This is a genomic window from Nereida sp. MMG025 (assembly GCF_021654165.1).
Taxonomy (GTDB): Bacteria; Pseudomonadota; Alphaproteobacteria; order Rhodobacterales; family Rhodobacteraceae; genus Nereida.
The window spans coordinates 1-55,459 of the sequence record NZ_JAKFZN010000009.1 but is presented as its reverse complement, the minus strand read 5'-3'; the positions used below and the strand labels follow the sequence as shown (position 1 = coordinate 55,459).

58 protein-coding genes and 1 tRNA gene (1 of these 59 cut by a window edge) are annotated in these 55,459 nt (G+C 55.6%); 44 read left to right on the top strand and 15 right to left on the bottom strand.

The genetic code is table 11. The features are described from left to right. Together L1065_RS14490 and recO are read left to right on the top strand one after the other, a co-directional pair. Nucleotides 1-111, top strand: the final stretch of a protein-coding gene (locus L1065_RS14490; RefSeq protein ID WP_237096224.1) for a DUF1491 family protein. It extends 222 nt beyond the left edge of the window; only the last 111 of its 333 coding nucleotides appear in the window; its start codon lies off the left edge, out of view; it ends in the stop codon at nucleotides 109-111. Beyond that, nucleotides 111-842: a DNA repair protein RecO gene (gene recO / locus L1065_RS14485; RefSeq protein WP_237096242.1), complete on the top strand. Its 732-nt coding sequence runs from the start codon at nucleotides 111-113 to the stop codon at nucleotides 840-842. The genes L1065_RS14490 and recO overlap by 1 nt, the downstream gene beginning before the upstream one ends. Here the strand turns inward: recO and L1065_RS14480 are convergent. Beyond that, nucleotides 829-1,179 carry an META domain-containing protein gene (locus L1065_RS14480; protein ID WP_237096223.1) on the bottom strand — a complete coding sequence of 117 codons (351 nt, stop codon included), beginning with the start codon at nucleotides 1,177-1,179 and terminating at the stop codon, nucleotides 829-831. The genes recO and L1065_RS14480 overlap by 14 nt on opposite strands. 131 nt (nucleotides 1,180-1,310) lie before the next feature. Here L1065_RS14480 and L1065_RS14475 point away from each other — a divergent pair, with 131 nt between their 5' ends. Then, nucleotides 1,311-1,868, top strand: a complete 558-nt coding sequence (locus L1065_RS14475; RefSeq protein WP_237096222.1) for a DUF4189 domain-containing protein — start codon at nucleotides 1,311-1,313, stop codon at nucleotides 1,866-1,868. A 63-nt stretch (nucleotides 1,869-1,931) separates the two neighbouring features. Here L1065_RS14475 and L1065_RS14470 read toward each other — a convergent pair whose 3' ends face one another. Beyond that, on the bottom strand, nucleotides 1,932-3,620 hold the full coding sequence (locus L1065_RS14470) for an acyl-CoA dehydrogenase family protein (protein ID WP_237096221.1): 1,689 nt from the start codon (nucleotides 3,618-3,620) through the stop codon (nucleotides 1,932-1,934). 148 nt (nucleotides 3,621-3,768) lie between these two features. On the opposite strand from L1065_RS14470, the gene L1065_RS14465 reads away from it, so the two are divergent. Beyond that, the gene (locus L1065_RS14465) at nucleotides 3,769-4,536 is read left to right on the top strand and encodes a sulfite exporter TauE/SafE family protein (RefSeq protein WP_255766525.1); all 768 of its coding nucleotides are present in this window, start codon (nucleotides 3,769-3,771) and stop codon (nucleotides 4,534-4,536) included. 240 nt (nucleotides 4,537-4,776) lie between these two features. On the opposite strand, the gene L1065_RS14460 is transcribed toward L1065_RS14465, so the two are convergent. Together L1065_RS14460 and L1065_RS14455 are read right to left on the bottom strand one after the other, a co-directional pair. Next, on the bottom strand, nucleotides 4,777-5,313 hold the full coding sequence (locus tag L1065_RS14460; protein WP_237096219.1) for a peroxiredoxin-like family protein: 537 nt from the start codon (nucleotides 5,311-5,313) through the stop codon (nucleotides 4,777-4,779). A 92-nt stretch (nucleotides 5,314-5,405) separates the two neighbouring features. Continuing rightward, entirely contained in the window at nucleotides 5,406-7,004 is a 1,599-nt protein-coding gene (locus L1065_RS14455) for a phosphoenolpyruvate carboxykinase (RefSeq protein WP_237096218.1), read from the bottom strand. A gap of 307 nt (nucleotides 7,005-7,311) precedes the next feature. On the opposite strand from L1065_RS14455, the gene L1065_RS14450 reads away from it, so the two are divergent. From L1065_RS14450 to L1065_RS14420, 7 genes are read left to right on the top strand one after another with little or no spacing between them, the layout of a single operon-like run. After that, entirely contained in the window at nucleotides 7,312-8,013 is a 702-nt protein-coding gene (locus tag L1065_RS14450; RefSeq protein WP_237096217.1) for a response regulator transcription factor, read from the top strand. Nucleotides 8,014-8,022: 9 nt separating this feature from the next. Further along, nucleotides 8,023-9,747, top strand: a complete 1,725-nt coding sequence (locus tag L1065_RS14445) for a sensor histidine kinase (RefSeq protein WP_237096216.1) — start codon at nucleotides 8,023-8,025, stop codon at nucleotides 9,745-9,747. A 41-nt stretch (nucleotides 9,748-9,788) separates the two neighbouring features. Beyond that, nucleotides 9,789-10,262, top strand: a complete 474-nt coding sequence (locus tag L1065_RS14440; RefSeq protein ID WP_237096215.1) for an HPr kinase/phosphorylase — start codon at nucleotides 9,789-9,791, stop codon at nucleotides 10,260-10,262. After that, nucleotides 10,259-11,155 carry an RNase adapter RapZ gene (gene rapZ, locus L1065_RS14435; protein ID WP_237096214.1) on the top strand — a complete coding sequence of 299 codons (897 nt, stop codon included), beginning with the start codon at nucleotides 10,259-10,261 and terminating at the stop codon, nucleotides 11,153-11,155. Before L1065_RS14440 ends, rapZ begins: the two co-directional genes overlap by 4 nt. Before the next feature lie 12 nt (nucleotides 11,156-11,167). Beyond that, nucleotides 11,168-11,572, top strand: coding sequence for a PTS sugar transporter subunit IIA (locus L1065_RS14430; protein ID WP_237096213.1), 405 nt, complete (start codon nucleotides 11,168-11,170; stop codon nucleotides 11,570-11,572). Next, nucleotides 11,569-11,847 carry an HPr family phosphocarrier protein gene (locus tag L1065_RS14425; RefSeq protein ID WP_237096212.1) on the top strand — a complete coding sequence of 93 codons (279 nt, stop codon included), beginning with the start codon at nucleotides 11,569-11,571 and terminating at the stop codon, nucleotides 11,845-11,847. The genes L1065_RS14430 and L1065_RS14425 overlap by 4 nt, the downstream gene beginning before the upstream one ends. A 60-nt stretch (nucleotides 11,848-11,907) precedes the next feature. Continuing rightward, the gene (locus L1065_RS14420; RefSeq protein WP_237096211.1) at nucleotides 11,908-12,759 is read left to right on the top strand and encodes a lysophospholipid acyltransferase family protein; all 852 of its coding nucleotides are present in this window, start codon (nucleotides 11,908-11,910) and stop codon (nucleotides 12,757-12,759) included. On the opposite strand, the gene L1065_RS14415 is transcribed toward L1065_RS14420, so the two are convergent. Continuing rightward, complete coding sequence (locus L1065_RS14415) at nucleotides 12,756-13,631, bottom strand: 3-hydroxybutyryl-CoA dehydrogenase (RefSeq protein WP_237096210.1); 876 nt, start codon at nucleotides 13,629-13,631, stop codon at nucleotides 12,756-12,758. The genes L1065_RS14420 and L1065_RS14415 overlap by 4 nt on opposite strands. A 161-nt stretch (nucleotides 13,632-13,792) precedes the next feature. Between L1065_RS14415 and L1065_RS14410 the strand changes: the two genes are divergently transcribed. Then, nucleotides 13,793-14,620 (top strand): DUF6473 family protein, encoded by an 828-nt coding sequence (locus tag L1065_RS14410; protein ID WP_237096209.1) that lies wholly within the window; start codon nucleotides 13,793-13,795, stop codon nucleotides 14,618-14,620. Nucleotides 14,621-14,679: 59 nt separating this feature from the next. On the opposite strand, the gene L1065_RS14405 is transcribed toward L1065_RS14410, so the two are convergent. From L1065_RS14405 to L1065_RS14380, 6 genes are all read right to left on the bottom strand, one after another. Continuing rightward, nucleotides 14,680-15,609, bottom strand: a complete 930-nt coding sequence (locus L1065_RS14405; RefSeq protein WP_237096208.1) for an electron transfer flavoprotein subunit alpha/FixB family protein — start codon at nucleotides 15,607-15,609, stop codon at nucleotides 14,680-14,682. Next, complete coding sequence (locus L1065_RS14400) at nucleotides 15,609-16,367, bottom strand: electron transfer flavoprotein subunit beta/FixA family protein (RefSeq protein ID WP_237096207.1); 759 nt, start codon at nucleotides 16,365-16,367, stop codon at nucleotides 15,609-15,611. Before L1065_RS14400 ends, L1065_RS14405 begins: the two co-directional genes overlap by 1 nt. A gap of 143 nt (nucleotides 16,368-16,510) precedes the next feature. Beyond that, nucleotides 16,511-17,083 (bottom strand): cob(I)yrinic acid a,c-diamide adenosyltransferase, encoded by a 573-nt coding sequence (locus tag L1065_RS14395; RefSeq protein WP_237096206.1) that lies wholly within the window; start codon nucleotides 17,081-17,083, stop codon nucleotides 16,511-16,513. 3 nt (nucleotides 17,084-17,086) lie between these two features. After that, on the bottom strand, nucleotides 17,087-17,296 hold the full coding sequence (locus tag L1065_RS14390; RefSeq protein WP_237096205.1) for a twin transmembrane helix small protein: 210 nt from the start codon (nucleotides 17,294-17,296) through the stop codon (nucleotides 17,087-17,089). A 63-nt stretch (nucleotides 17,297-17,359) separates the two neighbouring features. After that, nucleotides 17,360-18,184: an SDR family NAD(P)-dependent oxidoreductase gene (locus L1065_RS14385; protein WP_237096204.1), complete on the bottom strand. Its 825-nt coding sequence runs from the start codon at nucleotides 18,182-18,184 to the stop codon at nucleotides 17,360-17,362. A gap of 40 nt (nucleotides 18,185-18,224) precedes the next feature. Further along, nucleotides 18,225-18,686 (bottom strand): SH3 domain-containing protein, encoded by a 462-nt coding sequence (locus L1065_RS14380; protein ID WP_237096203.1) that lies wholly within the window; start codon nucleotides 18,684-18,686, stop codon nucleotides 18,225-18,227. 161 nt (nucleotides 18,687-18,847) lie between these two features. Here L1065_RS14380 and parC point away from each other — a divergent pair, with 161 nt between their 5' ends. From parC to L1065_RS14365, 3 genes are all read left to right on the top strand, one after another. Continuing rightward, nucleotides 18,848-21,157, top strand: a complete 2,310-nt coding sequence (parC, locus tag L1065_RS14375) for a DNA topoisomerase IV subunit A (protein ID WP_237096202.1) — start codon at nucleotides 18,848-18,850, stop codon at nucleotides 21,155-21,157. A gap of 97 nt (nucleotides 21,158-21,254) precedes the next feature. Further along, entirely contained in the window at nucleotides 21,255-22,481 is a 1,227-nt protein-coding gene (locus tag L1065_RS14370; protein WP_237096201.1) for a YjgN family protein, read from the top strand. Next, nucleotides 22,482-23,606, top strand: a complete 1,125-nt coding sequence (locus L1065_RS14365; RefSeq protein WP_237096200.1) for a M48 family metallopeptidase — start codon at nucleotides 22,482-22,484, stop codon at nucleotides 23,604-23,606. On the opposite strand, the gene L1065_RS14360 is transcribed toward L1065_RS14365, so the two are convergent. Further along, the gene (locus L1065_RS14360) at nucleotides 23,603-24,976 is read right to left on the bottom strand and encodes a cytochrome P450 (RefSeq protein ID WP_237096199.1); all 1,374 of its coding nucleotides are present in this window, start codon (nucleotides 24,974-24,976) and stop codon (nucleotides 23,603-23,605) included. The two genes, L1065_RS14365 and L1065_RS14360, sit on opposite strands and share 4 nt — an antisense overlap. Nucleotides 24,977-25,066: 90 nt before the next feature. Between L1065_RS14360 and L1065_RS14355 the strand changes: the two genes are divergently transcribed. The 7 genes from L1065_RS14355 (at nucleotide 25,067) to nusG (ending at nucleotide 29,961) form a co-directional block, all read left to right on the top strand. Next, complete coding sequence (locus tag L1065_RS14355; RefSeq protein ID WP_237096198.1) at nucleotides 25,067-25,597, top strand: hypothetical protein; 531 nt, start codon at nucleotides 25,067-25,069, stop codon at nucleotides 25,595-25,597. A 116-nt stretch (nucleotides 25,598-25,713) separates the two neighbouring features. After that, nucleotides 25,714-26,889 carry an elongation factor Tu gene (gene tuf, locus L1065_RS14350; protein WP_237096183.1) on the top strand — a complete coding sequence of 392 codons (1,176 nt, stop codon included), beginning with the start codon at nucleotides 25,714-25,716 and terminating at the stop codon, nucleotides 26,887-26,889. Between the two features lie 124 nt (nucleotides 26,890-27,013). Beyond that, a complete protein-coding gene (locus L1065_RS14345; protein ID WP_237096197.1) occupies nucleotides 27,014-27,961 on the top strand; it encodes a hypothetical protein in 948 nt (315 codons plus the stop codon). A gap of 64 nt (nucleotides 27,962-28,025) precedes the next feature. Next, nucleotides 28,026-28,100: transfer RNA gene (locus L1065_RS14340), tRNA-Trp, on the top strand. Between the two features lie 13 nt (nucleotides 28,101-28,113). Then, the gene (locus L1065_RS14335; RefSeq protein WP_237096196.1) at nucleotides 28,114-28,995 is read left to right on the top strand and encodes a hypothetical protein; all 882 of its coding nucleotides are present in this window, start codon (nucleotides 28,114-28,116) and stop codon (nucleotides 28,993-28,995) included. 55 nt (nucleotides 28,996-29,050) lie between these two features. Next, a complete protein-coding gene (secE, locus tag L1065_RS14330; RefSeq protein ID WP_237096195.1) occupies nucleotides 29,051-29,236 on the top strand; it encodes a preprotein translocase subunit SecE in 186 nt (61 codons plus the stop codon). Nucleotides 29,237-29,427: 191 nt separating this feature from the next. Next, entirely contained in the window at nucleotides 29,428-29,961 is a 534-nt protein-coding gene (gene nusG / locus L1065_RS14325; protein WP_237096194.1) for a transcription termination/antitermination protein NusG, read from the top strand. A 70-nt stretch (nucleotides 29,962-30,031) separates the two neighbouring features. On the opposite strand, the gene L1065_RS14320 is transcribed toward nusG, so the two are convergent. Beyond that, nucleotides 30,032-30,928 carry a hypothetical protein gene (locus tag L1065_RS14320; RefSeq protein WP_237096193.1) on the bottom strand — a complete coding sequence of 299 codons (897 nt, stop codon included), beginning with the start codon at nucleotides 30,926-30,928 and terminating at the stop codon, nucleotides 30,032-30,034. A gap of 250 nt (nucleotides 30,929-31,178) precedes the next feature. On the opposite strand from L1065_RS14320, the gene rplK reads away from it, so the two are divergent. The 22 genes from rplK to L1065_RS14210 all read left to right on the top strand — a co-directional run bounded on the left by rplK (nucleotide 31,179) and on the right by L1065_RS14210 (nucleotide 53,840). Beyond that, a complete protein-coding gene (rplK, locus tag L1065_RS14315) occupies nucleotides 31,179-31,604 on the top strand; it encodes a 50S ribosomal protein L11 (RefSeq protein WP_237096192.1) in 426 nt (141 codons plus the stop codon). A gap of 1 nt (nucleotide 31,605) precedes the next feature. Continuing rightward, the gene (gene rplA / locus L1065_RS14310) at nucleotides 31,606-32,304 is read left to right on the top strand and encodes a 50S ribosomal protein L1 (protein ID WP_237096191.1); all 699 of its coding nucleotides are present in this window, start codon (nucleotides 31,606-31,608) and stop codon (nucleotides 32,302-32,304) included. A gap of 316 nt (nucleotides 32,305-32,620) precedes the next feature. Next, nucleotides 32,621-33,133: a 50S ribosomal protein L10 gene (gene rplJ / locus L1065_RS14305; RefSeq protein ID WP_237096190.1), complete on the top strand. Its 513-nt coding sequence runs from the start codon at nucleotides 32,621-32,623 to the stop codon at nucleotides 33,131-33,133. A gap of 73 nt (nucleotides 33,134-33,206) precedes the next feature. After that, nucleotides 33,207-33,581: a 50S ribosomal protein L7/L12 gene (gene rplL, locus L1065_RS14300; protein ID WP_237096189.1), complete on the top strand. Its 375-nt coding sequence runs from the start codon at nucleotides 33,207-33,209 to the stop codon at nucleotides 33,579-33,581. A 243-nt stretch (nucleotides 33,582-33,824) separates the two neighbouring features. Next, nucleotides 33,825-37,964 carry a DNA-directed RNA polymerase subunit beta gene (gene rpoB / locus L1065_RS14295; RefSeq protein ID WP_237096188.1) on the top strand — a complete coding sequence of 1,380 codons (4,140 nt, stop codon included), beginning with the start codon at nucleotides 33,825-33,827 and terminating at the stop codon, nucleotides 37,962-37,964. 48 nt (nucleotides 37,965-38,012) lie between these two features. Next, nucleotides 38,013-42,275, top strand: a complete 4,263-nt coding sequence (gene rpoC / locus L1065_RS14290; RefSeq protein ID WP_237096187.1) for a DNA-directed RNA polymerase subunit beta' — start codon at nucleotides 38,013-38,015, stop codon at nucleotides 42,273-42,275. Nucleotides 42,276-42,441: 166 nt separating this feature from the next. Beyond that, on the top strand, nucleotides 42,442-43,317 hold the full coding sequence (locus tag L1065_RS14285) for a DMT family transporter (protein ID WP_237096186.1): 876 nt from the start codon (nucleotides 42,442-42,444) through the stop codon (nucleotides 43,315-43,317). Between the two features lie 271 nt (nucleotides 43,318-43,588). Beyond that, a complete protein-coding gene (gene rpsL, locus L1065_RS14280; protein ID WP_008204009.1) occupies nucleotides 43,589-43,960 on the top strand; it encodes a 30S ribosomal protein S12 in 372 nt (123 codons plus the stop codon). A 12-nt stretch (nucleotides 43,961-43,972) separates the two neighbouring features. Then, nucleotides 43,973-44,443, top strand: a complete 471-nt coding sequence (rpsG, locus tag L1065_RS14275; protein WP_237096185.1) for a 30S ribosomal protein S7 — start codon at nucleotides 43,973-43,975, stop codon at nucleotides 44,441-44,443. Nucleotides 44,444-44,473: 30 nt separating this feature from the next. Further along, the gene (gene fusA / locus L1065_RS14270) at nucleotides 44,474-46,591 is read left to right on the top strand and encodes an elongation factor G (RefSeq protein ID WP_237096184.1); all 2,118 of its coding nucleotides are present in this window, start codon (nucleotides 44,474-44,476) and stop codon (nucleotides 46,589-46,591) included. Nucleotides 46,592-46,651: 60 nt separating this feature from the next. Then, the gene (gene tuf / locus L1065_RS14265; RefSeq protein ID WP_237096183.1) at nucleotides 46,652-47,827 is read left to right on the top strand and encodes an elongation factor Tu; all 1,176 of its coding nucleotides are present in this window, start codon (nucleotides 46,652-46,654) and stop codon (nucleotides 47,825-47,827) included. Between the two features lie 250 nt (nucleotides 47,828-48,077). After that, a complete protein-coding gene (rpsJ, locus tag L1065_RS14260; protein WP_237096182.1) occupies nucleotides 48,078-48,398 on the top strand; it encodes a 30S ribosomal protein S10 in 321 nt (106 codons plus the stop codon). Between the two features lie 12 nt (nucleotides 48,399-48,410). Then, nucleotides 48,411-49,142, top strand: coding sequence for a 50S ribosomal protein L3 (gene rplC / locus L1065_RS14255; protein WP_237096181.1), 732 nt, complete (start codon nucleotides 48,411-48,413; stop codon nucleotides 49,140-49,142). Then, nucleotides 49,139-49,756, top strand: a complete 618-nt coding sequence (gene rplD, locus L1065_RS14250; RefSeq protein ID WP_237096180.1) for a 50S ribosomal protein L4 — start codon at nucleotides 49,139-49,141, stop codon at nucleotides 49,754-49,756. Before rplC ends, rplD begins: the two co-directional genes overlap by 4 nt. Then, nucleotides 49,753-50,049, top strand: a complete 297-nt coding sequence (locus tag L1065_RS14245) for a 50S ribosomal protein L23 (protein WP_048599686.1) — start codon at nucleotides 49,753-49,755, stop codon at nucleotides 50,047-50,049. The genes rplD and L1065_RS14245 overlap by 4 nt, the downstream gene beginning before the upstream one ends. Nucleotides 50,050-50,216: 167 nt before the next feature. Next, a complete protein-coding gene (locus tag L1065_RS14240; protein ID WP_237096179.1) occupies nucleotides 50,217-50,393 on the top strand; it encodes a hypothetical protein in 177 nt (58 codons plus the stop codon). A 372-nt stretch (nucleotides 50,394-50,765) separates the two neighbouring features. Beyond that, nucleotides 50,766-51,608, top strand: a complete 843-nt coding sequence (rplB, locus tag L1065_RS14235; protein ID WP_237096178.1) for a 50S ribosomal protein L2 — start codon at nucleotides 50,766-50,768, stop codon at nucleotides 51,606-51,608. Nucleotides 51,609-51,611: 3 nt separating this feature from the next. Further along, on the top strand, nucleotides 51,612-51,890 hold the full coding sequence (gene rpsS, locus L1065_RS14230) for a 30S ribosomal protein S19 (protein WP_237096177.1): 279 nt from the start codon (nucleotides 51,612-51,614) through the stop codon (nucleotides 51,888-51,890). A gap of 3 nt (nucleotides 51,891-51,893) precedes the next feature. Further along, nucleotides 51,894-52,274 (top strand): 50S ribosomal protein L22, encoded by a 381-nt coding sequence (gene rplV, locus L1065_RS14225; RefSeq protein ID WP_237096176.1) that lies wholly within the window; start codon nucleotides 51,894-51,896, stop codon nucleotides 52,272-52,274. Next, the gene (rpsC, locus tag L1065_RS14220) at nucleotides 52,274-52,981 is read left to right on the top strand and encodes a 30S ribosomal protein S3 (RefSeq protein WP_237096175.1); all 708 of its coding nucleotides are present in this window, start codon (nucleotides 52,274-52,276) and stop codon (nucleotides 52,979-52,981) included. The genes rplV and rpsC overlap by 1 nt, the downstream gene beginning before the upstream one ends. 12 nt (nucleotides 52,982-52,993) lie before the next feature. Continuing rightward, nucleotides 52,994-53,407: a 50S ribosomal protein L16 gene (gene rplP / locus L1065_RS14215; RefSeq protein ID WP_237096174.1), complete on the top strand. Its 414-nt coding sequence runs from the start codon at nucleotides 52,994-52,996 to the stop codon at nucleotides 53,405-53,407. Nucleotides 53,408-53,612: 205 nt separating this feature from the next. Then, nucleotides 53,613-53,840, top strand: coding sequence for a DUF6552 family protein (locus L1065_RS14210; RefSeq protein WP_237096173.1), 228 nt, complete (start codon nucleotides 53,613-53,615; stop codon nucleotides 53,838-53,840). 366 nt (nucleotides 53,841-54,206) lie between these two features. On the opposite strand, the gene L1065_RS14205 is transcribed toward L1065_RS14210, so the two are convergent. Together L1065_RS14205 and L1065_RS14200 are read right to left on the bottom strand one after the other, a co-directional pair. Next, nucleotides 54,207-54,803, bottom strand: coding sequence for a thermonuclease family protein (locus L1065_RS14205; protein WP_237096172.1), 597 nt, complete (start codon nucleotides 54,801-54,803; stop codon nucleotides 54,207-54,209). Nucleotides 54,804-54,841: 38 nt separating this feature from the next. Continuing rightward, nucleotides 54,842-55,447 (bottom strand): 2OG-Fe(II) oxygenase family protein, encoded by a 606-nt coding sequence (locus tag L1065_RS14200; RefSeq protein ID WP_237096171.1) that lies wholly within the window; start codon nucleotides 55,445-55,447, stop codon nucleotides 54,842-54,844. Nucleotides 55,448-55,459 lie beyond the last annotated feature (12 nt).

Here is a 55,459-nt window from a genome sequence, read left to right as displayed (position 1 = left end):
GTCGACGACAGTATTGCCAAGCAACGCAGCTTTGATCCTGACCTTTGGGTTATCGAGGTCGAGGACCGCGCGGGGCGGCATTTGCTGGACCAAGAAGGCCTTTCGGAATGATCGAGTGGCGCGACGAAGGAGCCCTGATCGCTGTGCGCCGCCACGGGGAAAACAGCGCCATTATCGAAGTGTTCACCGCAGAGCATGGCCGCGCGTCTGGCGTGGTGCGCGGCGCCACCAGCCGCAAGATTGCGCCGATCCTGCAACCGGGTGCGCAGTTGGATGTCACGTGGAAGGCGCGTCTGGAAGAGCATCTTGGCGCTTTCACGGTTGAGCCACAACGCAGCCGTGCCGCCCAAGTGATGAGCGACCGTCTGGCGCTGGCGGGATTGAATGCGGTGACGGGCCTGCTGTCTTTTTGCCTGCCCGAAGGCGAGGTGCATGGCGGGTTTTACAATCGGTCCATCCAACTGTTGGACCTGCTTGGCCAGAACGACGTGTGGCCGCTGGCCTATCTGCAATGGGAAGTCGCCTTGTTGGAAGAAACAGGGTTTCGGCTGGATCTCTCCGAATGCGCGGTGACGGGGGCCACGGACGGCTTGGCCTTTGTCAGCCCCAAAACGGGGCGTGCGGTTACAGCCAAAGGCGCGGGCGAGTATGCGGACCGTTTGTTGAAACTGCCGCTTGTTTTGCTTGGGCAAGGCGATGCAGATCACGCAGATATCTTGCAGGGCCTTCGGGTGACAGGGCATTTTTTGAACACACAGCTTGTGGCGCAACTGGGCAGTCGCCCGATCCCCCAAGCACGCGCGCGGCTGATCGAAACCCTGAGCCGCGCTAGCGGGCTTTGAACACCATTTCGCGGCCTGCGTCGTTGGACAGGATCATCGTGTCGCCAAGCACCTCTGACAGGGTCATTTCGGAAAGGGCGGTCAGGAACTGTCCTTCGGCGGGTAGATCGGGGCAGGCCATTTTGGTGGCCGCGATGTTTTCTGCCTTGAACCACGGGTAGGGCACGGTTTGTGCACCAAAGAAACGGTTGCAGGGGGCCTGGCCTGCCAGTTCGCCTGCTTGCGGAAATTCCAAGGTGGCGCGCGCGGGAAACGCCGCGCCGTCCAATTCGGTCAACACCCATGTTTTGCCTGCTGCGCCGTAGGCGCTCAGTGTTTCGTCATTTTGGCAGGCCATAAGCAAAACCATGCTGAGGATAAGGCAAATTCGCATGACATCAGCCTAGCGTGCTTGCGGCAAGAGTTGAAGCGCGGTCCGCGTTGGCTAAGATAGTGTTTGGATAAATCTGGTCATGGGAAGGAGCGAAGATGGGACGTTTTCTAATAGGTCTGGTGGTCTCGGGCGGGCTTGTGGCGGGGTGCAGCAGCCTTCCGCAGGCCTCTGTCAATTTGGTGGGGGATGCGCCATTGCCCGCGGATGTGCAGGCCGAACTCACGAAGATGCAGCGCGACGGATTTTTTGGCGCGATGGCCGTGGACCCTCAAGGCGCATGGGGGTGGACGACGGGCTATAACTCGCTTGAGGCCGCACGCAAGGACGCTTTGGATTTGTGCAACACGGGCGTTTTGTCGGGACAGGATTGCGAGATTGTCGCCGAGTTGATCCCGCAAAACGGCCAGGTGATGGAAGGCGGCAAAACCCTTAGCGCGGAAGCCGCGGCTGAATTGGTTAAGCATCAGGAAAAACGCGGTGCGTCTGCCTTTGCGATCACCGCAGATGGCACATACGGGCACGGATGGGGCTATGACACCATCGCGGATGCCGAGGCGCGGGCGATGCGCGAATGCAGCACGCGCAACACCGACAGGGGCGATCTGACGACGTACCCGTGCGAGGTGATCTGGACAAAGCCTGTCGGCGAGTAACCAAAAGAAAAGGCCCCCGCAGAGCATGCGAGGGCCTTTTTTGGAGTGACTGTAAAAGGTGGCTTAGTCCAGAAGGCGGCGTGCAATCACCTGCGCCTGGATTTCGGCGGCCCCTTCAAAGATGTTCAGAATACGGGCGTCGCATAGGATGCGGCTGATCTTGTATTCCAGCGCAAAGCCGTTGCCACCGTGGATTTGCAGCGCGTTATCGGCTGCCGCCCACGCGACGCGGGCGCCAAGAAGTTTCGCCATACCAGCTTCCAGATCGCAGCGGCGGTCTTCGTCTTTTTCGTTGGCCGAGAAATATGTCAGCTGACGGGCCACCATGATCTCGACGGCCATCATTGCCAGCTTGCCCGACACGCGCGGGAAGTTGATGAGCGATTTGCCGAATTGTTTGCGGTCGATCGCGTATTGCATGCCGACGTCCAGCGCCGAACAGGCGACGCCCACGGCGCGGGCCGCTGTCTGGATGCGGGCGCTTTCAAAGGTTTCCATCAGGTGTTTGAAGCCCATGCCTTCGGTGCCGCCCAACAGGTTTTCGCCTTTGACGTGGAAGTTATCGAACGCCAGTTCGTATTCTTTCATGCCGCGGTAGCCCAGAACTTCGATTTCGCCGCCGGTCATGCCTTCGGTCGGGAAGGGGTTTTCATCTGTTCCCGGGGTCTTTTCGGCGATGAACATCGACAGGCCTTTGTAATTGGTCGTGTCGGGATCGGTGCGGGCCAGCAGGGTCATGATCTGCGTGCGCGTGGCGTGGGTGATCCATGTTTTGTTGCCGGTGATTTTGTAGTCACCGTTGTCGTCTTTGACCGCGCGGGTGCGCAGGCTGCCAAGGTCGGAACCTGTGTTCGGCTCTGTAAACACGGCTGTTGGCAGTGTTTCGGCGGAGGCCAGTTGTGGCAACCACTTTTGTTTTTGTTCCTCTGTGCCGCCGCAGATGATCAGCTCTGCCGCGATTTCGGAGCGCGTGCCAAGGCTGCCCACGCCGATATAGCCGCGCGACAGTTCTTCTGAGACCACACACATCGATGCTTTGGACAGGCCAAAACCGCCGTATTCTTCGGGGATTGTGAGGCCAAAGACACCCATTTCGGCCAGTTCTTCGATAACCTCCATCGGGATCAGATCATCGTTCAGATGCCATTCGTGGGCGTAGGGTTCGACCTTTTCGATGGCGTAGCGGCGGAATTGCTCGCGGATCATTTCCAGTTCTTCGTCCAGACCCGACGCGCCAACGGTGATATTGGCCGATTGCTCTTGCATCAGTTCGACAAGACGGGTGCGTGCGGCTTGGGTGTTGGCGGTTTGCGTCAGGGTCATGACCGCGGGGGTCATCAGGATGCCCATCTGTTCCTGGGTCAGGCCGATGTCTTGCAGGCGCAGGATTTCGCCCTGATTCATCGGGATGCCGCCGTACATCTGCCACAGGTATTCGCCAAACGCGATCTGGTGCAGCAGTTGTTCGGTTTCGCCGAATTTGCCTTCGGCTTGCATGCGTTCGGCCCAGTTTTGCATCTGGCGAAGCGATTCGACGTAGGTGGCCAGCCATGCAAGCCCGTGGGCGGCGGTTTGGTTGGCTTCGATCAACGCGCCGGACACACGGCCATTTTCGGTAACTTGGGCGCGCAGCGCCTCTTTGGCCAGATCCAGCACCTTTTCACAGGGCGCAATCGCCTCTGCGGTCAGTGCCAGAAGGTCGGCAAGAATCGGGGAAGGTGCGAGCGTCAGGTCTTGTCCATCATGGGCCATCAAAAAACATCCTTTTCAAACTGGCTTTCTGCATACGCACTTCGCAAGCGCAGCGCAACAATATTTCGCCAGTAAATCGCTTATTGCAGTATTCTGTCGCACACAATTCACACGTGCAACTCGTGCGCGCTCCCGTTAGGACGAGAGGATGGAGCTGTTCTTAGCACAAACAACCCCCTTTTGGCTACTTTTCGTCCTGATCGGCCTTTTGGGAGGATTCGTAAAAGGCGCGGTGGGATTCGCGATGCCGATGATCGTCATTTCGGGCCTGAGCAGTTTTGCAGCGCCCGAGCTGGCCTTGGCCACATTGATCATTCCCGCCGCGATCATGAACGGGGTGCAAGCGTTGCAAAGCGGGATCGGCGCGGCGATCGGCTCTGCGCGCAACCACTGGCGGTTTATTGCGATTGGTCTGGTCGGTATTTTGATCAGCGCCCAACTGGTGCGCGTTCTTCCGCAATGGGCGCTGTTTCTGGCGATCGGCGTGCCCGTGACTTTCTTTGCAACCCTGCAGCTGTTGGGATGGGCGTTGCGTTTTACACCGTCGCAACGCCGTGTTGCGGAGCTTGGGCTTGGCGGGGTTGCGGGTATGATGGGCGGGCTTTCGGGTATTTGGGGGCCGCCGACGGTTTTGTATTTAACCGCGTTGAATATCGCCAAGCAAGAAAGCCTGCGCATTCAGGGCGTGGTCTATGGCGCGGGGGCTGTGACGCTGATGGGGGCGCATGTGCAATCTGGCGTTTTGAACCTGCAGACCCTGCCGTTTTCACTGGCGATGATTGTGCCAACTGGCATTGGGCTTGCGATTGGCATGTTATATGGCACGCGCCTTGATCAGCAAAAATTCCGCCGCATGACGCTGCTGGTTCTGGTGCTTGTGGGTTTGAACCTGATCCGTCGCGGGATCATGGGGTAGCGCATCCCGACGGCGAGGCAGCGGGGCGGTTCATCTCGGTAATGTCTGTGTAAAGAGCATCGGGAAAAATGGCGGCGCCGCCAGAACGGTCATTGCCAACGCCGCCCTTTTTCAAGGGGCGACGATCCGGTGGATTAGGGCGAACCTTGGGTGCAGGGGTGCCACGCCCTGCGGTGAAACGTTTCGCACATGAAAATACGCACGGTGGGTTAAGGGCGTGTTAACCCACCGTGCGTTGCGTCAGACCGCGCCTGTGTATTCGCCGCGCGCGGGGTAGTTTTTGGCAATCGCAAAATCCAAGGCCCCTACAAGTTCCGAAAAATGTGGCCGCACGAATGGCATCGTCTGGGTAGAGCCGTAGTAAAGCGTTTGTTCGGGCGTCACCATGAAAAGGCCCGGTTCGGAAAAGAGCGCGGGTTCTTCGATGTTGATCGACGTCAGGCCGCGCCCTGTCGAGATATAGAGCCCCCATGCGCGGGCGACGGTCAGGGGCAGATCATAGGCAAATTTCAAAGTGGTTGCGCCGATTTTGTCCGCCATTTGTTGTGCGCGCTCTTGCCCGTCTGCTGACACGGCGATTGTATCGACCCCGCGTTCGGCAAAGGCCGCGACCTGTTTTTGCATCTCGGTCAGATAGGTGGCGCATATCGGACAGTGCAAACCGCGGTAAAAGCAGATGACGGTTCCGCGTTCGGCTGTTTGTGCAGACAGTTCGAATGTGCTGCCATCGAGTGTGGGCAGTGACAGGTCGGGTGTTTTTTGGCGGGGCATAAGCATGGGGTTTGGTCCTTGAATGTGTTCGCCGCACAAGAAAGCCCCTCGCGCGCGGGCGCAAGGGGCTGAAACATGAATCGTAAAACCGTGAGCGGCTAGCCGATGGCCGCGGCTTTCACATCTTCGTCGATATAGGGAACATATTGCTCGAAATTGTCGGCGAACATTTCAACCAGCTTTTGGGCCTGGCTGTCATAGGCCGATTTATCGCCCCATGTGCTGCGCGGATCCAGAAGGCCCGCGTCCACACCACCCACGGTGACAGGCACTTCAAAACCAAAGTTGGGGTCTTTGCGGAAGGTCGCCTCATTGAGCGATCCATCAAGGGCGGCGGTGAGCAGGGCGCGGGTGGCTTTGATGGGCATCCGCGATCCTGTGCCATATGCGCCGCCCGTCCAGCCAGTGTTCACCAGCCAGCATGTGGCACCATGCTTGGCGATCTTTTCGCGCAGCAGGTTGCCATAGGCTTCGGGGCGGCGGGGCATGAAGGGCGCGCCGAAACAGGTGGAAAACGTCGGCTCAGGCTCGGTCACGCCGCGTTCTGTGCCTGCGACCTTCGAGGTGAAGCCCGACAGGAAGTGATACATCGCCTGCGCCGGTGTCAGCCGTGCGATAGGGGGCAGAACACCGAATGCATCACAGGTCAGCATGATGATGTTCTTGGGGTGGCCGCCAAGGGCTGTGTCGGATGCGTTGCTGATATAGTTGAGCGGGTAGGCGCAGCGCATATTGGCGGTCAGGCTGTCGTCTTCGAAGTCCAGTTCCTTGGTTTCTTCGTCGAACACCATGTTTTCGATCACCGTGCCGAATTTGGAGGTGGTCGCGTAAATCTCTGGCTCTGCTTCGGCGCTCAGGTTGATCGTTTTGGCGTAGCAGCCGCCCTCAAAGTTGAAGGTGCCACGATCTGACCAGCCATGTTCATCATCGCCAATCAGCACGCGGTTTGGATCGGCCGAAAGGGTTGTTTTGCCCGTGCCGGACAGTCCGAAGAACACAGCCGTGTCGACGGGGTTGCCCTCGGCATGGTTGGCCGAACAGTGCATCGGCATGATGCCTTTTTCGGGCAGCATATAGTTGAGCAGCGTAAAGACGGATTTCTTGTTCTCGCCTGCGTATTCGGTGCCGCCGATCAGGATCAGCTTGCGGTCGAAGTTCATCGCGATGACGGTCTCAGAGCGGCAGTCGTGTTTGGCAGGATCGGCCTTGAATGTCGGGCAGTTGATCACTGTGAAGTCAGGCACAAAGCTGTCCAGCTCTGCGCGTTCGGGACGGCGCAGCATGTGGCGGATGAAAAGACCGTGCCAGGCCAGTTCTGTCACCATGCGCACATCAAGGCGGTGGGCGGGATCAGCGCCGCCAAACAGGTCTTGCACGTGGTAATCACGGCCCTTCATATGGGCCAGCATATCGGTGTAGAGCGCGTCAAAACCCGCCTCTGACATTTCTGCGTTGTTTTCCCACCAGATCGTATCTGCAACAGACGCCGTGCGCACCACGTGTTTGTCTTTGGGGGACCGACCTGTAAACTTCCCTGTACTGACCAGAAACGCGCCGCCATTGCCAAGCGTGCCTTCGCCATTTTTGAGCGCCGTTTCGATCAATGCGGGTTCCATCAAGTTGTAATAGACCTGCCCCAACCCTTCGATACCTTGATCTTCCAAGCGGTGGGATGGGTTGACGCGTCCGTGGGTCATCTTGTGGTCTCCGTTAATCAGCGCGGTTTTTCGCGCGGGATGAACCCGCTTAACATGACGTTTCCAGACTTGAACAGGACGCATCCGCGCAGTTAGCGCAACCATTTTGGGTTTAGCGCAATCACGCCGCCTGCAGATTCCACGATAGGCGAAATCCCTGTGTCATTTATGCAGAATTAACACATTTTGGGTTTTATTCGCAGGGCCACTATGGGGGCCCGGGTCGATTTATGTTGATTCGCGGCCGAAAAAAGATGAGATTGCCTAAAAAAAGCAGGCAATAAAAACAAAATTGAGGAACGAGCAAATGTCCAAGATTGCTTTGGTTGATGACGACCGCAATATTCTGACGTCTGTGTCCATGACCCTTGAGGCGGAGGGTTTCGACGTAGAAACATACAACGATGGGCAATCTGCCCTCGATGCATTCAACAAACACATGCCCGATATCGCAGTGCTGGATATCAAGATGCCCCGCATGGATGGTATGGACCTGCTTCAGCGTCTGCGCCAGAAAACCACAATGCCCGTGATTTTCCTGACATCGAAAGATGACGAGATTGACGAGGTTCTGGGCCTGCGCATGGGTGCTGATGACTATGTGAAGAAACCCTTTAGCCAACGTCTGTTGGTTGAGCGGATCCGCGCATTGCTGCGTCGTCAGGATGCCATCGAAGGCGTGCAGGTTGCTGAATCCGACGACAACAAGATCATGGTGCGCGGCGAGCTGAGCATGGACCCGCTGCGTCATGCTGTGACGTGGAAGGGCAAAGATGTCTCGCTGACGGTAACGGAATTTCTGTTGCTTCAGGCCCTGGCCCAACGCCCTGGTTTCGTCAAAAGCCGCGATCAGCTGATGGACGTGGCTTATGACGATCAGGTCTATGTCGATGACCGCACCATCGACAGCCACATCAAGCGTTTGCGCAAAAAGATGCGCACAGCCGATGATGATTTTTCGGCAATCGAGACGCTTTATGGTATTGGCTACCGCTACAACGAAGAATAGCGACCGATCATGAGCGACATCGACATCCACTCCCTTCGGTCCGTAAGAGAGGCCGATATCGTTTTGGGCGACGACTTTGTCACGCCCAAAACCTCGGTGGATGCCGAGTTGCGCGAACAACGCAAGCGGCGCGGGCTTGTCTCGCTCAAGCAATCGCCGCTGGCCCGCAAGATCATCACCTTCAATCTTCTGGCGCTTCTTATTCTTGTGGGGGGCGTTCTTTATCTGAATGCGTCCCGTGACAGTCTGGCGTTTCAACGCGCCAGTGGTTTGCTGTCAGAGGTGGAACTGATCGCCGATGTGTTTGAGGCGCAGATGCCTGCAGGTGCGCCGGTCAGCCTTGCCACTGGCGATGGTATTGACCCCCAGGGCACTTTGTCCGGTCTTGATCTGCGCAACCCATCCGACATCTTTGTCTTTGATCCCACGAAAACGCTCGTTGCGTCGTCAAAAGGCGCAGACCGCCCAAACCTTGGTGCCGCGCTTGATAGTGGCGCGGGAACGGTGGGCAAAACCTATCTTATCGATGGGCTCAGCCGTGGTTGGGCCTGGGTTGCGGGCATTTTTGGCAGCGATACAGACGATATCACTGCAACCGACAGCGAAGGAATGGTGCGCCAGTTGCTGGATGCAACATTGGCGGGCGAAACCAAGGTTGTGACGGGGCCTGACCAAAACGGCGATACCGTGTTTTCCGTAGCGACCCCCATTTTGCAAGGCGATCAGGTGGTTGGCGTTATTGCGATGGCCAGCGCATCTGGCGAGATTGATCTGCTGGTGCGATCAGAACGTGAAAACCTGTTGCAGATGTTTGTGATTGCGATTCTTGTCTCGGTCGGCCTGAGCCTTGTTCTGGCCTCTACCATCGCGAACCCCTTGTCCGATCTGGCGGCAGCGGCCGAAATCGGGCGCGAAAAGAACTCTAACAAAGTCACAGCCGGTCGCGTGCGTATCCCCGATCTGAGTGGTCGCCCTGACGAGATCGGCCGCCTGTCCGGTGCGCTGCGCGGCATGGTCAGCGCCCTTTACGAACGCATTGAATCAAACGAACAATTCGCAGCCGATGTTGCGCATGAAATCAAAAATCCGCTTGCCTCGCTTCGGTCCGCCGTTGGCACGATGCGCGTGGCCAAGCGCGATGATCAGCGTGAAAAACTGCTGGATGTGATTGACCATGATGTGCGTCGTCTGGACCGTTTGGTCAGCGATATCTCCAATGCATCGCGCCTAGACAGTGAACTGGTCAAAGAAACCGAAGAGCAGTTTGATCTGCTCCACATGCTTGGCAACATTACGGAATATCTGACCAAAGAAGCCGCCGATAAAGGCGTGGAATTTGTTACCGATCTGCCAAATGCCCCGATACAGATTTACGGTCTGGAGGGACGACTGGCACAGGTGTTTGTCAATCTGATTACCAACGCGATTTCGTTTTGCGAGGATGGCGATGCGATACGTGTTTGGGCGCGTATGCGTGACAATCGCATTTTGGTGGTGGTCGAAGACACAGGGCCTGGTATCCCCGACAATGCTTTGCACAAAGTGTTCAAACGGTTTTATTCCGAACGCCCCGAACAGCAATTTGGCAACAATTCGGGTCTTGGGTTGGCGATTTCGAAACAGATTGTCGAAGCCCATGGTGGCGTGATCTGGGCTGAAAACATTCGCCCCACAGATGCAGATCCGGTGTCAGAGCCTTTGGGCGCGCGCTTTGTTGTGGGCCTGCCCGTTTAAGGCGACTTACGCGGACCCGCAGGCTATGCTAGCCTTTTGCCATGTCAGTTCCCGCCAACGACCCCCCCGTTACACTTCACGCAACAACGCTTGCCGTTGGTGCGCGCGGGCTTTTGATCCAGGGGAAAAGCGGGAGCGGTAAAAGCGCGCTTGCCCTGCAAATGATTGCGCTGGGTGCGTCGCTGGTCAGTGATGATCAGACCGTGATTGCCCCGCACGCAGGCCAGTTGATCGCGTCACCGCCAGCGGCCATTGCAGGCGGGATCGAGGCGCGCGGTATCGGGTTGATCGCCGCCCCCTATCTTCCGCACACAATCATCGTTGCGGCAATGAACATGGACAAGATGGAGCATGACCGCCTGCCGCCCCCCCGCGAAACGACCATTGCGGGCGTGTCGCTACCGCTGTTTTACAAATGTGACGGCCCCCATGCCGCGGCTGCGCTTTTATTGTTTCTCCGGCATGGGATGTTCCAACGGCCTTATTTTGAGGGAAAGGGAGCCAGCGTCAAATGACAGACGCCGACGCTTTCCCACAATCGCCGCGCCCCAAACTGGTGTTGGTCACGGGTCCATCGGGTGCCGGACGCTCAACCGCGATTAATGCGCTGGAGGATGCAGGGTCGGAAGCGATTGATAACATGCCGCTGTCTCTTGTGCCGCGCTTGCTGGACGGTCCGCCGTTGGATCGCCCTTTGGCGCTGAGCATGGATGTGCGCAACCGCGATTTTTCGGTGGAAATGGCGCTTGGTGTTCTGGATGATTTACGGCGCGAGGGGGCAGATGTGTCCTTGCTTTATCTGGATGCAACCCCTGAGGTCCTGTTGCAGCGCTTTTCCGAGACGCGGCGCAGGCATCCGATGGCGCCGTTTGAAACACCGCTGATCGGCATCACCCGAGAGTTGGATTTGCTGCGCCCGCTGCGCGAACAGGCCGACTATCTGATTGATACCACGACGATGACCCCACATGATCTGAAGGCCGATTTGCGCATGTGGTTCGGGCAGGCGGACACGGGTAAGATGGCTGTGATGCTGCACAGTTTTTCATACAAACGCGGTGTTCCGCGTGGCCTTGATTCCATGTTTGATTGCCGCTTTCTGGCCAACCCCTATTGGGACGAAACGCTGCGGGATATGACGGGACAAAGCCCCAAGGTGCAGGCCTATGTCCAGACGGATCCGACATTTGGTTCCTTCTTTGACACCTTGCTGAAAATGACTGTTTCGCTTCTGCCTGCTTATGCCGAAGAGGGCAAAACGCATTTTTCGCTCGGGTTTGGATGCACAGGCGGGCAACACCGTTCGGTCACAGTTACGGAATTGCTTGCCAAGGCACTTGCGCAAGCGGGGTGGCAAGTGTCAATTAGGCATCGTGAATTGGAACGCCGCAGGGATGCGCCCCTTTGAAAGGACGCCCGCTTGATCGGGATTGTGATTGTCGCCCATGGAGCTCTCGCGCAGGAATACCTGCGCGCGGTTGAACATGTGGTGGGCAAACAAGATGCGGTGCGCACGATCCAAATCGGCTATGATCACGACCGCCAAGCCAAGGAACGCGAAATTTGCGAGGCCGCTGACGCTGTTGACCGCGGCGACGGTGTTGTCGTCGTAGTTGATATGTTCGGCGGTTCGCCTTCCAACCTGAGTCTCGCCGCCTGTAACCCTGCAAACCGTATGATTCTATACGGGGCCAATCTGCCGTTATTGGTGAAGCTGGCCAAATCCCGCACAAAGCCACTTAAGGCGGCTGTTCTTTTTGCCCGCGATGCGGGACGCAAATATATTGATGCCCGCGCCGTTGGCGCAAATGAGAGTTTATTATGACTGATACCCTTGTCCGCAATCTGGAAATCGTGAACCAAAAGGGGCTGCACGCGCGCGCCTCGGCCAAATTTGTTGAGGTGGTCGAAGAGCACAAAGCACGCGTTGAGGTGTCCAAGGATGGGCTAAGCGCCGCAGGCGATAGTATCATGGGGCTTTTGATGTTGGCAGCATCAAAAGGAAGTTTTATTAAAGTCGAAATCTCGGGCGATGATGCCGAACCTTTGGCGGATGCATTGGCAGAACTGGTTGCCGATAAATTCGGTGAAGGATTTTGAAACAGTAGCCGAAAGCGCGGTGTAAGGGACAACGTGGTCGATAACCTTCAAGAAAGACCGATGGCAAGATTGCCCGATCCCGATGTTGTGCCATACGACAAGCGGCGCTTGTCCTATGCCAACACGTTTACCAACCCGTTCAAAGCCAACCTGATCCGCGCGATGGAATGGGCCACCGGCAAGCTGACATTGCTGCGCCTGATCCGCCGTTTCGAGCGTGAAGGCGCGCCGCATGGACAAGCCTTTTGGCGTCAGGCCCTACGCCACATGGGAATTGAACTGCAAACGCCAGCCGACCAGATCGCCAATATCCCCGCAAAGGGCCCCGTGATCGTTGTGGCCAACCATCCGCATGGTCTGGTCGACGGGATGATCCTTGCCGAATTGATCGGGCGTGTGCGCACGGATTACAAAATTCTGACCCGTTCGTTGCTGACAGGCGTTGATGAAATTGCGGATTTTATGATCCCTGTGCCGTTTCCCCACGAAGAGGATGCACTGAAAAAGAACCTTGATATGCGTAAAGAGGCGATGGAACATTTGTCGGACGGTGGTGTCATCGTGCTCTTTCCATCGGGCGTCGTGTCGTGTTCCGAGACGTTTTTCGGCCCCGCGATCGAGGCGGAATGGAACCCCTTTACCGCCAAGATGATCCAGCGGTCCAAGGCGACGGTTGTGCCGATATTTTTCCCCGGTCAGAACTCGCGCGCCTATCAGATCGCCAACAAACTGTCGCCCACGTTGCGCCAGGGTTTGCTGATCCATGAAGTTGTGCATGCGTTGAACAAGCCACAAAAACCCGTCGTCGGAGAGCCGTTTGAGGCCGCTACAATCAAAGACTGGTCGGCCAACCCCCGCGGATTTGTCAGTTGGTTGCGCGAACAAACCTTGGGCCTGAAGTCGCGCGTCTAGCGGGTGGGAACGGGCGTTTCGCCGCGGTAGTCATAAAATCCACGCTGCGTTTTACGTCCGAGCCAGCCAGCTTCCACATATTTGGTCAGCAACGGGCAGGGGCGATATTTCGTATCTGCCAGCCCATCGTGGAGCACATTCATGATGGCAAGGCAGGTGTCCAAGCCAATGAAATCGGCCAGTTCAAGCGGGCCCATCGGGTGGTTGGCCCCCAATTTCAGCGATGTGTCGATGGATTGCACCGATCCCACACCTTCATAAAGCGTGTAAATTGCCTCGTTGATCATGGGCATCAGGATGCGATTGACGATGAAGGCGGGGAAATCCTCGGAGGTGGCAGCGGTTTTGTTGAGCTTTTCAACCACGCCGTAGAGCGCCTTGAACGTCGCCTCGTCGGTTGCAATCCCGCGGATCAACTCGACCAACTGCATGATCGGCACGGGGTTCATGAAGTGGAAACCCATGAATTTTTCGGGCCGGTCGGTGCGGCTGGCCAATCGTGTGATCGAGATGGAAGAGGTGTTCGAGGTCAGGATTGTGTCGGGTGACAGATGCGGCAGCAGGTCCTCAAAAATCGCTTGTTTGACTGTTTCGCGTTCCGTTGCGGCCTCAATAATCAGGTCGGAAGGGCCAAGATCGGTCAGGGTCAGAGTTGTTTTGATGCGGGCCAAGGCTGCGTCTTTGTCGGCCTGTGTGATTTTTTCGCGGCTGACCTGTCGTGTGAGGTTTTTGTCAATCAGGGCCACGGCGGCATCAAGACTGTCCTGGCTGATATCGTTGAGCAAAACATCATAGCCCGCCACGGCAAAAACATGGGCAATCCCGTTGCCCATTTGTCCTGCACCTACAATTCCGACGGATTGAATGGCCATGTTCTGCTCCAGTTTTGGTTCAGCGGTAACCTACGCCCCCGTGGGCGGGGCCTGCAAGGTGCGATTACTGCGACAGTTTTAGACAAGTTTGCAGTTTAGCGTTTTCGCAAGGTTTCTGTGCGAATCCTGTCCATGGGTGAAATTGAAAAAGGGGGGGTATTATGACCTTCGAAAACATGGGCCGGGGGGCCCTGACGTATTTGCCATGCCGCTACGGTCGCTCGAAATTGGTGTTCCGCGGGCCATCGAAAAACCTGAACAAGCCATATGTGGCATTTCTGGGCGGCACAGAAACCTATGGGAAGTTTCTGAAACGGCCATTTGCCGATTTGGTCGAGCAAGAGATCGGCCTGACATGCGTGAACCTTGGCTGTGTCAATGCAGGGCCGGACGCTTTTTTGAATGATCCGTTTGTAACCCCTGCATGTAGCAAGGCGCGCGCGACTGTCATTGAAGTGATGGGGGCGAACAACCTGACCAACCGCTTTTATTCGGTGCATCCGCGCCGTAACGACCGCTTTCTGAAAGCGTCCGGCTTGATGCAGACGGTGTTTCGTGACGTTGACTTTACAGAGTTCGCCTTTACGCGTCATTTGCTATCGCGCCTCAAAGAGCTTTCACCAGACCGTTACGAGATTCTTGAAGCGGAATTAAAAGAAGCGTGGATCGCCCGGATGAAAGCGCTGGTCTCCAAGATCGAAGGTAAAACAGTGTTGCTCTGGGCGTCCGAGCATGAGCAGAAGGATCAAAATGATTTGGTTGGCTTGGGTCCAGATCCGCTTTTTGTGACGCGTTCGATGATAGACGCAGTGCGCCCTTACGTGACAGAGGTGATTGAGTATCAACCGTCTGCGCAGGCGCGTGCGAGCAAATTGGACGGCATGTTCTTGACTGAGATGGAGCAACCCGCCGCCGAAGATTTGATGGGCCAAGCCGCCCATGAGGAGATTGCTGGCGAGGTGGCAGAGGTGTTGTCACGTTTGCTTTAGCCAAAAAAAGGCCCGCTGATCTGTATCAACGGGCCTTTTTACGAAATACGTTGTCTGCCTTAGCCGAGCTTTTCTGTCAGTTCGGGCACAGCATCAAAGAGGTCGGCTACCAGTCCGTAGTCGGCCACTTGGAAAATCGGCGCTTCTTCGTCTTTGTTGATCGCAACGATGACCTTGCTGTCTTTCATACCTGCAAGGTGTTGGATCGCGCCTGAAATACCAACGGCCACGTAGAGATCAGGAGCGACAACCTTGCCTGTCTGACCAACTTGCCAGTCGTTTGGTGCGTAGCCACTGTCCACGGCGGCACGGGATGCGCCCACAGCGGCGCCAAGCGTATCGGCAAGCGCTTCGATGATTTTGAAGTCGTCTTCCGATCCGACACCGCGCCCGCCAGACACAACAACGCCAGCCGAGGTGAGTTCGGGGCGGTCGCTTTCTGCGACCTTATCTTCGACCCATTCCGACAGGCCCGGGTTTGCAGCAGCTCCGATGCTTTCAACCGAGGCTGAACCGCCATCACCCGCCGCATCGAATGTCGATGTGCGGATCGTGGCGACTTTTTTGGCGTCACCCGATTTGACGGTCTGGATCGCGTTGCCTGCGTAAATCGGGCGCTCGAACGTGTTGGCATCAACCACGGCGGTCACTTCGGAAATCACCATCACATCAAGCAGCGCCGCAACGCGGGGCAGAATGTTTTTGGAGGCCGCAGTAGACGGCGCAACGATGTGTTCATAATCGCCAGCCAGCGATACGATCAGGTCCGCAACAGGTTCGGCCAGATCGTGGCCATATGCGGCATCATCGGCGCACAGCACTTTGCTTACGCCGTCCAGCTTGGCGGCGGCCTCTGCTGCGCCGCTACACCCTGCAGATGCGCAAAGGATCGTCACATCGCCCAGTTGTTTTGCGGCTGTCAGCGCCTTGGACGTCGCATCGACGTTCAGTTCACCACCAGCAACTTCAGCAATCAGAAGAACAGCCATTATACAGCCCCCGCTTCTTTGAGTTTCGAGACAAGCTCATCGACCGAGCCAACTTTGATGCCTGCCGCGCGTTCTGCGGGCTCGGCTGTGCCAACGATTTCAAGGCGCGGGCTGACGTCGACGCCGTAGTCGGCGGCGGTTTTCTCATCCAGCGGCTTTTTCTTGGCCTTCATGATGTTTGGAAGCGACGCATAGCGCGGCTCGTTCAGGCGCAAATCAACTGTGACGATGGCAGGCATCTTCACTTTGATGGTTTGCAGACCACCATCCACCTCGCGGGTGACGGTGGCGTGATCGCCGTCAACGTCAACCTCAGAAGCAAAGGTCGCTTGCGACCAGCCCAGAAGGGCCGACAGCATCTGGCCTGTTGCGTTCATGTCGTTGTCAATCGCTTGCTTGCCAGCCAGAACCAGCCCGGGCTGTTCTTCGTCGATCACGCCCTTAAGGATCTTTGCCACGGCAAGGGGTTCGATATCGGTGTGAACGTCATCAGCGGCAATCACCAGAATGGCGCGGTCTGCGCCCATGGCCAATGCGTTGCGCAGCGTTTCCTGACTTTGCTTGACGCCAATGGAAACGGCGACGACCTCATCGGCCTTGCCAGCTTCTTTCAGGCGGATAGCTTCTTCGACTGCGATTTCGTCGAAAGGGTTCATCGACATTTTGACATTTGCCAGATCGACACCGCTGCCATCCGCTTTCACACGAACTTTCACGTTGTAGTCAATCACGCGTTTGACGGGCACAAGGACCTTCATGGGCGTATTTCTCCTGTTGAAACTCTGGCGCGAGACTCACCGCGCAATAATCTTCCATTGCGTTCTAGCAACGGGACACAAAGGAAAACAGAGCAAAATCGACACAAATCGGCTTAGCGACGCCGCGTTTCGCTTCGCATGCCTTAGCGGTTGGCCCCTGGCACCCAAAGAACATCATCTTTGCCGCCATTATTTGCAATGCGGCCGGCCACGAAGAACCAATCCGACAGCCGATTGAGGTATTTTACCGCGGCAGGGTTGATCGCTTCCATCGTTGCCAGCTCAACCGACAAGCGCTCGGCGCGGCGCGAAACCGTGCGGCATTGGTGCATATAGGCTGCCAGCGGGGTGCCGCCGGGCAGAATAAAGCTGCGCAAGGGTTCAAGTGCATCATTCATTCCGTCGATTTCGGATTCGAGCCGTTCGACCTGCGCCATCGTTACCCGCAGGGGCTGGTATTCTGCATCGGCATCTTTTTCCATATCGGGCCGGCACAGGTCTGCACCCAGATCAAACAAATCGTTCTGGATCATCGCAAGCTGTGCGTCGATCTCGCCGTCCGCATGCAAGCGGGCCAGACCGACGATCGAGTTGACTTCATCAACGGTGCCATAGGCTGTCACGCGCATGGAGTGTTTGGCAACGCGTGCGCCGTTGCCCAGGGCGGTTTCGCCCGCATCACCTGTTTTTGTGTAAATCTTGTTCAAAACAACCATTGCTCATTCCCCTCCGAGCGAACGTAAAAAGACCCAACCGACAATCAATGCCACCGCCACAAATTGCGCATAGATGCGGTAACGCATGACCTTGTTGGCATGTTTTTTGTTGAATTCGCCACCTTTTGCAAATCCACCAATGCCAAACAAAAGGATGCCGAGCACGATCAGGCACGCAACAGCCGCGACAAGGAAAAGAGGGTCGGAAGACATGGGATATCCTTTGGTATTCTTGTTGCTAGATCAGATAAGGCAGTGCGCCCAAAAGGCGACCCCTCAGGCCTTGGAAATCACCCAATCCAAAGCGCGTGTCGGCAAAATGCGCCGCAATGCACCCATGATATATGTTGGGGTGGTCACATAATACCGCGGACGGGGGCGTTTGCTTTCCAGCGCATGGCGTAGCTTTTTGGTGACGGCACTTGCCGGCAACTCAAACCGATCTGGACCCGTGTCTTCATAAAGCCGTGTGCGCAGCTGTGTGGTGTATTGTTCGGACCGGGCACTGTTTTCCCAATCAATCCAGCGTTCAAAATGCGGGATCGAGTTTTCGCGGATCTTGCTGGTGACGGGGCCAGGTTCGATCGTGATGATCTTGATATCCGTATCACGCATCTCGACGCGCAAAGTGTCCGTCAGACCTTCCATCGCAAATTTGGTGCTGTTGTACGCCCCGCGCCAACGTAACGGGACCAGCCCCAGAACGGATGAATTGTTAATGATACGCCCATGCCCTTGCTGTCGCATGACGCGGATGGCGTGGGTCGTCAGTTCATGCACACCGAAAAAGTTTGTCTCGAAGATCGAGCGCAGGGCGTCGCGGGGCAGATCCTCGACCGCGCCAGGGATGGCGAAGGCCCCGTTGTTGAACACCGCATCAACTGTGCCGCCTGTGGCTTCCAGAACTTCGGCCAAGCCCGTGACGATGGTGTTAGAGTCCGCATAATCGATGCGTGGGCTTTCAAACCCTTCCATCAGCATGCGTGCGCAATCGTCAGCCTGCCTGCAGCTTGCAAACACGCGCCATCCTGCTGCGCGCAGCCCATGCGCTGCGTCATATCCAATGCCGCTGGAGCAGCCAGTGATCAAAATTGATTTCATATCTGTGCTGATGCCAAGCAATCAGCCGCTATGCAATGGGTTAGCCTGCGGTCAGCAAGAAGTCGGCGATCCAGCCGATCTTACCGTCCTGCGTCCGGATTTTCACCCAACCGTTGCCCGGTTCTTGCAAAACCAATGTCTCGGTGCCGCCTGTCAGTTTGCCAACAACCCCGTAGGTCGTGCCAGGCCCATTGCGGAAATTCACGCGGTTGCCTGTGACTTTGCGAATGTCTTGTTCCACTACGGGTTCAGGAGTCGCGACCACCTCTTCAACTTTTTCAGGTTCGGCGAGGGGTGTCAGGCTTAATGTTTCTTCGTTCGTGTTTTTTGTAGAAACGGATGCCAGTGTAATGGGGGTTGGTTCAGGCTCAGGCTGCGTTTGCGTAACCTGAACTGTCTTTGCGGGTTCTGGCCAGGCTTGGGCTTCGAATTCATCACCACCGCTCAGTTCATAGAACGAAAACCCAAGAAACCCGAAGGTCACAACAATTAAACGCCACATCGGCACAGCCCCCCAAGGCACGTGTCAGTAAAATTTTCGCAGCAAACCCGCGTCACATTTCTGTCAATAACATAAAAACACGATTCTGTGAGGGGAAGTTCCCGAATTTTTTGTCCTCAATGGTGCTTTACCCTTTTGGGGGTCGGGGATACACATCATCTATGGCCAATGACGTGACCGATCCCAACATGGATGATGAATTGAACATCTCCGAACCTTTGCGCACTGCGCTTGGGGATCGTTACCTGACCTATGCGCTGTCCACCATTATGCACCGTGCGCTGCCCGATGCGCGTGATGGCCTGAAACCCGTTCACCGCCGCATTCTTTACGCCATGCGCGAATTGCGTTTGGCCAGCAACGGCGGCTTTCGTAAATCTGCGAAAATCAGTGGCGACGTGATGGGCAATTATCACCCGCATGGCGATGCGGCGATCTATGATGCGATGGCCCGTTTGGCGCAGGATTTTGCGGTGCGCTATCCACTTGTGGACGGGCAGGGCAATTTCGGAAATATCGATGGCGATAATCCGGCGGCCAGCCGCTACACCGAAGCACGGATGACCGCGGCCGCCGAGGCTTTGCTAGAAGGTCTGTCTGAAAACGCCGTTGATTTTCGGGAAAACTATGACGGCACACTGACGGAACCCGTGGTTCTGCCAGCTGCGTTTCCGAACCTTTTGGCAAATGGCTCCAGCGGGATTGCGGTTGGCATGGCCACCAATATTCCGCCCCATAACATCGAAGAGCTGATTGGCGCGTGCCTTCATCTGATCAAGGCCCCCAATGCACGTGACGAGACCCTGCTGGAACATGTGCCCGGCCCTGATTTTCCCACGGGCGGCATTATCGTTGAGCCGCGTGAGACTATTTTGGAGGCATACCGCACAGGCAAAGGCGGGTTCCGTCTGCGTTGCAGATATGAGGTCGAGCCACTGGATCGTGGGATGTGGCAGATTGTTGTCACCGAAATTCCCTATCAGGTGCAAAAATCCAAGCTGATCGAAAAGCTGGCGGAATTGATCCAGCTGAAGAAAATTCCGATTTTGGCAGACGTGCGCGACGAAAGCGCCGACGACGTGCGCATCGTGCTAGAGCCGAAGTCAAAGAATGTGGATGCGGATGTTCTGATGGGCATGCTCTATCGCAATTCCGATCTGGAAGTGCGTTTTTCGCTGAACATGAACGTGCTGATCGATGGTTTGACGCCCAAGGTCTGTAGCCTCAAGGAAGTCTTGCGCGCGTTTTTGGACCATCGCCGCGATGTGCTTCAACGCCGCTCACAACACCGCATGGACAAAATCGACCACCGTCTTGAGGTGTTGGAAGGCTTCATAATTGCCTTTCTCAACCTTGATCGGGTGATCGATATTATCCGCTATGATGACGATCCCAAGGGTGCCCTGATGCACGAAGACTGGGGTCAGGATTTTGTGCGCGCCACGGACGAGAGCGACTACCGCAGCCCATCGCGTGACAATGGCACCGAGCTGTCAGAGGTGCAGGCTGAAGCCATTTTGAACATGCGGTTGCGGTCGCTTCGTAAACTGGAAGAGATCGAATTGATCCGCGAGCGTGATGCCTTGATGGAAGAACGCGCAGGCCTTGAGGATTTGCTGGAAAACGAAGATGTCCAGTGGTCGGCCATTGCGGACCAGTTGCGCGAGACGCGCAAGACGTTCGGTGCCAAGTCGGAATTTGGTGCACGCCGCACAACATTTGCCGAGGCTGGCGAAGTTGAAGATGTGCCGCTTGAGGCGATGATCGAACGTGAGCCGATTACTGTTGTCTGCTCAAAAATGGGATGGATCAGGGCCATGTCGGGCCATATCGATCTGACCCGCGAGCTGAAGTTCAAAGATGGGGATGAAGGCCGTTTTATCTTCCATGCAGAGACAACGGACAAAGTGTTGGTGCTTGGCACAAACGGACGCTTCTACACCCTGCAAGCCAGTGCGCTCCCGGGGGGCAGAGGGATGGGAGAACCTGTCCGTCTGATGGTTGATTTGCCCCAAGATGTGGAAATCCTGTCTTTGTTCACCCATGCGCCCGACCGCAAGCTGTTGGTCGCCTCTACCGCGGGGGACGGGTTTGTGGTTGCCGAAAAAGATGTGGTCGCCCAGACCCGCAGTGGCAAGCAGGTGCTCAACGTCAAAGACCCTGTGAAAGCCGCGATCTGCAAACCCGTGACGGGCACGCATGTCGCGGTTGTTGGTGAAAACCGCAAGGTTCTGGTGTTTCCAATCGACGAATTGCCAGAGATGGGCCGCGGCAAAGGTGTGCGTTTGCAAAAATACAAAGATGGCGGGCTATCCGATGCAACCACCTTCGATATTGCCGAAGGTCTGAGTTGGCTGGATCCTGCCGGGCGCACGCGCACCGAAACGCAGCTTGCCGAATGGTCAGGCAAGCGCGCAAGTGCAGGACGCATGGCGCCACGCGGCTTCCCGCGGGACAATAAATTCACGTAAATTCCCCTAGTGGCCACATTTCGGGCCAAAATAAGGGTTATCAGCCGAGTTGATGGTCACTAGACTGCTTTCAAACAAGGAATTTGGAAAAATCACGATGCTTCCCAATCGCACTTTGCATGGCCGCTACACGGGCCAAACCAGTTCAATTTTCATGCTCGCTTTGACGACAGGGTTTTTGACAATCCTGACACTTGGCATCTATCGCTTTTGGGCCAAGTCACGCATCCGCCGCTATATCTGGAACGCCACGCAACCGGGCGGCGACCCGATGGAATACACAGGAACGGGCGTTGAAAAGTTCATCGGATTTTTGATCGCGATTGTGATTTTGGCAGTCTATCTGGGGATCGTGCAGCTGGCGCTGGCCTTTGCGGGGTTCAATATGCTTGATCTTTTTGCCACCGATACGCCGACAGAAGCACAGATTATCGCGCAGATTGCGGTGACTTATATCGTTCTATTGGCGTTGCTTCCGTTGATCTACATCGCCCAGTATCGCGCCCGTCGTTATATGTTGTCGCGCACGCGCTGGCGGGGTCTGCGTTTCGGGGCCGAGCAGGCAAGCGTTGGTTACATGCTGCGCGCGGTCGGATACCTGATTGTCACCATTCTTTCGCTTGGTCTGTTGGCGCCGTTGGGCACCTTCAAGCTGGAGAAATATAAAACAGACCGCAGCTGGTATGGCGATGCCAAATTCCAGCAGGGCGGCCGTTGGACCATGCTTTACAAACCCTTTGTCCATATTCTGATCCCATTTGCCCTGATTGCCGGGGCAGGTGTGATTGCTGCGGTTTCGGGGATGTCGCCTGAACAAAATGCTGGCGTATTCATCGTGATCGGGATTGTAGCCTATATCTGGTTCCTCGTGGGGATCGTTCATTATCGTTTGCAAAGCTTTGCGATTATGGCGCGCCACAAGACTTTGGATAATGAAGCCCTTCGTTTCCATGCCGAGCCGATGACAGGTTTTGTGATTGGCAAATATATCGTTGGTGCCCTTCTGGCCTCGCTGATTACAGGTGCGGCCTTCATCCCCGCAGGAGTTGTGGTTTTCCTTGCCACGATGATCGCGGAAAGCGGTGGATCGATGATTGCCATTGGGTTCAGTGGTGTCATCGCCGTTTTGGGGTATCTGCTGGCGCTTGCAGTCGGGGCAGCGGCAACGATGGCCTTCATCACACAGCCGATCTATGGGCATATCGTGGAAAACACATCTGTTCTGAACGCAGAAAACCTTGCTGCCATTCAACAGCGAAGCAAAGACGATATGCCGGATGCAGAAGGCTTTGCCGATGCATTGGATGTTGGTGGTGCGTTCTAGATGATGGCAGAGGTCACCCAAGCGCGGGCATCGTTTTTTGATGGAAAAACGGCTGGCAAACAGGCGGTTTTGATCACAAGCAGCCGCGCTTTGGGTGCCTTGCGCATTGAAACAGTTGAGGGGCATTTGATTGCCGAGTGGCCCTTGTCTGATCTGCGCCAACATCAAGATGGCGCGCATATGGTGCTTTTCATGCAAGGGGATCCAGACGAAGCCCGGCTGACCCCCGATCGCCTTGATGACGCAAAGACCATCGCGTTGATCGCGCAAGACTTGCACCAACGTGCGCCTCTTGGACCTGCTGTGAAAAAGATGGCGGTTTGGGGGGCAGGGGCAGTTGCCGCGCTTGTTTTGATGATATTTGTCATCATTCCCTCACTGGCCAACCAGCTTGCGGTGCTTATCCCGCCAGAGCGGGAACAACGGATCGGCCAGACCGTTTTGGCCCAGATCGAAGGCGCGCTGACTTTTGGGCAAGACGGCGAAGAAGACACGTCGTGGGTTTGCGAAAATCCGCAAGGGACAGCCGCACTTGATGTCATGGCGCAAACACTGATCAGGGATATGGAATTCCCGTATGATCTGTCGATCAATGTGGTTGATCATGAAATGATCAACGCATTCGCCGTCCCGGGTGGCCAGGTCATCCTTATGCGGGGCTTGTTGGAAGAGGCGGAAACACCCGAAGAAGTGGCTGGTGTGTTGGCCCATGAGTTAGGCCATGTTGCCAACCGTGATCCCATGCGCCTTGCCCTGCGCGCAGCGGGATCGGCGGGGATATTGTCGCTTGTGCTTGGGGATGCCACAGGCGGTCTTGTGATTGCGGGTGCAGCCGAGCAGGTTTTGAACGCAAGCCACACCCGCGCCGCCGAAGCGGATGCCGATGTGTTTGCGCTTGATATGATGGAAAGTGCGAACCTGCCGCCAGAAGCCTTTGCGACTTTTTTTGACCGTTTGATCGAAGAACACGGCGATGTGCATGGCGCATTGGAACTTGTCAGCTCGCACCCTGCAAGTGCGCGTCGCGCCGAGCGCGCGCGTGACCGTGTTGATCAGGATGCGACCTATGCACGTGTTCTGACCGATGATCAGTGGCAGGATTTGCGGGCCATTTGTGCAGACTAGGCCGCTTTTTGCGCGCCCAGAAGATCCTCGATTTCAAGCCAGACACCGCCGCTTGGGCGTAGTGTCAAAATCAGCTCGGGCGTTGGGTTGCGGCCCTTTACACTGCTGAACCGAAAGCGTGCCAGCAAGGTTGCCAGAATGATCACCGCTTCTTGCAATGCAAAGCTGGCCCCGATGCAAATGCGTGGGCCATCTCCAAACGGCAGATAGGCAAAGCGGTTAATCGCCTTGGGATCGGCAAAGCGATCGGGGTTGAATGCATCGGGATCGTCCCACAGCAATGCGTTGCGGTGAAGCGCATAGATGGGCATCGTGACCGTATCGCCTGCACGGATTTCGCGGTCCACCAGCCTGTCATCTTTTTGTGCGGTGCGGCTCAGGAAAGCCGCAGGCGGATAGAGCCGCAGGGCCTCATCCACAATCTGGCGGATATATTTGAGATTAGGAACGTCCTCGGCCGTTGCTGTGCGCCCATCCAGAACCGATTGCGCCTCGGCGCGGGCTTTGTCTTGCACTTCGGGGTCGAAGGCACACAGATAGAGTGCCCACGCCAAAGTCAGCGCCGTTGTTTCATGACCCGCCACGATGAAGGTGAGAAGGTTATCACGAAGCTCGGCCGTATTCATCTGGCGTTTGGTCTTTGGGTCCTCGCCTTCAAGCAGCAAATCGAGCAGATCAGGCACATCGCTTGGCCCTGTTTCGCGCCGTCGTTCAATCGCACCATCCGCGACTTGGCGCATTTCCTTCATCGGGCCACTGGACCCGATACGGTTCAGGCGCGGCACCCATGTTGGCACGCCCACAATATCAAACAAAGAGACCTTGGCTGTCTGGGCAATGTAGCCGTCGATGGCGCGGTGCACCGCGTCGCTGTCAAAATCGTTGTCGCCCGAAAAGGTGACATCCGAAATCACATCGAAGGTGGTCGCCACCATTTCTTCAAACATATCCAAGGCGCGACCTGCATTTGCCGCGATCCGCTCAACGGACCGGTCCGCTGCCATGCTCATCACAGGGGCGAGATTGGCGATATTGCGGTGCGTGAAAACGGGGGTCGCCGCGCGGCGTTGCCAGCGCCAATGCGCGCCTTCTGCGATGAACAGACTGTCGCCGATGGCAGGCTCGAGGATGTTTTTCGTCACGTCGGATTTGGGATAGTTGTCGACCTCTTCTTTCAACACACGGCGCAGCGCGTCCGGGTCCATCACCATATGCCAGCGCACGATTGCGGTTTTGCCCGACACAATTGGTTGTTTGGTCGCGATATCGGGAATGATCTCGATCAGGTTGCGCCGCGCGGTTTGCAGCGTTTGCCAAATTCCGATCGGTTCTGTCACAAGTTTGCAGCGCACAGGGTAACGGTTTGTCATCGAAAACACTCCATCAAGGTTGCCTTTAACATATGCGTGATTTTGCGCCCGTCCATTGCAGCGGGCTTTGGGTTGGGCTAGGGGAGCGATATGCGCACCGTTTTTATACTTCTTATCGTGTTGTCTGGCCTGTCCGCTTGCGGTGAAAAACCAAACACGATTGCACCGCCCTCAACGGCATTGGCCAAGTTTGATTTGGGCCATAACATCGTCGTGGCGCGCAACATGCAAAAAGGCCCATTGTCGCGCGATGCCACGGTCGAGGAATGGGAAACCTCGCTCAAATCCGCCATTGATGATCGTATCGGGCGTTATGAAGGCGAAAACCTGTTTCACCTTGGGATCAGTGTGGATGCATTTATTCTGGCCGCACCTGGCGTTCCGCTTGTGTTGTCGCCCAAATCAACGGTGATCATTTCGGTGAATGTTTGGGACAATGCCAAAGGTGCCAAGATCAATGAAGAACCCGAACAGATCGTCGTGCTGGAGCGTTTGTCCGGCGAAACAGTCATCGGTTCGGGGCTGACCCAAAGCCGCGAGCAACAGATGGAGAATCTTTCCCGAAATGCTGCGCGCAAGATTGAAGAATACCTGATCGAAAACGCAGCGTGGTTTGATTAAGTCAGACTGCGACCAATCGGCTTGATTTCTGTCAGAATCCACCTTATGTGCGCCCCGTTGGAAATCGGGCCGGCACGCGAATGAAGCGGCCCCTCAGAGACTGAAGGCAGCTGGATATGGCTAAGGAAAAGTTTGAACGTAGTAAACCGCACGTAAACATCGGCACGATTGGTCACGTTGACCATGGTAAGACGACGTTGACGGCTGCGATCACGAAGCAATTTGGCGACTTCAAAGCGTATGACGAGATTGATGGCGCGCCCGAAGAGAAGGCCCGCGGGATCACCATTTCGACCGCGCACGTTGAGTACGAGACAGAGACACGCCACTACGCGCACGTCGATTGCCCCGGCCATGCTGACTACGTCAAGAACATGATCACAGGTGCGGCGCAGATGGACGGCGCAATCTTGGTTGTGAACGCAGCCGACGGCCCGATGCCCCAGACCCGCGAGCACATCCTGCTTGGCCGTCAGGTTGGCATTCCGTACATGGTTGTGTTCATGAACAAAGTTGACCAGGTCGACGATCCAGAGCTTCTGGAGCTGGTCGAAATGGAAATCCGCGAGCTGCTGTCCAGCTATGAATACCCGGGCGACGATATTCCGATCATCGCGGGTTCGGCTCTGGCCGCTCTGGAAGACCGCGACGACAACATCGGCAAAGAGAAAATTGCCGAGCTGATGGAAGCTGTTGACAGCTACATCCCGACACCAGCACGTGCTGTTGACCAGCCGTTCCTGATGCCGATCGAAGACGTGTTCTCGATCTCGGGCCGTGGTACAGTTGTGACAGGCCGTGTTGAGCGTGGCGTGATCAACGTGGGCGACGAGATTGAAATCGTTGGTATCCGCGACACAACAAAAACGACCTGCACAGGCGTCGAGATGTTCCGCAAGCTGCTGGACTCGGGCGAAGCTGGCGACAACATCGGTGCGCTTTTGCGCGGTGTTGACCGTGAAGGCGTTGAGCGTGGTCAGGTGCTGTGTAAGCCGGGTTCGGTTGCACCGCACACCAAGTTCGAAGCAGAAGCGTATATCCTGACCAAAGAAGAAGGTGGCCGTCACACGCCATTCTTTGCCAACTACCGCCCCCAGTTCTACTTCCGTACAACGGACGTGACAGGCACAGTTGAGCTGCCAGCAGGCACGGAAATGGTGATGCCGGGCGACAACCTGAAGTTCAACGTCGAGCTGATCGCACCGATTGCGATGGAAGACGGCCTGCGCTTTGCGATCCGCGAAGGCGGCCGCACCGTTGGCGCGGGCGTTGTTGCCAAAGTGATCGCCTAAGATCACACCCGCCCCGCATAGAGACGGACACCACAAACACCCAAAGGCCGCTTCCCAAAGAAGCGGCCTTTTTTCATGATTTTGCCGCGATTGTTTGCTAGCCTTTTGTCAAAGCGGAGCAGTCATGACCTTAATCGATCCGAAAAAAGCCGATATCGCCTGTGTGTTCATGGTAGAGCCCGGTCACTATGAATGGCCTGCCGTCTTGCTGGCGTCATCACTCATGGCCTTTGCACTGGACGATATCGCGATTCATGCCTATTGCCGCGGGCATCTGATTGATCAGTTGCATCCCGATACTTTGGCCTTCTTCCAGCGCCACGGCATCCAGCTTGATCCCATCCACCCCGAATTCGAAGTGCCTTATCCGCAGGGCAACAAGCTGTATGCTTGCGCGGCCTCGCGCCCTGCGCCTGCCACCATTCTTTTCGACACCGATATGTTCATGCTGCGCCCTGCGTTTCTGGGTGACACAGTGCGCAAAGGCACAGTCAGCGGCCGTCCGACGGGCGACTGGATGTGGGGCAAATCGGTGGATGAATGGCGCGCGGCCTATGCATCGGTTGATATGGATCTGCCACGGCTGCGTTTGGCACGTCCAAGCGGATCTTATGTATCGCCCAGTATGTCGGCTGGATTTACCGCCTATGCCGACCCCGATTTTGGAGGTGTCTGGCGCGATACCGCCCTGCGGATTGAAGAAAAGCGTCTGGCCAAGCGCATCTATCCAACGCTTGATCAAATCAGCCTTCCTGTCGCGATCCATCGGGCATGCCTGAAGATGAATATGATCGATGTGATTTGGAACAAGGCGGGGCCAATCAAACCGCAAGCCTTGCGGAATGTGGTGTGCTATCACTATCAAAAATCCGAAACATTGCTTGGCCTTTCCATCAAATGGCTGGCGGATGAATTGCTGCGGGACTTTTCTGATTTCGATACTGTTGAAGAGTTGATCGCATTTTACGAAGAACATGCCGCACGGCCCGCCGATGTGTTGCACAACGAAGGGTTTCGCGATGCTGTTTTGGCCGAGCAGCGCAAAGTTGATGAACCGCATAAAGCAAAGTAGGCCAAAGACGTGAAATGCTGTCTTGATCTTAACCGCGCCCTGTCTTATTCGAAGGCTTGCCTGCAGGGGTGTAGCTCAGCGGTAGAGCATCGGTTTCCAAAACCGACGGCCGGGGGTTCGATCCCCTCCGCCCCTGCCAGGCAAGTATCTTCATGACAGAGTTGGTCATTCACGCAGGCGTCCACAAAACTGCGACGACGCATTTGCAGGCGATGCTGCGACGGTTCGAGGGCAAGCTGAACGACGCGGGCGTTAGCTATCTGGATCCCAAACAGATCAGGCAAAATGGTCAGGACATCGCCGATCACCTGCAACTAGAGACAGGTGACCCCGCAGACGCAATCGCACAGCTTGCGCAAGGGCGGCGACGCCTGCTGATTTCCGAAGAAAACATCCTTCGGATGCCGCATCAAATGAGCACGAAAAAAGCACGCCAGCTTTATGCGCGCGGGCACTGGCACTTGCGCTCACTTGCATTTTTGAACCCCTCTCAAAAAATGACCGTTGCGATTTCTGTGCGTGACTATGCTTCGTTTTTTCGCTCGCTTTATACGCAGGCCCTGCTTGGTGGGTTCTTCACGTCGTTCGACGAATTCATTGGGTTGTCCAGTTATGATGTTTGTGGCTGGCCTGATCTGATCAGTCGCATTCATCATCTTGACGCGGTCGAGCGGATCGTGGTGTGGCGCTACGAAGAGTATGGTGATCTGACGCGACACATTGTGCGGGAATTGGTTGGCGTAGATATTCCGATCGCGCCAAAGAAAACCGGAACGCCGCACGTTGGCTTATCGGCCAAAGCTGTAGACGTCTTGATGGCACATCAGGCCAAAGACCCGGGCGAAAACCGACGCAAACACAAGATACCGCGCCGCCCCATAGCCGAAGCCGCACGCCAGCAGTTTCCGACAGGTCAGGACTATCCCAAGTATGATCCGTGGTTGCCAGCCGAGCTTAGGGCGTCGCGCCAGCGGTATGAGGCAGATATGGAAACCATCGCAGCAATGTCGAAGGTTGAGGTGCTCAAGGCTTGAAAAACGCCGCGCACCCACGTATTTGCCCAATCAGACCCAAAGGGAACCGAAACAAATGGCAAATCCGCTTCAATTCATTCAGCAAGTGCGCACCGAAGTTGGCCGCGTGACATGGCCCACGCGCCGTGAAGTGCTTCTGACCACAGTGATGGTCTTTATTATGGCCATGCTGACCGCAGTTTTCTTTTTCTTCGTGGATTGGATCATCCGCACGGGATTGTCGTTTATCCTGAACGGGTAAATCTGACCGCAACACCTTGAATCGACACGGTTTGAGCGGTATTGCGCAACAACTCAAGACAGCAGGGCGTGCTTCGATTCGTGTGGCGCGCCGCTTTTTGTTTTGAACCGGGTGGTGTAACCATCTGAAAAGAAATACGAATAGGCGGCTCTTCTTTTACAGGGCGCGTGTGATTTAAAGGACCAAAGGCAATGGCAAAACGCTGGTATTCAGTAAGTGTTCTCTCGAATTTCGAGAAAAAGATCGCTGAAGGCATCCGCACCGCTGTGGCCGAAAACGAGATGGAAGATCAGATCGACGAAGTTCTGGTTCCAACCGAAGAGGTCATTGAAGTGCGCCGCGGCAAGAAAGTCACCGCCGAGCGCCGCTTTATGCCCGGTTACGTTCTGGTCCACATGGAAATGACCGATGAGGGGTATCACCTGATCAACTCGATGAATCGCGTCACCGGTTTTCTGGGCCCACAAGGTCGCCCGATGCCAATGCGTGATGCCGAGGTGAACCAAATCCTCAACCGCGTTCAAGAGGGCGAGGATGCGCCCAAGCTGCTTATCAGCTTCGATGTGGGTGAGAAGGTTAAGGTTAATGACGGTCCGTTCGAAGATTTCGACGGGATGGTCGAAGAGGTTGATGATGAAAACCAGCGCCTGAAGGTAACGGTTTCGATCTTTGGACGGGAAACACCCGTCGAACTTGAGTTCACGCAGGTCACCAAGCAGAGCTGATCGTGTCAAACTGCTTGGAGATTTGCACACGCCGCCCTCAATGGGCGGCGTTCTTCGTTTTTATTTTTGATTACCAGTTTGCGGGTGGGTTACCCGCAGCTACGTCTGTCTCGATCTTCATTACGTCGTCTGCAAAAGAGAGTCGCTTGCGCATAGGCTCCCAACCCTTACCGACGCGGGTTGGTATGTAGTACGGTTCACCAACTAATGATTGTAGAGCATGGCGCTTTCTTTCGTCAGCAGAAAAATCGGGAACATTCGGAAAGCCACTGTTTCGCATCCGTTCAGGGTAAAGTTCAGCGGCGGCAAAGGCTGCATCGAAACTAACCACCGCGGTATCGAGGTTATGTTTCCAATCCCACAGATCTTTGGCTTCTGGCGTGTTCAAGCCGCCCACTCCAAACCCGTTTGCTGTGCGCGGCATTCCATTTGAATTAAACTGTTTGAATTCGTTACTCAGATAGACCAGAACGTCATACGTTAGATTTGACAGACGGGCACGCACATCTTGGGGTGTCGGGTTTTCACCTGTTAGGTCACCGCTTCTTTGAGCATTACCCGTTTGATTGTTCGAAAGTCGGTAAGTGAACCGCGCCTGATAAGTGCCACCCATGACGTTATTAGTGATTGGCCACGACAACATCACGCGACATTCATTACCCGTCCAGCGATGACTGATTTGATCGACATCTTGTCTTCCAAATTGAGAGTAGCGAGACGTTGCACTCATCGTAATCTCGGCCATTCGTGCGATACGGCAGTTTTCCACACTCGCTTCAATCGTCAAACGGCAGGGTTCTGGATTTGCCTTAATGCAATGCTTCGGTGCGTTGATCGAAAGTTCGTCGCTAACCGTAAAGGTCACAGCCGCTTCCTCTAGGGTTTCTTCGGTTGTTGAGTCATTTGTTTGTGCAAAAACAGGAGAAGCAATCAACAACGCGCATAAGATAGTGAAGGAAAATTTCATTTGGTCCTCAAGATTTTTGAAAATTATTTGCAAGGAAAGCAGATTCTAGGTGAATTTAGAACTGCGGATTTGGACTACACCGCTAGATCCCGAGACCAAGGGTTGCAATAATTGGTGGACGCGGGTATCCGCTGCGAGTCTGATACAGATACTTAAACGTGGGAGGCGGCCGTCACGCGTGACGGCACCGAACCACGGGCACACCTGCCCCTGACACGCGCGTCAGGGTGCTACAAAAAGGAGACGTCCAATGGCTAAAAAAGTCGCTGGCACAATGAAGCTGCAGGTTCCTGCAGGTCAAGCTAACCCATCCCCACCCGTCGGCCCTGCATTGGGTCAACGCGGTATCAACATCATGGAATTCTGTAAGGCGTTCAACGCCAAGACACAGGACATGGAACCTGGTGCACCCTGCCCAACGGTTATCACATACTATGTGGATAAATCGTTCAGCATGGACATCAAGACGCCACCAGCGTCCTACTACCTGAAAAAAGCGGCCAAGCTGAAGTCGGGTGCGAACAATCCAAGCCGTGAAGTTGTCGGTCACGTGACCGCCGCTCAGGTAAAGGAAATCGCAGAAGCGAAAATGAAAGATCTGAACGCCAACGATATCGAAGGCGCAATGCAGATCATCTTGGGCTCGGCCCGTTCCATGGGCATTGAGGTGAAGTAAGATGGCAAAGCTTGGTAAACGTACAACTGCCGCACGCGAAGCTGTTGCTGGCAAAGCAGACATCACTGTTGAAGAAGCCGTTGCACTGGTGAAATCCAACGCAACTGCAAAATTCGACGAGACAATCGAAATCGCAATGCAGCTTGGCATTGATCCACGTCACGCGGACCAAATGGTACGCGGTGTGGTCACGCTGCCAAACGGCACTGGTAAATCGGTCCGCGTTGCTGTGTTCGCACGCGATGCGAAAGCAGAAGAAGCCAAAGCGGCTGGCGCGGATATCGTTGGTGCGGAAGACCTGATGGAAATCGTTCAGGGCGGCACAATCGATTTTGACCGCTGTATCGCAACACCTGACATGATGCCTGTTGTGGGGCGTCTGGGTAAGGTTCTGGGTCCACGCAACCTGATGCCAAACCCGAAAGTTGGCACAGTGACAATGGACGTCAAAGCGGCTGTTGAAGCGGCCAAAGGCGGCGAAGTTCAGTTCAAAGCGGAAAAAGCAGGCGTTGTTCACGCTGGCTTGGGCAAAGCCTCGTTTGGCGAAAAAGAGCTGACAGAGAACGTTCGCGCGTTCATTGGTGCGGTTCAAAAAGCCAAGCCATCGGGTGCCAAAGGCGCATACATGAAGAAAATCGCGCTGACCTCCACGATGGGTCCAGGCGTGACGATCTCGGTTGACGACGCTGCACAAGAATGACGTCGCGCAAGCGATGATGAAAAGCGGCGCCTTTGGTGCCGCTTTTTGCTGTTTAGGGGGTTGGCAATTGGGGCCTCTCCCCCTAGATACATCAAAGCTCTAGAGCGCGCGATTCGTCACGCGCTCTTTTGCGTTCGTCCGAGACGGTGGGTTGGATTGCGAAATCCTTTAATTCCTGCCCGAGGCGGGTCAGACCAGTTTCTTCAGTGGCCGATGGTCTCTGGCGGTTCGGGCGTCCCGTTTGAAGGACCCAACCGCTGGATTTATCCGGCAAAACTGAGCCGGCGGGGGAACCCGCCAATTTTGGAGTAAAACTGTGGATAGAGCACAAAAAGAAAAAGTGGTCGAAGAACTCGGCCAAATCTTTGAAAGCTCTGGCGTCGTAGTGGTGAGCCACTACGAGGGTATGACAGTTGCTGAAATGCAAGATCTACGCGCACGCATGCGTGAAGCGGGTGGATCTGTTCGCGTTGCCAAAAACAGGCTCGCCAAAATCGCCCTTGATGGTCAGCCATGCGCAAGCGTGTCTGAGTATCTCAAAGGCATGACCGTTCTCGCCTATTCGGAAGACCCTGTGGCTGCTGCCAAAGTGGTTAACGACTACGCCAAGGAAAACGACAAGCTCGAAATCCTTGGTGGTGCAATGGGTGAAAACGCTCTGGACGTTGCTGGCGTGAAAGCCGTTGCAGCGATGCCAAGCCGCGAGGAGCTTATTGCTTCGATCGTGGGTTGCATCGGCGCACCTGCTTCCAACATTGCCGGCGCGATTGGCGCACCTGCTTCGAACATCGCAAGCATTCTTTCGACCATCGAAGAGAAAGCTGCATAAGCACAACTGGACGACCCTCGTGGGGTAAATGCCTGCACGTTGGAACACAAACTTAGGAAACGGAAACAGTATAATGGCTGATCTGAAAAAACTTGCTGAAGAGATCGTTGGTCTGACCCTTCTCGAAGCACAAGAACTGAAAACCATCCTCAAAGACGAGTATGGCATCGAGCCCGCAGCTGGCGGCGCAGTGATGATGGCTGCTGGTGGCGACGCCGGTGGTGCAGCTGCAGAAGAGAAAACTGAATTTGACGTCGTTCTGAAGAACGCCGGCGCTCAGAAAATCGCAGTGATCAAAGAAGTCCGCGGCATCACAGGTCTTGGCCTGAAAGAAGCCAAAGACCTCGTTGAAGCTGGTGGCAAAGTCAAAGAAGGCGTCGACAAAGCCGAAGCCGAAGACATCAAAGGCAAGCTGGAAGCAGCTGGCGCAGAAGTCGAACTGGCCTAATTGGTCGGTTGCGGGGCTTAAACCCGCATCAAACATCTGGCTGGACATGGTTAATTCCGTGTCCAGCCAAACCTGTCTTAGTAGCGGCTTTTCGAACCAAAGTCGCTTCTAAGGAAGGTCCGGTCGGGAGCGCCCCTGTGGGAAGGGGTGCAGGTATTGGCTGGTTTTCCTGTCTCAAGAGGGCGGTGTGTCGGAGCCCGACGACGCAACACCCAGTGAGAAATATGAAAGGTGACAACGCACATGGCTCAATCCTTCCTTGGCCAGAAACGCTTGCGCAAATACTACGGTAAAATTCGCGAAGTCCTTGAAATGCCGAACCTGATTCAGGTTCAAAAAAGCAGCTATGAGCTGTTTTTGAAATCTGGTGATCAGCTACAGCCGATGGACGGCGAAGGCATCAACGGTGTCTTCCAGTCGGTTTTCCCGATCAAAGATTTCAACGAGACTGCGATCCTTGAATTCGTCAAATATGAGCTGGAAAAGCCCAAGTATGACGTTGAGGAGTGTATGCAGCGCGACATGACGTACAGCGCGCCACTTAAAGTGACGCTGCGCTTGATCGTGTTTGATGTAGATGAAGACACAGGTGCCAAGTCGGTCAAAGACATCAAGGAACAAGACGTGTTCATGGGCGATATGCCTTTGATGACGCCAAATGGCACATTCGTTGTCAACGGCACCGAGCGCGTGATTGTCAGCCAGATGCACCGTTCACCAGGTGTGTTCTTTGACCACGACAAGGGCAAAACCCATTCGTCGGGCAAATTGCTGTTTGCATGCCGCATTATCCCATACCGCGGCAGCTGGCTGGACTTCGAATTTGATGCCAAGGACCTTGTGTTCGCGCGTATCGACCGTCGCCGCAAACTGCCTGTCACAACGCTTCTTTATGCGCTTGGTCTGGACCAAGAGGACATCATGGATGCGTATTATGACAACGTCACCTACCGCTATGAAGCGGGCAAAGGTTGGGTGACAAAATTCTTCCCAGAGCGTGTGCGCGGAACCCGTCCGACATACGACCTTGTTGACGCTGCTTCGGGCGAAGTGATTGCGGAAGCTGGTAAGAAAGTCACCCCACGTGCTGTTAAAAAGCTGATCGACGAAGGCCAGGTCACGGAACTTCTCGTGCCGTTCGACCAGATCCTGGGCCGCTTCGCGGCGAAAGACATCATCAACGAAGAAAACGGCGCGATCTATGTCGAAGCTGGTGATGAACTGACATGGGAAGTGGACAAAAACGGCGAGGCAGTTGGCGGTTCTGTCAAGGAATTGCTGGATGCGGGTGTCACCGAAATCCCTGTTCTTGATATCGATAACATCACCGTTGGCGCCTATATGCGCAACACAATGGCGAACGATAAAAACATGAGCCGCGAGAGCGCGCTGATGGATATCTACCGCGTCATGCGCCCGGGCGAGCCGCCCACCGTTGATGCGGCTTCGACCCTGTTCGACAGCCTGTTCTTCGATTCCGAGCGTTATGATCTGTCGGCCGTCGGTCGTGTGAAAATGAACATGCGTTTGGCACTGGACGCCGAAGATACGCAGCGCACACTGCGCAAAGAAGACATCGTGTCCTGCATCAAGGCGCTGGTTGACCTGCGCGATGGGCGCGGCGACATCGACGATATTGACCACCTTGGCAACCGTCGTGTGCGGTCCGTTGGTGAACTGATGGAAAACCAATACCGCGTCGGCCTGCTGCGTATGGAGCGCGCGATCAAAGAGCGTATGTCATCGGTCGAAATCGACACAGTGATGCCGCAAGACTTGATCAACGCGAAACCCGCTGCGGCTGCGGTTCGCGAATTCTTCGGCTCTTCGCAGCTGTCGCAATTCATGGACCAAACCAACCCGCTGTCAGAAGTCACGCACAAACGCCGTCTTTCGGCGCTTGGGCCAGGTGGTCTGACACGCGAACGCGCGGGTTTTGAGGTGCGCGACGTGCACCCAACCCACTACGGTCGTATGTGTCCGATTGAAACGCCTGAAGGGCCAAACATCGGTCTGATCAACTCGCTGGCCACTTTCGCCCGCGTGAACAAATACGGCTTCATCGAAACACCCTATCGGAAGGTTGTCGAAGGTAAGGTCACTGATGAAGTGCATTACATGTCGGCGACAGAAGAAATGCGTCACACCGTGGCGCAGGCCAACGCGAACCTTGATGGTGACATGAAGTTCGTCAACGATCTGGTCTCGACACGTAAATCGGGTGATTACACATTGTCGCCATCCGAAAATGTGGACCTGATTGACGTCTCGCCAAAGCAGCTGGTTTCGGTTGCTGCATCGCTGATCCCGTTCCTTGAAAATGATGACGCCAACCGCGCTCTTATGGGTTCGAACATGCAACGTCAGGCCGTTCCATTGCTTCAAGCCGAAGCACCACTGGTCGGCACAGGCATCGAAGAAGTTGTGGCCCGCGACAGTGGTGCTGCGATCATGGCGAAACGCGCCGGTATCATCGACCAAGTCGATGCGACCCGTATTGTTATTCGTGCCACAGAAGATCTCGAACTAGGCGACGCAGGCGTAGACATCTACCGCATGCGAAAATTCCAGCGTTCGAACCAGAACACCTGTATTAACCAACGTCCGTTGGTGAAAGTGGGCGATCTGGTGACCAAAGGCGAAGTTATCGCTGATGGTCCTTCGACTGACATGGGTGAACTGGCCTTGGGTAAAAACGTGGTTGTCGCGTTTATGCCTTGGAACGGTTACAACTATGAGGACTCGATCCTGATTTCCGAGCGCATCACGCGCGACGACGTGTTCACATCCGTCCACATCGAAGAATTTGAAGTGGCGGCCCGTGACACGAAACTGGGTCCAGAGGAAATCACACGCGACATTCCGAACGTTGGTGAAGAAGCGCTGCGCAACCTCGACGAGGCTGGCATCGTTTACATCGGCGCAGAGGTCGGTCCAGCGGATATTCTGGTTGGTAAGATCACACCAAAAGGCGAAAGCCCGATGACACCGGAAGAAAAACTTCTGCGCGCCATCTTTGGTGAGAAAGCATCTGACGTGCGTGACACATCACTGCGTCTGCCGCCCGGTGATTTCGGCACAATCGTCGAAGTGCGCGTCTTTAACCGCCATGGTGTGGAAAAAGACGAACGTGCGCTTCAGATCGAGCGTGAAGAAGTTGAACGCCTAGCCCGTGACCGTGATGATGAGTTGGCCATTCTGGACCGCAACATCTATGCGCGTTTGCGTGACATGATCGAAGGCAAACAAGCGGTCAAAGGCCCCAAAGGTGTGAAACCCGGATCGGTCATTGATGCCGACCTGCTGGAAAGCCTGAGCCGCGGTCAGTGGTGGCAGCTTGCTCTTGAGGACGAAGACGATGCAAAAATCGTTGAAGCCCTAAACGAGCAATACGAAATCCAGAAACGTGCGCTTGATGCCCGTTTTGAGGACAAAGTCGAAAAAGTCCGCCGTGGCGATGACTTGCCCCCAGGTGTGATGAAGATGGTCAAAGTCTTTGTCGCCGTGAAACGCAAGTTGCAGCCCGGTGATAAAATGGCGGGTCGTCACGGGAACAAAGGGGTTATCTCCAAGGTCGTTCCTATGGAAGACATGCCGTTCCTGGCGGACGGGACACCCGTTGACTTCGTACTGAACCCGCTTGGTGTGCCTTCGCGGATGAACGTCGGGCAAATTCTTGAAACTCACATGGGTTGGGCCGCACGCGGTCTGGGTATCCAGATCGACGAGGCGCTTGGCGAATACAAACGCTCGGGCGATATGACCCCTGTGCGCGACGCGCTCAAAATTGCTTATGGTGAAAACGTCTATGACGAAGGCATCAAAGGCATGGATGAGAAATCGCTGATCGAAGCGGCTGGCAATGTCACGCGCGGCGTTCCAATCGCAACGCCCGTCTTTGACGGTGCGAAAGAAGCGGATGTGAACGACGCACTTGTGCGTGCGGGTTTCTCGGAAAGCGGTCAGTCGATCCTGTTTGATGGGCGCACAGGCGAGCAATTTGCCCGCCCTGTAACGGTCGGCATCAAGTATCTGCTGAAACTGCACCACCTTGTGGACGATAAAATCCACGCGCGTTCGACAGGGCCCTACAGCCTTGTCACCCAACAGCCGTTGGGCGGTAAAGCGCAATTCGGTGGTCAGCGTTTCGGGGAGATGGAAGTCTGGGCGCTCGAAGCCTACGGCGCGGCCTATACCCTGCAGGAAATGCTCACGGTCAAATCGGATGACGTGGCTGGACGGACGAAAGTCTACGAAAGCATCGTCAAAGGCGAGGACAACTTCGAAGCTGGCGTGCCAGAGTCGTTCAACGTTCTGGTCAAAGAAGTCCGTGGCCTTGGCCTGAATATGGAACTCCTGGATGCGGAGGTGGAGGACGAATAGGCGCCGCCTTTCGTCCCCATCCTCTCCACCTGATTTAAGGATCTGAAAATGAACCAGGAACTGTCAACAAACCCGTTCAACCCACTTGCACCCACCAAGGTGTTTGACGAAATCAAAGTGTCTCTGGCCTCTCCCGAGCGCATTTTGTCGTGGTCGTTCGGTGAGATTAAAAAGCCCGAAACCATCAACTACCGCACGTTCAAACCCGAGCGCGATGGCTTGTTCTGTGCGCGTATCTTTGGCCCGATCAAAGACTACGAATGTCTGTGCGGCAAATATAAGCGCATGAAATATCGCGGCGTTGTCTGCGAAAAATGTGGTGTGGAAGTCACGCTGCAAAAGGTGCGCCGCGAGCGCATGGGCCACATCGAACTGGCTTCGCCAGTTGCGCACATCTGGTTCCTCAAGTCGCTGCCGTCGCGCATCGGCCTGATGCTGGATATGACCCTGCGCGATCTAGAACGCATCCTGTATTTTGAAAACTATGTCGTCATCGAGCCTGGCTTGACGGACCTGACATACGGTCAACTGATGACCGAAGAAGAATACATGGACGCGCAAGACAGCTATGGCATGGACGCGTTCACCGCCAACATCGGCGCCGAAGCGATCCGCGAAATGCTGCAGGCGATTGATCTGGAATCCGAAGCCGAACAGCTGCGCGCTGATCTGGCCGAAGCGACAGGCGAATTGAAGCCCAAGAAGATCATCAAGCGTCTGAAAATCGTTGAATCATTCATCGAGTCGGGCAACCGTCCTGAATGGATGATCCTGACGGTTGTGCCTGTGATCCCGCCTGAGCTGCGCCCACTGGTGCCGCTGGATGGTGGCCGCTTTGCGACGTCCGATCTGAACGATCTGTATCGCCGCGTGATCAACCGTAACAACCGCCTCAAGCGTCTGATTGAACTGCGCGCACCTGACATCATCGTGCGCAACGAAAAGCGTATGCTGCAAGAGTCGGTCGATGCTCTGTTCGACAACGGTCGCCGTGGCCGCGTGATCACAGGTGCCAACAAGCGCCCATTGAAATCGCTGTCGGACATGCTGAAAGGCAAGCAAGGCCGCTTCCGTCAGAACCTTTTGGGTAAGCGCGTCGACTTTTCGGGTCGTTCGGTCATTGTGACGGGTCCGGAACTCAAGCTGCACCAGTGCGGTCTGCCGAAAAAGATGGCGCTGGAGCTGTTCAAGCCGTTCATCTATTCGCGCCTTGAAGCCAAAGGTCTGTCCAGCACGGTCAAGCAAGCCAAGAAGCTGGTCGAAAAAGAGCGCCCCGAAGTTTGGGACATCTTGGACGAAGTGATCCGCGAACACCCCGTCATGCTGAACCGTGCGCCCACGCTGCACCGTTTGGGCATTCAGGCGTTTGAACCCGTGCTGATCGAAGGTAAAGCCATCCAGCTTCACCCGCTGGTCTGTTCGGCCTTCAACGCTGACTTTGACGGTGACCAAATGGCGGTCCACGTGCCGCTGTCGCTAGAAGCACAGCTGGAAGCACGCGTCCTGATGATGTCGACAAACAACGTTCTGTCGCCATCCAACGGTGCGCCAATCATCGTACCATCGCAGGATATGATCTTGGGCCTGTATTACACCTCGCTGGAACGCGCGGGTATGAAGGGCGAGGGCATGGTCTTTGGCTCGATCGAAGAAGTGCAACATGCTTTGGACGCTGGCGAAGTGCATCTGCACGCCAAGATCCAGGCCCGCATTCCGCAGATCGACGACGAAGGCAACGAGGTGATGCAACGCTTCGAAACAACCCCCGGCCGTGTGCGTCTGGGTGCCTTGCTGCCGCTGAACGCCAAAGCGCCGTTCGAGCTGGTGAACCGCCTTCTCAAGAAAGGTGAAGTTCAGCAGGTCATCGACACGGTCTATCGCTATTGCGGCCAAAAAGAGAGCGTCATTTTCTGTGACCAGATCATGACCGCGGGTTTCCGCGAAGCGTTCCGCGCTGGTATCTCGTTTGGTAAAGACGACATGGTGATCCCTGATAACAAATGGGAAATTGTCGATGCCGTGCGCGATCAGGTCAAGGAATTCGAACAGCAATATATGGACGGTCTGATCACCCAGGGCGAAAAATATAACAAAGTTGTCGATGCTTGGTCGAAGTGTAACGACAAAGTCACCGACGCGATGATGGGCACAATCGCCTCCATCAAGACGGATGAAAACGGCGTCGAAGCGGAACCAAACAGCGTGTTCATGATGGCCGACAGTAAGGCCCGTGGCTCGGTCACGCAGATGAAACAGTTGGGCGGGATGCGCGGCCTGATGAACAAACCGAATGGTGAGATCATCGAGACGCCAATCATTTCGAACTTTAAGGAAGGTCTGACCGTTCTTGAATACTTCAACTCGACCCACGGTGCCCGTAAGGGTCTGTCCGATACGGCGTTGAAAACGGCGAACTCGGGCTACCTGACCCGCCGTCTGGTGGACGTGGCGCAAGACTGCATCGTGCGCGAGCATGACTGCGGCACCGATATGGCCATCACAGCAGAAGCCGCCGTCAACGACGGTGAAGTTGTGGCGACCTTGGGCGAGCGTGTTCTGGGCCGTGTGGCTGCAGAAGACCTGATCCACCCGGTGTCTGGCGAAGTTATGGTCAGCCACGGCGAGTTGATCGATGAGCGCAAGGCCGACACGGTTGAGGAAAGCGGACTGGTTCAGGCCCGCATTCGCAGCCCGCTGACCTGTGAAAGCGAAGAAGGCGTCTGTGCGATGTGCTATGGTCGTGACCTTGCACGCGGCACGATGGTGAACCAAGGCGAAGCCGTTGGTATCATCGCGGCGCAGTCGATTGGTGAACCTGGCACACAGCTGACCATGCGGACATTCCACATTGGTGGTGTTGCGCAAGGCGGTGGCCAACAGTCGTTCCTCGAAGCAAGCCAGGAAGGTAAGATTACCTTTGCGGATGCGCAGTTGATCGAAAACGAAGCAGGCGAACAGATCGTCATGGGCCGCAACATGAAGCTTGCGATTGTTGGTCCGGATGGTGCTGAACGTGCGTCGCACAAGGTCAGCTATGGTTCCAAACTGCTGGTCAAAGAGGGCGCTGAAATCGCCCGCGGCGACAAGCTGTTCGAATGGGACCCCTTCACTCTGCCGATCATCGCGGAAAAAGCGGGTACAGCCAAACTGGTCGATCTGGTCAACGGTATCGCCCTGCGCGAAGAAACCGACGACGCGACAGGTATGACACAACGGATCGTCGCTGACTGGCGCTCGGCCCCCAAAGGCAACGAATTGGCACCAAAAGTGCTGATCGCGGGTGCCGATGGTGAGCCGGTGTTGAAAGACGATGGGAACCCTGTGTCTTACCCGATGTCGGTTGATGCGATCCTGTCGGTCGAAGAAGGACAAGAGGTGAAACCAGGTGACGTGGTCGCGCGTATTCCGCGCGAAGGTGCGAAAACCAAGGACATCACGGGTGGTCTGCCACGAGTTGCGGAACTCTTTGAGGCACGTCGCCCCAAAGACCACGCAATCATCGCGGAAATCGACGGCTATGTGCGCTTTGGCAAAGACTACAAGAACAAGCGCCGTATCGCGATTGTGCCTGCCGCTGACACGCCAGAGGCCGCCGAAGATGCCAAGGTCGAATACATGGTGCCAAAGGGGAAACACATCCCCGTGCAAGAAGGCGACTTCGTGCAAAAAGGCGACTACATCATGGACGGCAACCCTGCGCCGCATGATATCCTGTCCATCATGGGGGTCGAAGCGCTGGCTGACTATATGATCGACGAGGTGCAGGACGTGTACCGACTGCAAGGTGTGAAAATTAACGACAAACACATCGAAGTCATCGTGCGTCAGATGCTGCAGAAGTGGGAAATCCTCGACAGTGGTGAAACAACGCTGCTCAAGGGCGAACACGTCGACAAGCAGGAATTCGATCTTGCCAACGAAAAAGCCGCGGCGCGCGGTGGTCGTTTGGCCAAGGGCGAGCCAATCTTGCTTGGTATCACCAAGGCGTCGCTGCAAACCCGCAGCTTCATCTCGGCCGCATCGTTCCAGGAAACGACACGCGTGCTGACCGAAGCATCGGTCCAAGGCAAGCGCGACAAGCTGGTCGGTCTGAAAGAGAACGTCATTGTGGGTCGTCTGATCCCCGCAGGGACAGGTGGCGCGACACAAGAGATGCAACGCATCGCGCAATCGCGTGACAATGTTGTCATCGAAGCACGCCGTGAAGAGGCCGAGGCCGCTGCCGCATTGGCCGCACCAACAGCCGACGACGTGGTAGGTGGCGATGCGTTCGATACAGTGATCGTGGACACCGAAGAAAGCCGCGATTGATCTGATCGTAACCTGAATTGAGAAAGGCCCTCGCAGCGATGCGGGGGCCTTTTTTTATGTGGGGCAAAACCGCGCGCGCGGCTTTCGTCCCGCGATTTCGAAATCGCGGCCCGCCTCTTCATCGGGCGTCTTTCCTTTTGTCAAAGCCTATGTCCTATTGCCACCTATGAGCACCCACCAAAACAACACCCGCGGCGCGGTCATCATGATGATGTCGATGTTCGCCTTTGTGCTGAACGACACGGCCATGAAAGCGCTGTCGGATCAGTGGCCGCTGTTTCAGGCGCTGACGGTGCGGGGGGTGCTGACCACTCTGATGATCTCGGGGCTTGCGTGGTATCTGGGCGCGTTCCGCAAAGGTATTGCCGCTGGCGACTGGCTTTGGGTCACGCTGCGGGTGCTGGCCGAAATTGGCGCGGCCTATTTCTTTATCACCGCGTTGTTCAACATGCCTTTGGCCAATGCCACAGCGATTTTGCAATCCTTGCCGCTGACCGTATCACTGGCAGGGGCCGTGTTTCTGGGCGAGGCGATTGGCTGGCGCAGGTTATCGGCCATTATCGTAGGCTTCATTGGTGTGCTGTTAATCGTTCAGCCCGGGGCGGACGGCTTCAATATCTTTTCAATTTACGTGCTGGTCGCCGTTGCATTTGTTACCCTTCGTGACATCGTCACACGCAAGCTGTCCAAAGACACACATTCGATGGTGGTCACGTTGATGTCCGCGCTTGGTGTCACCTTATGGGCGGCAGCCTTTAGCCTGACCGAAACCTGGCAGCCTTTCACCCAAAGTGCTGTTTTGCTCACGATCGGGGCGTCGGTGTTCATCCTGTTTGGCTATCTGTTCAGCGTCATGGTGATGCGGGTTGGCGATATCGCTTTTGTTGCCCCGTTTCGCTATACCGCGCTCATCTGGGCGTTGATCCTTGGCTTTTTTGTGTTCGATGACTGGCCAAATACGCTGACGTTGACGGGCGCAGGCATTGTTGTGGCCAGTGGTCTGTTCACCTTCTACCGCGAACGCCAGATCAAGGCCGCCTGAGCAGCTGTTGACAGCAAAACCGAGTCCCCGTATAGAGCGCGCACTTAGGTCGGGGATACCCGTTCTAGCCCGAAATTAATGGTCACGTTCAGGTCGCTTTCAGACCCGTTCCTCTGAGCTTTATCCGCGCGGATCCCAGGTAGGGTTAACCGTAGCGGAATTTTGTGTTTGCGGACGCGCGAATACATCGAAACACCCCCGCATGCGGGGTACGTATGAGACGGGGACGCAGGTCCCTAAACGCAAGTTGCAACAAAGGGGACACTCCTCAATGCCAACGATCCAACAGCTGATCCGCAAACCGCGTCAGCCAAAACGTAAAGTTTCCAAGTCGCAGCACTTGGAACAATGCCCTCAGAAGCGTGGCGTCTGCACACGCGTCTATACAACCACTCCGAAAAAGCCGAACTCGGCGATGCGGAAAGTTGCCAAGGTGCGCCTGACAAATGGCTTTGAGGTCATCAGCTACATTCCCGGTGAAAGCCACAACCTTCAGGAGCACTCTGTGGTTCTGATCCGTGGCGGTCGTGTAAAAGACCTTCCCGGTGTGCGTTATCACATCCTTCGCGGCGTTCTGGATACCCAAGGCGTCAAAGACCGTAAGCAACGTCGTTCGAAATACGGCGCCAAGCGTCCTAAATAAGGAGAGGCTGATATGTCACGTCGTCACGCCGCTGAGAAACGCGAAGTCCTGCCCGACGCCAAATATGGTGATACGGTCCTGACCAAATTCATGAACAACCTGATGCTCGATGGTAAGAAATCGACAGCAGAGAAAATCGTCTACAACGCGCTGGATCGTGTTGAAGGCAAGATCAAGCGCGCCCCTGTGGAAGTGTTCCACGAAGCGCTCGACAACATCAAACCCGCCGTTGAGGTTCGCTCGCGTCGTGTGGGTGGTGCAACATATCAGGTGCCTGTTGAAGTGCGTCCTGAGCGCCGCGAAGCCCTTGCGATCCGCTGGCTGATCAAAGCGTCACGCGCCCGCAACGAGAACACGATGGAAGAACGCCTTGCAGGTGAGCTTCTGGATGCTGTTCAGTCCCGCGGTGCTGCTGTGAAAAAGCGCGAAGACACGCACAAGATGGCAGATGCCAACAAAGCGTTCTCGCACTACCGCTGGTAAGTTTAACCTTTCATTCAAGGACCATATTCTATGGCACGCGAATACCCCCTCGAACTGTACCGTAACTTCGGTATCATGGCGCACATCGATGCAGGTAAAACCACCTGTTCCGAGCGCATCCTGTATTACACAGGGAAATCCCACAACATCGGTGAGGTGCATGACGGCGCTGCAACGATGGACTGGATGGAGCAAGAGCAAGAGCGCGGCATCACCATTACGTCTGCTGCGACAACGACATTCTGGGAACGTACCGAAGACGGCACAACGCCAGATAGCCCCAAGCACCGCATGAACATCATCGACACGCCAGGCCACGTTGACTTCACGATTGAAGTTGAACGCTCGCTGGCGGTTCTCGATGGTGCTGTCTGTGTTCTTGACGCCAACGCCGGTGTTGAGCCCCAGACAGAAACTGTGTGGCGTCAGGCCGACCGCTACAAAGTTCCACGTATGGTTTTTGTCAACAAAATGGACAAAATCGGCGCGGACTTCTTTAACTGCGTGAACATGATCGAAGACCGCACAGGCGCAAAAGCTGTTCCTGTTGGTGTTCCAATCGGTGCCGAAACCGAGCTGGAAGGTCTGGTTGATCTGGTCACTATGGAAGAGTGGCTGTGGCAGGGTGAAGACCTTGGCGCATCGTGGATCAAAGCACCTATTCGTGAAAGCCTGCAAGACATGGCAAACGAATGGCGCGGCAAGATGGTCGAAGCTGCTGTCGAAATGGACGACGAAGCAATGATGGAATACCTTGAAGGCAACGAGCCTGATGTTCCAACACTGCGCAAACTGCTTCGCAAGGGCACGCTTGAACTGGCATTCGTTCCGGTTCTGGGTGGTTCGGCATTCAAAAACAAAGGTGTCCAGCCACTGCTGAACGCTGTTGTTGATTACCTGCCATCGCCGCTGGACGTTGTTGATTACATGGGCTTCAAACCCGGTGACGAAACAGAAACCCGTGACATCCCACGCCGTGCGGATGACAACATGGCGTTCTCGGGCCTTGCGTTCAAAATCATGAACGACCCCTTTGTTGGGACACTGACGTTCACACGCATCTACTCGGGCGTGCTGAACAAAGGTGACACGCTGCTGAACTCGACCAAAGGTCGTAAAGAGCGCGTTGGCCGTATGATGATGATGCACTCGAACGACCGTGAAGAAATCACAGAAGCGTTCGCGGGCGACATTATTGCGCTTGCTGGTCTGAAAGACACCACAACAGGTGACACGCTTTGCGCCGTCAACGAACCAGTAGTTCTTGAAACAATGACGTTCCCTGATCCTGTGATCGAGATCGCCGTTGAGCCAAAAACAAAAGCCGACCAAGAGAAAATGTCGACTGGTCTGCAGCGTTTGGCGGCCGAGGATCCATCCTTCCGTGTGGAAACTGACCTCGAAAGCGGCCAGACCATCATGAAGGGCATGGGCGAACTTCACCTCGATATCCTTGTGGATCGTCTGAAGCGCGAATTCAAAGTCGAAGCGAACATTGGTGCGCCACAAGTGGCCTACCGTGAGACCATCGGCCACGAAGTTGAGCACACCTACACCCACAAGAAACAGTCGGGTGGTTCGGGTCAGTATGCCGAGGTGAAAATGATCATCTCGCCAACAGAACCTGGCGAAGGGTATTCGTTCGAAAGCCGCATCGTTGGTGGTGCTGTGCCCAAGGAATACATCCCTGGCGTTGAAAAAGGCATCAACTCGGTTATGGACAGCGGCCCCTTGGCGGGCTTCCCCGTGATCGACTTCAAGGTTGCCCTGATCGACGGTAAATTCCACGACGTGGACTCGAGCGTTCTTGCGTTTGAAATCGCGGCACGGATGGCGATGCGTGAAGGTATGCGCAAAGCGGGTGCAAAGCTGCTTGAGCCGATCATGAAAGTCGAAGTTATCACGCCTGAAGAATACACAGGTGGGATCATCGGCGATCTGACATCGCGTCGCGGTCAGGTTCAGGGTCAGGACACACGTGGTAACGCAATCGCAATCGACGCGTTTGTGCCACTGGCCAACATGTTCGGCTACATCAACACATTGCGTTCGATGTCGTCGGGTCGTGCCCAGTTCACCATGCAGTTCGATCACTACGAAGCTGTACCAAGCAACATCTCGGAAGAAATTCAGGCGAAATTCGCCTGATCACTCAAAGCGTAAGGTGGATTTCGATCCACCTTACATCTCAAAATCAAGGAGGCCATCATGGCTAAGGAAAAGTTTGAACGTAGTAAACCGCACGTAAACATCGGCACGATTGGTCACGTTGACCATGGTAAGACGACGTTGACGGCTGCGATCACGAAGCAATTTGGCGACTTCAAAGCGTATGACGAGATTGACGGCGCGCCCGAAGAGAAGGCCCGCGGGATCACCATTTCGACCGCGCACGTTGAGTACGAGACAGAGACACGCCACTACGCGCACGTCGACTGCCCCGGCCACGCTGACTACGTCAAGAACATGATCACAGGTGCGGCGCAGATGGACGGCGCGATCTTGGTTGTGAACGCAGCCGACGGCCCGATGCCCCAGACCCGCGAGCACATCCTGCTTGGTCGTCAGGTTGGCATTCCGTACATGGTTGTGTTCATGAACAAAGTTGACCAGGTCGACGATCCAGAGCTTCTGGAGCTGGTCGAAATGGAAATCCGCGAGCTGCTGTCCAGCTATGAATACCCGGGCGACGATATTCCGATCATCGCGGGTTCGGCTCTGGCCGCTCTGGAAGACCGCGACGACAACATCGGCAAAGAGAAAATTGCCGAGCTGATGGAAGCTGTTGACAGCTACATCCCGACACCAGCACGTGCTGTTGACCAGCCGTTCCTGATGCCGATCGAAGACGTGTTCTCGATCTCGGGCCGTGGTACAGTTGTGACAGGCCGTGTTGAGCGTGGCGTGATCAACGTGGGCGACGAGATTGAAATCGTTGGTATCCGCGACACAACAAAAACGACCTGCACAGGCGTCGAGATGTTCCGCAAGCTGCTGGACTCGGGCGAAGCTGGCGACAACATCGGTGCGCTTTTGCGCGGTGTTGACCGTGAAGGCGTTGAGCGTGGTCAGGTGCTGTGTAAGCCGGGTTCGGTTGCACCGCACACCAAGTTCGAAGCCGAGGCGTATATCCTGACCAAAGAAGAAGGTGGCCGTCACACGCCATTCTTTGCCAACTACCGCCCCCAGTTCTACTTCCGTACAACGGACGTGACAGGCACAGTTGAGCTGCCAGCAGGCACGGAAATGGTGATGCCGGGCGACAACCTGAAGTTCAACGTCGAGCTGATCGCACCGATTGCGATGGAAGACGGCCTGCGCTTTGCGATCCGCGAAGGCGGCCGCACCGTTGGCGCGGGCGTTGTTGCCAAAGTGATCGCTTAAGATCACACCCGCCCCGCACAGGGACGGACACCACAAACACCCAAAGGCCGCTTCCCAAAGAAGCGGCCTTTTTTATTGCAAATCGTCAAAACACCCCCTTGCCAGCATAATCGCAACCCCCTATACGCCACCCATCCAACGGGGTGCGCCGATGCGTGCCCCCATTTCGTTGGACCATAAGACGCGAAGAGGGGGGTCGATGAGCGACCTTCGTCCAATCCGTTAAAATCCCATCCGAAGGGATATGCATATGGCCGTTCAAAGCCAAAACATCCGTATTCGCCTGAAGGCGTTTGATTATCGGGTGCTTGATGCCTCCACACAGGAAATCGTCAACACCGCAAAGCGGACAGGCGCCAACGTTCGTGGCCCCATTCCGCTCCCCAATAAAATCGAGAAATTCACCGTCCTGCGTGGTCCACACGTTGACAAGAAATCTCGTGACCAGTTTGAAATCCGCACGCACAAGCGCCTGCTGGATATTGTTGATCCGACCCCCCAAACAGTTGACGCGCTGATGAAGCTCGATCTGGCTGCTGGTGTGGACGTCGAGATCAAGTTGCAGTCGTAAGGAGGGTATTTGATGCGCTCTGGAGTAATTGCGAAAAAGGTCGGCATGACCCGCCTTTTCATGGAAGACGGCAAGCAGATCCCTGTAACCGTTCTTCAACTCGATGCCCTGCAAGTTGTCGCCAACCGCACAACCGACCGTGATGGCTATACAGCCGTCCAACTGGGTGCTGGCACAGCCAAGGCAAAACGCACATCCGCCGCTATGCGCGGTCACTTCGCAGCAGCGAAAGTGGCACCCAAGCGCAAGATGGTTGAATTCCGCGTGACGGAAGACAACCTGATCGGCGTTGGTGAAGAAATCTCGGCCGAGCACTATATCGCCGGCCAAAAAGTTGACGTGTCTGGCACATCGATCGGTAAAGGTTTTGCTGGTGCGATGAAACGCTGGAACTTCGGCGGTCTGCGCGCGACACACGGTGTTTCGATCAGCCACCGTTCGCACGGTTCAACAGGTCAGTGTCAGGATCCTGGCCGCGTCTTCAAAGGTAAGAAGATGGCGGGTCACATGGGGGCTGCCAAAATCACCACACAAAACCTCGAAGTCGTTAAGACAGATGCAGACCGCGGTCTGATCATGGTCAAAGGCGCCGTTCCTGGTTCCAAAGGTGGTTGGGTGACTGTCAAAGACGCAGTGAAGAAAAAGCTGCCCGATGGCGTGCCATTCCCTGCCGCTCTGAAATCCACTGCCGCGCCTGCGGAAGCTCCTGCTGAGGACGCTCCCGCTGAAGGAGGTGAAGCATGAAACTTGATGTGATCAAACTTGATGGCAAAAAGGCGGGTTCCGTCGAATTGTCAGAAGATCTTTTCGGTCTTGAGCCACGTGCAGACATCCTGCACCGTGTCGTTCGTTGGCAGCGCAACAATGCGCAGGCTGGCACGCACAAGGTGAAAACCCGTTCGGAAGTCAAATACTCCACCAAGAAGATCTACCGCCAAAAAGGCACCGGTGGCGCACGCCACGGCGCACGTTCGGCCCCGATCTTCCGTGGGGGTGGCGTCTACAAAGGTCCGGTTGTGCGCAGCCACGGCCATGACCTGCCCAAGAAGTTCCGCAAACTGGGTCTGCGCCACGCGCTCTCGGCCAAAGCGGCTGCGGGCGAGCTGGTCATCATTGAAGATGCAGCAGCTGACGGCAAAACCGCCGCTCTGGCCAAACAGGTGAAAAACCTTGGTTGGAAGCGTGCGCTGGTGATTGATGGCGCTTCGGTCAACGAAGAGTTCCTCAAGGCATCGGCCAACATCGACGGTCTGGATATCCTGCCAACGATGGGCGCAAACGTGTATGACATCCTCAAGCGTGACACTCTGGTGATCACGAAGGCGGGCGTCGAAGCTCTGGAGGCTCGTTTGAAATGAGTGCAAAAGCTGAACACTACGATGTGATCCGCAAGCCGATCATCACAGAGAAAGCAACAATGGCGTCCGAGAACGGCGCCGTGGTTTTCGAAGTGGCAATCGACGCAAACAAACCCCAGATCAAAGAGGCGGTTGAAACGCTCTTTGGTGTGAAGGTCAAAGCGGTCAACACAACGATCACCAAAGGCAAGGCCAAGCGGTTCCGCGGCCAGCTTGGTAAACGTAAAGACGTCAAGAAAGCATATGTCATGCTGGAAGACGGCAACACGATCGACGTGAACACAGGTCTGTAACCCGACCTAAGTGATGTGGAATGGCCCCGCTTGTGTATGCAGGCGGGGCATTTCTTTTGGGGGCCGCCGCCTTGGAAGGCGGCGTCTGCTGCGTTTTCGAAAACGCAGCCCGGCCCCGTGACATGAGGTCCATTGCCGACCGGATCATTCGGCCCTAGGCTGGTGGTATGAAAAATATCACCAAACCCACCACCGACGACGCGCTTATTCAGGAATTTCTGAACAAGGGCGGCAAAGTTACCAAAGGCAAAACCAAACCCGCCAACCCTGAGTTGGGACTGAGCAATAATCAGTGGAACAACAAGTTGTCGAAAGAAGAGAAGGCCGCTCGGGATAAGAAGTGAGCGTCGCCCTTTTGTGCACGGAATCAAGCGCCCATAGGCGCGCCGTGCATCGCCAGACCGCCCGCACGGGCTGGCGATTTGGTTGTCCTTGGCGATCCACATTTATGGAAGATGTACTTGGCTGCCATAAAGCGCTGATGAAGGAAGGTTGATCGCCACCCCACGGTATTGCGATACACGGCGTAGGTTTCGCACTTAAACGCCCTCGCAGCTCTTGACCCAAACACTCCATCCCCCTAGTAAGCCTCATCTGCGCCGCCCCAGATTCGTCTGGGGCGTTTGTAGTTTTGTAATCGGGCACCTACGGGGGCCTAAACATCAGGTCCCCGCGCCACGGCAAAGGGGCCGCAAAGCAAATGGAAGACAGAAAGCATGGCACTCAAGTCGTATAAACCGACGACGCCAGGCCAGCGTGGGCTGGTACTGATCGACCGTTCGGAGCTTTGGAAAGGTCGCCCAGTCAAGGCCCTCACAGAAGGCCTGACAAAAAACGGCGGACGGAACAATACCGGACGGATCACAATGCGTCGCAAAGGTGGTGGTGCAAAGCGCCTCTACCGTATCGTCGATTTCAAGCGCAACAAAATGGACGTTGCCGCCACAATCGAACGTATCGAATATGACCCTAACCGCACCGCGTTTATCGCGCTGGTCAAATACGAAGATGGCGAGCAAGCCTATATCCTTGCCCCTCAGCGTTTGGCGGTTGGTGATCAGGTGATCGCGTCCGCGAAAGCAGACATCAAACCCGGTAACGCAATGCCCTTCAGCGGCATGCCCATCGGTACGATCATCCACAACATCGAACTGAAGCCTGGCAAAGGTGGTCAGATCGCGCGTGCCGCTGGCACATACGCCCAGTTTGTGGGCCGCGATGGTGGCTATGCCCAGATCCGCCTCAGCTCGGGTGAATTGCGCATGGTCCGTCAGGAATGCATGGCCACCGTTGGTGCCGTGTCGAACCCTGACAACTCTAACCAGAACTTTGGTAAAGCGGGCCGCAACCGTCACAAGGGCATCCGTCCTTCGGTGCGTGGTGTTGTTATGAACCCTGTTGATCACCCGCACGGTGGTGGTGAAGGTCGCACATCGGGTGGTCGTCACCCTGTGACCCCATGGGGCAAGCCTACCAAAGGTGCGCGCACCCGTAACAAGAACAAAGCGTCCAGCAAGCTGATCATCCGCTCGCGGCACGCCAAGAAGAAAGGGCGTTAATCTATGACTCGCTCTGTATGGAAAGGTCCTTTTGTCGACTCTTATGTCCTCAAAAAGGCGGAAGCTGCCCGCGAAAGCGGCCGCAACGAAGTCATCAAAATCTGGTCACGTCGTTCTACGATCCTGCCCCAGTTTGTTGGCCTGACGTTCGGCGTCTACAACGGCAAAAAGCACATTCCAGTGAATGTGTCGGAAGAAATGATCGGCCAGAAGTTTGGTGAATATTCGCCAACCCGTACCTACTACGGTCACGCGGCTGACAAAAAAGCGAAACGGAAGTAAGTCATGGGCAAGGCAAAGAACCCCCGCCGCGTGGCTGAAGGCGAAGCAATGGCGAAAACTCGCATGCTGCGCACCAGCCCGCAAAAACTGAACCTCGTTGCGGCCATGATCCGTGGCAAGAAAGTAGACAAGGCCCTGACCGATCTGACGTTCTCGAAGCGTCGCATCGCGGAAGACGTCAAGAAATGTCTGCAATCGGCCATCGCCAATGCGGAAAACAACCACAATCTCGACGTTGACGAGCTTGTCGTGGCAGAGGCTTACGTTGGTAAGAACCTGACACTCAAGCGCGGTCGTCCTCGGGCACGCGGTCGTTTCGGCAAGATCATGAAGCCGTTTTCGGAACTGACCATCAAGGTTCGCCAAGTCGAGGAGCAATCGTAATGGGTAACAAAGTCAATCCAATCGGTATGCGCCTTCAGGTGAACCGCACATGGGACAGCCGCTGGTATGCCGACACCAAAGACTACGGTGATCTGCTGCTCGAAGACCTGAAACTGCGCGAGTTCATCAAAACCGAGTGTAAGCAAGCTGGCATCAGCCGTGTGATCATCGAACGTCCGCACAAAAAGTGCCGCGTGACGATCCACACAGCCCGCCCTGGTGTGATCATCGGCAAAAAAGGCGCCGACATCGAAACACTTCGCAAGAAGCTGGCCTCGATGACAGACTCCGAGCTTCACCTCAATGTTGTTGAAGTGCGCAAGCCCGAGCTGGACGCGGCACTGGTTGCTGAATCCATTGCTCAACAGCTTGAGCGCCGTGTGTCGTTCCGCCGTGCAATGAAACGTGCTGTGCAAAACGCAATGCGTATGGGTGCCCTTGGCATCCGTGTGAACGTCGCGGGCCGCCTTGGTGGCGCCGAGATCGCACGGACTGAATGGTACCGCGAAGGTCGCGTTCCGCTGCACACGCTGCGCGCCGACATCGATTACGCACACGCAGAAGGCATGACCGCCTATGGTATCATCGGTATCAAGGTCTGGATCTTCAAAGGCGAGATCATGGAACATGATCCAGCCGCGCGTGACCGTAAAGCACAAGAACTCCAAGACGGCCCAACACCTCGCGGTGCTGGCGGTCGTCGTTAAGGGAGAAGAGAGATGCTTCAACCAAAACGTACCAAATTCCGCAAAGCCCATAAGGGTCGGATCAAAGGGGAAGCCAAAGGTGGATCCGATCTGAACTTCGGCTCGTTCGGTCTGAAAGCGCTGCAGCCTGAGCGTATCACAGCACGTCAAATCGAAGCGGCCCGCCGCGCGATGACACGTCAGATGAAACGTCAGGGCCGTGTCTGGATCCGTATCTTCCCGGACCTGCCAGTGACATCCAAGCCTGTCGAAGTGCGTATGGGTAAGGGTAAAGGCTCGGTGGATTTCTGGGCATGTAAGGTCAAACCTGGCCGTGTCATGTTCGAGATCGACGGTGTGCCAGAGCCCATCGCCCGCGAAGCCCTGCGCCTTGCTGCGATGAAACTGCCGATCAAAACACGGGTTGTCGTGCGCGAGGACTGGTAGTCCTCGGGCACAGTGGGCGGCAGGTGATTGCCAAGCAATCACCGAGAGCAGCATCACAGTAGCTACCTAAAAAACCCCCGCTTGGAAACAGGCGGGGGTTTTCCTCTAACCGGCAACCGATTTCGAAATCGGTTGCGTCCGCGTTTTTCAAAACGCGGCCCGCGCACAATGATCAAAGCCATCGCCATTCAGAGGCCGTGTACCCATGCAAAAGCTACAAACCGTCGATATCGTCAAATGGACGGCGACCGTTATCCAACTCATCGGTTATGGCCTCACCGGCCTTAACATTGTCCCCCTCAACGTGTTCTTCTTTTTCGCAGGCATCGCCCTCTGGTTCGCCGTCGGCGTCATGTGGAAAGACCGCGCGATCATGGTCGTCCATGTGGGCGCCTTTGTGTCACTGCTGGTGGGGTATTTGAACGCCGTTTAAGGCGTGACCGCATTCAACGCGTGCGGCAGGTGATTGGTCATGATCACCGAGAGCAGCACCACCGAAGCAACCTACAAATAAGAGCCCCCGCTTGGAAACAGGCGGGGGTTTTTTCTAAAGGAGACAAACATTTTATTTATAAAACGGGGTCAATTTTTGGCGTATGGGCTTTTGATCAGGGGTGCGCTGCGCATGATCATGGCGCTCTTAGTGCTGCAATTTGACGACGCCGCCGGGGGCAACCAGCCGCTATCTGGCTAGCGGCACAACAGGGCATGCCATTGATCAAGGATTGATGTGGGGCGCCGCAGGTATTGTGGTGAGGTTGCTCACGGTGATCGCGTAAAACAGAAACGGCTGACAACCTTACCGCCACCGCCCATAGTATTTCAGCTTGCGACGGATGCCATCAGGCTCCAAATGGCGGTATTTCCCTTTTGAAAAATGACCACCATCCAACGCAAGTCCCTGCTTGATTAATTCAGCACCGACATCTGTCCCGTCGCTGAGGTAACAAGTTCCAACGAGCCGATCATACGAAGTCTCCCCCGTCAGCGCGACGTCAATAACGTTGCCTTTACAGAGTTTCACCATAGCCCATTTCGATTTTTGGCCCCAAGGTTGATCGAGTTCAGGTGCATCAATTCCTGCCAACCGAACCTTGATTTTGCTAACGACAATCGTGTCGCCATCAATGACCCATGCGCGTCCACGCAGTTTCATAGAGGGGGGAACAGGAGGAGGAGGGTCATGCTCAACACCCGATGTTATCGGACGCTGGCGTTCAGTGTTTTGACGTTGTTTAGAAGTGATAGTCTTAGGTTTTGTGGGTCGTTTGGTTTCAGCACCCACGTTTCCGTTGCGCGACTGTGACGTTCCATTTTTATCGTGATACGCAGCACCTATTTTCGCAACGGCCCAGACGAACAAAGCAAAACCGAAACAAACAGCTAGAATTTCCAAAACATTGCACCGAAGATCTTATGGTTGTGCGTACGAGGTTATTCCCAATTATAGTTGAATGAAACGGAAATCCGATCGTCCTCGGCCATATTCATCGGCACCTCGTGGCGCAGCCAGCTTTCCCATAGCAGCACATCGCCCACGTTTGGCTTCACATACACAAACGTCTGCAATTCCTCGCGCGCATCACCTTTCCGCACTGGCGCGGCCATCATCATCTGGGACCGCGGGTCCTCCAGCTTCAGGGCCGATGTTCCCTCGGGCATTGCGACATAGGTCGTGCCAGAGATCACCGAGTGGGGGTGAATGTGCGAGGTGTGGATGCCGCCTTCGGGCAAGATGTTGATCCAGATGTCTTCCAGCACAAGTTTCTTGTCGCCCAGATCAAAGCACAGGTCCTCGGCAAATGCAGCTACGTGGCGGTCCAGCTGCTCCACCACATCCTTGAAGATCGGAAAGCGCCAGGGCAGGTCGGTCAGCGACGCGTAGGATGTGTAGCCCGCATAACCGTTTTCCTCGCACCAGTCTTGGCCGGCTTCGTCATCCTCGGCGATGGAAAAGCACGAGGCTTGCAATTCATCTTGGTCAACAGATCCAAGCGGGGCTTGGTAAAGGCGGGTCGCAAAGAGAGATTTGATGTTCATGTAGGTTCAATA

What these genes read in the sequence shown, in the direction of transcription:
- L1065_RS14480 (WP_237096223.1), bottom strand. Translation starts at nt 1,179, where the DNA reads ATGGCCTGCCAAAATGACGAAACACTGAGCGCCTACGGCGCAGCAGGC.
- L1065_RS14475 (WP_237096222.1), top strand. Translation starts at nt 1,311, where the DNA reads ATGGGACGTTTTCTAATAGGTCTGGTGGTCTCGGGCGGGCTTGTGGCG.
- L1065_RS14470 (WP_237096221.1), bottom strand. Translation starts at nt 3,620, where the DNA reads ATGGCCCATGATGGACAAGACCTGACGCTCGCACCTTCCCCGATTCTT.
- L1065_RS14465 (WP_255766525.1), top strand. Translation starts at nt 3,769, where the DNA reads ATGGAGCTGTTCTTAGCACAAACAACCCCCTTTTGGCTACTTTTCGTC.
- L1065_RS14460 (WP_237096219.1), bottom strand. Translation starts at nt 5,313, where the DNA reads ATGCTTATGCCCCGCCAAAAAACACCCGACCTGTCACTGCCCACACTC.
- L1065_RS14455 (WP_237096218.1), bottom strand. Translation starts at nt 7,004, where the DNA reads ATGACCCACGGACGCGTCAACCCATCCCACCGCTTGGAAGATCAAGGT.
- L1065_RS14450 (WP_237096217.1), top strand. Translation starts at nt 7,312, where the DNA reads ATGTCCAAGATTGCTTTGGTTGATGACGACCGCAATATTCTGACGTCT.
- L1065_RS14445 (WP_237096216.1), top strand. Translation starts at nt 8,023, where the DNA reads ATGAGCGACATCGACATCCACTCCCTTCGGTCCGTAAGAGAGGCCGAT.
- L1065_RS14440 (WP_237096215.1), top strand. Translation starts at nt 9,789, where the DNA reads ATGTCAGTTCCCGCCAACGACCCCCCCGTTACACTTCACGCAACAACG.
- rapZ (WP_237096214.1), top strand. Translation starts at nt 10,259, where the DNA reads ATGACAGACGCCGACGCTTTCCCACAATCGCCGCGCCCCAAACTGGTG.
- L1065_RS14425 (WP_237096212.1), top strand. Translation starts at nt 11,569, where the DNA reads ATGACTGATACCCTTGTCCGCAATCTGGAAATCGTGAACCAAAAGGGG.
- L1065_RS14420 (WP_237096211.1), top strand. Translation starts at nt 11,908, where the DNA reads ATGGCAAGATTGCCCGATCCCGATGTTGTGCCATACGACAAGCGGCGC.
- L1065_RS14415 (WP_237096210.1), bottom strand. Translation starts at nt 13,631, where the DNA reads ATGGCCATTCAATCCGTCGGAATTGTAGGTGCAGGACAAATGGGCAAC.
- L1065_RS14410 (WP_237096209.1), top strand. Translation starts at nt 13,793, where the DNA reads ATGACCTTCGAAAACATGGGCCGGGGGGCCCTGACGTATTTGCCATGC.
- L1065_RS14405 (WP_237096208.1), bottom strand. Translation starts at nt 15,609, where the DNA reads ATGGCTGTTCTTCTGATTGCTGAAGTTGCTGGTGGTGAACTGAACGTC.
- L1065_RS14400 (WP_237096207.1), bottom strand. Translation starts at nt 16,367, where the DNA reads ATGAAGGTCCTTGTGCCCGTCAAACGCGTGATTGACTACAACGTGAAA.
- L1065_RS14395 (WP_237096206.1), bottom strand. Translation starts at nt 17,083, where the DNA reads ATGGTTGTTTTGAACAAGATTTACACAAAAACAGGTGATGCGGGCGAA.
- L1065_RS14390 (WP_237096205.1), bottom strand. Translation starts at nt 17,296, where the DNA reads ATGTCTTCCGACCCTCTTTTCCTTGTCGCGGCTGTTGCGTGCCTGATC.
- L1065_RS14385 (WP_237096204.1), bottom strand. Translation starts at nt 18,184, where the DNA reads ATGAAATCAATTTTGATCACTGGCTGCTCCAGCGGCATTGGATATGAC.
- L1065_RS14380 (WP_237096203.1), bottom strand. Translation starts at nt 18,686, where the DNA reads ATGTGGCGTTTAATTGTTGTGACCTTCGGGTTTCTTGGGTTTTCGTTC.
- parC (WP_237096202.1), top strand. Translation starts at nt 18,848, where the DNA reads ATGGCCAATGACGTGACCGATCCCAACATGGATGATGAATTGAACATC.
- L1065_RS14370 (WP_237096201.1), top strand. Translation starts at nt 21,255, where the DNA reads ATGCTTCCCAATCGCACTTTGCATGGCCGCTACACGGGCCAAACCAGT.
- L1065_RS14365 (WP_237096200.1), top strand. Translation starts at nt 22,482, where the DNA reads ATGATGGCAGAGGTCACCCAAGCGCGGGCATCGTTTTTTGATGGAAAA.
- L1065_RS14360 (WP_237096199.1), bottom strand. Translation starts at nt 24,976, where the DNA reads ATGACAAACCGTTACCCTGTGCGCTGCAAACTTGTGACAGAACCGATC.
- L1065_RS14355 (WP_237096198.1), top strand. Translation starts at nt 25,067, where the DNA reads ATGCGCACCGTTTTTATACTTCTTATCGTGTTGTCTGGCCTGTCCGCT.
- tuf (WP_237096183.1), top strand. Translation starts at nt 25,714, where the DNA reads ATGGCTAAGGAAAAGTTTGAACGTAGTAAACCGCACGTAAACATCGGC.
- L1065_RS14345 (WP_237096197.1), top strand. Translation starts at nt 27,014, where the DNA reads ATGACCTTAATCGATCCGAAAAAAGCCGATATCGCCTGTGTGTTCATG.
- L1065_RS14335 (WP_237096196.1), top strand. Translation starts at nt 28,114, where the DNA reads ATGACAGAGTTGGTCATTCACGCAGGCGTCCACAAAACTGCGACGACG.
- secE (WP_237096195.1), top strand. Translation starts at nt 29,051, where the DNA reads ATGGCAAATCCGCTTCAATTCATTCAGCAAGTGCGCACCGAAGTTGGC.
- nusG (WP_237096194.1), top strand. Translation starts at nt 29,428, where the DNA reads ATGGCAAAACGCTGGTATTCAGTAAGTGTTCTCTCGAATTTCGAGAAA.
- L1065_RS14320 (WP_237096193.1), bottom strand. Translation starts at nt 30,928, where the DNA reads ATGAAATTTTCCTTCACTATCTTATGCGCGTTGTTGATTGCTTCTCCT.
- rplK (WP_237096192.1), top strand. Translation starts at nt 31,179, where the DNA reads ATGGCTAAAAAAGTCGCTGGCACAATGAAGCTGCAGGTTCCTGCAGGT.
- rplA (WP_237096191.1), top strand. Translation starts at nt 31,606, where the DNA reads ATGGCAAAGCTTGGTAAACGTACAACTGCCGCACGCGAAGCTGTTGCT.
- rplL (WP_237096189.1), top strand. Translation starts at nt 33,207, where the DNA reads ATGGCTGATCTGAAAAAACTTGCTGAAGAGATCGTTGGTCTGACCCTT.
- rpoB (WP_237096188.1), top strand. Translation starts at nt 33,825, where the DNA reads ATGGCTCAATCCTTCCTTGGCCAGAAACGCTTGCGCAAATACTACGGT.
- rpoC (WP_237096187.1), top strand. Translation starts at nt 38,013, where the DNA reads ATGAACCAGGAACTGTCAACAAACCCGTTCAACCCACTTGCACCCACC.
- L1065_RS14285 (WP_237096186.1), top strand. Translation starts at nt 42,442, where the DNA reads ATGAGCACCCACCAAAACAACACCCGCGGCGCGGTCATCATGATGATG.
- rpsL (WP_008204009.1), top strand. Translation starts at nt 43,589, where the DNA reads ATGCCAACGATCCAACAGCTGATCCGCAAACCGCGTCAGCCAAAACGT.
- rpsG (WP_237096185.1), top strand. Translation starts at nt 43,973, where the DNA reads ATGTCACGTCGTCACGCCGCTGAGAAACGCGAAGTCCTGCCCGACGCC.
- fusA (WP_237096184.1), top strand. Translation starts at nt 44,474, where the DNA reads ATGGCACGCGAATACCCCCTCGAACTGTACCGTAACTTCGGTATCATG.
- tuf (WP_237096183.1), top strand. Translation starts at nt 46,652, where the DNA reads ATGGCTAAGGAAAAGTTTGAACGTAGTAAACCGCACGTAAACATCGGC.
- rpsJ (WP_237096182.1), top strand. Translation starts at nt 48,078, where the DNA reads ATGGCCGTTCAAAGCCAAAACATCCGTATTCGCCTGAAGGCGTTTGAT.
- rplC (WP_237096181.1), top strand. Translation starts at nt 48,411, where the DNA reads ATGCGCTCTGGAGTAATTGCGAAAAAGGTCGGCATGACCCGCCTTTTC.
- rplD (WP_237096180.1), top strand. Translation starts at nt 49,139, where the DNA reads ATGAAACTTGATGTGATCAAACTTGATGGCAAAAAGGCGGGTTCCGTC.
- L1065_RS14245 (WP_048599686.1), top strand. Translation starts at nt 49,753, where the DNA reads ATGAGTGCAAAAGCTGAACACTACGATGTGATCCGCAAGCCGATCATC.
- L1065_RS14240 (WP_237096179.1), top strand. Translation starts at nt 50,217, where the DNA reads ATGAAAAATATCACCAAACCCACCACCGACGACGCGCTTATTCAGGAA.
- rplB (WP_237096178.1), top strand. Translation starts at nt 50,766, where the DNA reads ATGGCACTCAAGTCGTATAAACCGACGACGCCAGGCCAGCGTGGGCTG.
- rpsS (WP_237096177.1), top strand. Translation starts at nt 51,612, where the DNA reads ATGACTCGCTCTGTATGGAAAGGTCCTTTTGTCGACTCTTATGTCCTC.
- rplV (WP_237096176.1), top strand. Translation starts at nt 51,894, where the DNA reads ATGGGCAAGGCAAAGAACCCCCGCCGCGTGGCTGAAGGCGAAGCAATG.
- rpsC (WP_237096175.1), top strand. Translation starts at nt 52,274, where the DNA reads ATGGGTAACAAAGTCAATCCAATCGGTATGCGCCTTCAGGTGAACCGC.
- rplP (WP_237096174.1), top strand. Translation starts at nt 52,994, where the DNA reads ATGCTTCAACCAAAACGTACCAAATTCCGCAAAGCCCATAAGGGTCGG.
- L1065_RS14210 (WP_237096173.1), top strand. Translation starts at nt 53,613, where the DNA reads ATGCAAAAGCTACAAACCGTCGATATCGTCAAATGGACGGCGACCGTT.
- L1065_RS14200 (WP_237096171.1), bottom strand. Translation starts at nt 55,447, where the DNA reads ATGAACATCAAATCTCTCTTTGCGACCCGCCTTTACCAAGCCCCGCTT.